This is a genomic window from Microbacterium marinilacus (assembly GCF_019753765.1).
Taxonomy (GTDB): Bacteria; Actinomycetota; Actinomycetes; order Actinomycetales; family Microbacteriaceae; genus Microbacterium; species Microbacterium marinilacus.
Genome location: NZ_JAIJZW010000004.1, coordinates 1 through 57114, shown reverse-complemented (window position 1 = coordinate 57114; position 57114 = coordinate 1). Strand labels below are relative to the sequence as shown.

51 protein-coding genes and 1 pseudogene (1 of these 52 only partly in view) are annotated in these 57114 nt (G+C 70.8%); 34 read left to right on the top strand and 18 right to left on the bottom strand.

All coding sequences use genetic code 11. The annotated features are described in order from the left end of the window. Positions 1 to 572: the 3' portion of an undecaprenyl-diphosphate phosphatase gene (locus K5S26_RS08000; protein WP_221857464.1), read on the top strand. It extends 262 nt beyond the left edge of the window; the window shows 572 of its 834 coding nt (coding positions 263-834); its start codon lies beyond the left edge, outside the window; the stop codon is at positions 570 to 572. A 40-nt stretch (positions 573 to 612) separates the two neighbouring features. On the opposite strand, the gene K5S26_RS07995 is transcribed toward K5S26_RS08000, so the two are convergent. Then, positions 613 to 1512, bottom strand: coding sequence for a PAC2 family protein (locus K5S26_RS07995; RefSeq protein WP_308122838.1), 900 nt, complete (start codon positions 1510 to 1512; stop codon positions 613 to 615). A gap of 217 nt (positions 1513 to 1729) precedes the next feature. On the opposite strand from K5S26_RS07995, the gene K5S26_RS07990 reads away from it, so the two are divergent. From K5S26_RS07990 to K5S26_RS19155, 13 genes are all read left to right on the top strand, one after another. Continuing rightward, positions 1730 to 2428, top strand: a complete 699-nt coding sequence (locus K5S26_RS07990; RefSeq protein ID WP_281427216.1) for an HAD family hydrolase — start codon at positions 1730 to 1732, stop codon at positions 2426 to 2428. Continuing rightward, on the top strand, positions 2425 to 3456 hold the full coding sequence (locus K5S26_RS07985) for a tRNA (adenine-N1)-methyltransferase (RefSeq protein WP_221857463.1): 1032 nt from the start codon (positions 2425 to 2427) through the stop codon (positions 3454 to 3456). The genes K5S26_RS07990 and K5S26_RS07985 overlap by 4 nt, the downstream gene beginning before the upstream one ends. A 10-nt stretch (positions 3457 to 3466) precedes the next feature. Further along, positions 3467 to 4456 carry an FKBP-type peptidyl-prolyl cis-trans isomerase gene (locus tag K5S26_RS07980; RefSeq protein WP_221857462.1) on the top strand — a complete coding sequence of 330 codons (990 nt, stop codon included), beginning with the start codon at positions 3467 to 3469 and terminating at the stop codon, positions 4454 to 4456. A 57-nt stretch (positions 4457 to 4513) separates the two neighbouring features. Then, positions 4514 to 5506: a helix-turn-helix transcriptional regulator gene (locus K5S26_RS07975; protein ID WP_308122837.1), complete on the top strand. Its 993-nt coding sequence runs from the start codon at positions 4514 to 4516 to the stop codon at positions 5504 to 5506. Further along, positions 5503 to 6462 carry a helix-turn-helix transcriptional regulator gene (locus tag K5S26_RS07970; RefSeq protein ID WP_221857461.1) on the top strand — a complete coding sequence of 320 codons (960 nt, stop codon included), beginning with the start codon at positions 5503 to 5505 and terminating at the stop codon, positions 6460 to 6462. Before K5S26_RS07975 ends, K5S26_RS07970 begins: the two co-directional genes overlap by 4 nt. Before the next feature lie 85 nt (positions 6463 to 6547). Continuing rightward, a complete protein-coding gene (locus K5S26_RS07965) occupies positions 6548 to 6820 on the top strand; it encodes a twin-arginine translocase TatA/TatE family subunit (protein ID WP_221857460.1) in 273 nt (90 codons plus the stop codon). A 21-nt stretch (positions 6821 to 6841) separates the two neighbouring features. Beyond that, complete coding sequence (gene tatC, locus K5S26_RS18685; RefSeq protein WP_246603780.1) at positions 6842 to 7654, top strand: twin-arginine translocase subunit TatC; 813 nt, start codon at positions 6842 to 6844, stop codon at positions 7652 to 7654. A gap of 5 nt (positions 7655 to 7659) precedes the next feature. Next, the gene (locus tag K5S26_RS07960) at positions 7660 to 10107 is read left to right on the top strand and encodes a DEAD/DEAH box helicase (protein ID WP_372454396.1); all 2448 of its coding nucleotides are present in this window, start codon (positions 7660 to 7662) and stop codon (positions 10105 to 10107) included. Continuing rightward, positions 10104 to 11750, top strand: coding sequence for an apolipoprotein N-acyltransferase (gene lnt, locus K5S26_RS07955; RefSeq protein ID WP_221857458.1), 1647 nt, complete (start codon positions 10104 to 10106; stop codon positions 11748 to 11750). The genes K5S26_RS07960 and lnt overlap by 4 nt, the downstream gene beginning before the upstream one ends. A gap of 59 nt (positions 11751 to 11809) precedes the next feature. Then, complete coding sequence (locus tag K5S26_RS07950; RefSeq protein WP_221857457.1) at positions 11810 to 12031, top strand: SPOR domain-containing protein; 222 nt, start codon at positions 11810 to 11812, stop codon at positions 12029 to 12031. 132 nt (positions 12032 to 12163) lie between these two features. Continuing rightward, positions 12164 to 13501 carry a type I glutamate--ammonia ligase gene (gene glnA / locus K5S26_RS07945; protein WP_221857456.1) on the top strand — a complete coding sequence of 446 codons (1338 nt, stop codon included), beginning with the start codon at positions 12164 to 12166 and terminating at the stop codon, positions 13499 to 13501. 9 nt (positions 13502 to 13510) lie between these two features. Beyond that, positions 13511 to 16510: a bifunctional [glutamine synthetase] adenylyltransferase/[glutamine synthetase]-adenylyl-L-tyrosine phosphorylase gene (locus K5S26_RS07940; protein ID WP_221857455.1), complete on the top strand. Its 3000-nt coding sequence runs from the start codon at positions 13511 to 13513 to the stop codon at positions 16508 to 16510. A gap of 90 nt (positions 16511 to 16600) precedes the next feature. Continuing rightward, positions 16601 to 18601 carry an acyltransferase family protein gene (locus tag K5S26_RS19155; RefSeq protein ID WP_221857454.1) on the top strand — a complete coding sequence of 667 codons (2001 nt, stop codon included), beginning with the start codon at positions 16601 to 16603 and terminating at the stop codon, positions 18599 to 18601. 106 nt (positions 18602 to 18707) lie between these two features. Here K5S26_RS19155 and K5S26_RS07930 read toward each other — a convergent pair whose 3' ends face one another. From K5S26_RS07930 to K5S26_RS07905, 6 genes are all read right to left on the bottom strand, one after another. Next, a complete protein-coding gene (locus tag K5S26_RS07930) occupies positions 18708 to 19595 on the bottom strand; it encodes a MerR family DNA-binding transcriptional regulator (RefSeq protein ID WP_221857453.1) in 888 nt (295 codons plus the stop codon). Positions 19596 to 19609: 14 nt separating this feature from the next. Next, positions 19610 to 20377, bottom strand: coding sequence for an ABC transporter permease (locus K5S26_RS07925; protein WP_221857452.1), 768 nt, complete (start codon positions 20375 to 20377; stop codon positions 19610 to 19612). A gap of 8 nt (positions 20378 to 20385) precedes the next feature. Next, a complete protein-coding gene (locus K5S26_RS07920) occupies positions 20386 to 21207 on the bottom strand; it encodes an ABC transporter ATP-binding protein (protein WP_221857451.1) in 822 nt (273 codons plus the stop codon). Positions 21208 to 21392: 185 nt separating this feature from the next. After that, positions 21393 to 22187: a hypothetical protein gene (locus K5S26_RS07915; protein ID WP_221857450.1), complete on the bottom strand. Its 795-nt coding sequence runs from the start codon at positions 22185 to 22187 to the stop codon at positions 21393 to 21395. Next, positions 22165 to 22509, bottom strand: a complete 345-nt coding sequence (locus K5S26_RS07910) for a hypothetical protein (protein ID WP_221857449.1) — start codon at positions 22507 to 22509, stop codon at positions 22165 to 22167. The genes K5S26_RS07915 and K5S26_RS07910 overlap by 23 nt, the downstream gene beginning before the upstream one ends. Before the next feature lie 38 nt (positions 22510 to 22547). Next, positions 22548 to 23192 (bottom strand): TetR/AcrR family transcriptional regulator, encoded by a 645-nt coding sequence (locus tag K5S26_RS07905; RefSeq protein WP_221857448.1) that lies wholly within the window; start codon positions 23190 to 23192, stop codon positions 22548 to 22550. 136 nt (positions 23193 to 23328) lie between these two features. Between K5S26_RS07905 and K5S26_RS07900 the strand changes: the two genes are divergently transcribed. Together K5S26_RS07900 and K5S26_RS07895 are read left to right on the top strand one after the other, a co-directional pair. Then, positions 23329 to 24108, top strand: coding sequence for an SDR family NAD(P)-dependent oxidoreductase (locus tag K5S26_RS07900; protein WP_221857447.1), 780 nt, complete (start codon positions 23329 to 23331; stop codon positions 24106 to 24108). After that, on the top strand, positions 24105 to 24581 hold the full coding sequence (locus tag K5S26_RS07895) for a nitroreductase/quinone reductase family protein (protein WP_308122835.1): 477 nt from the start codon (positions 24105 to 24107) through the stop codon (positions 24579 to 24581). The genes K5S26_RS07900 and K5S26_RS07895 overlap by 4 nt, the downstream gene beginning before the upstream one ends. Before the next feature lie 137 nt (positions 24582 to 24718). On the opposite strand, the gene glnA (K5S26_RS07890) is transcribed toward K5S26_RS07895, so the two are convergent. Further along, the gene (gene glnA, locus K5S26_RS07890) at positions 24719 to 26143 is read right to left on the bottom strand and encodes a type I glutamate--ammonia ligase (RefSeq protein WP_221857446.1); all 1425 of its coding nucleotides are present in this window, start codon (positions 26141 to 26143) and stop codon (positions 24719 to 24721) included. A 161-nt stretch (positions 26144 to 26304) separates the two neighbouring features. Here glnA (K5S26_RS07890) and K5S26_RS07885 point away from each other — a divergent pair, with 161 nt between their 5' ends. Continuing rightward, entirely contained in the window at positions 26305 to 26706 is a 402-nt protein-coding gene (locus K5S26_RS07885) for an RDD family protein (RefSeq protein WP_221857445.1), read from the top strand. 80 nt (positions 26707 to 26786) lie between these two features. Here K5S26_RS07885 and K5S26_RS07880 read toward each other — a convergent pair whose 3' ends face one another. Continuing rightward, complete coding sequence (locus K5S26_RS07880; RefSeq protein WP_221857444.1) at positions 26787 to 27494, bottom strand: DUF4191 family protein; 708 nt, start codon at positions 27492 to 27494, stop codon at positions 26787 to 26789. Positions 27495 to 27648: 154 nt separating this feature from the next. Between K5S26_RS07880 and K5S26_RS07875 the strand changes: the two genes are divergently transcribed. Then, positions 27649 to 29022, top strand: coding sequence for a hypothetical protein (locus tag K5S26_RS07875; RefSeq protein WP_221857443.1), 1374 nt, complete (start codon positions 27649 to 27651; stop codon positions 29020 to 29022). 47 nt (positions 29023 to 29069) lie between these two features. Here K5S26_RS07875 and sucB read toward each other — a convergent pair whose 3' ends face one another. The 3 genes from sucB to K5S26_RS07860 form a co-directional block, all read right to left on the bottom strand. Further along, positions 29070 to 30857 (bottom strand): 2-oxoglutarate dehydrogenase, E2 component, dihydrolipoamide succinyltransferase, encoded by a 1788-nt coding sequence (gene sucB / locus K5S26_RS07870; protein WP_221857442.1) that lies wholly within the window; start codon positions 30855 to 30857, stop codon positions 29070 to 29072. 81 nt (positions 30858 to 30938) lie between these two features. Continuing rightward, positions 30939 to 32312 carry a dihydrolipoyl dehydrogenase gene (gene lpdA / locus K5S26_RS07865; protein WP_221857441.1) on the bottom strand — a complete coding sequence of 458 codons (1374 nt, stop codon included), beginning with the start codon at positions 32310 to 32312 and terminating at the stop codon, positions 30939 to 30941. Continuing rightward, positions 32309 to 33814, bottom strand: a complete 1506-nt coding sequence (locus K5S26_RS07860; protein ID WP_221857440.1) for a leucyl aminopeptidase — start codon at positions 33812 to 33814, stop codon at positions 32309 to 32311. Before K5S26_RS07860 ends, lpdA begins: the two co-directional genes overlap by 4 nt. Before the next feature lie 66 nt (positions 33815 to 33880). Here K5S26_RS07860 and K5S26_RS07855 point away from each other — a divergent pair, with 66 nt between their 5' ends. From K5S26_RS07855 to K5S26_RS07845, 3 genes are all read left to right on the top strand, one after another. Then, positions 33881 to 34816, top strand: a complete 936-nt coding sequence (locus K5S26_RS07855; RefSeq protein WP_221857439.1) for a PAC2 family protein — start codon at positions 33881 to 33883, stop codon at positions 34814 to 34816. Positions 34817 to 35071: 255 nt separating this feature from the next. Then, positions 35072 to 36412, top strand: a complete 1341-nt coding sequence (locus tag K5S26_RS07850; RefSeq protein ID WP_221857438.1) for an RNA polymerase sigma factor — start codon at positions 35072 to 35074, stop codon at positions 36410 to 36412. After that, a complete protein-coding gene (locus tag K5S26_RS07845; protein WP_221857437.1) occupies positions 36409 to 37107 on the top strand; it encodes a coenzyme F420-0:L-glutamate ligase in 699 nt (232 codons plus the stop codon). The genes K5S26_RS07850 and K5S26_RS07845 overlap by 4 nt, the downstream gene beginning before the upstream one ends. 94 nt (positions 37108 to 37201) lie before the next feature. On the opposite strand, the gene K5S26_RS07840 is transcribed toward K5S26_RS07845, so the two are convergent. Further along, on the bottom strand, positions 37202 to 38227 hold the full coding sequence (locus K5S26_RS07840; protein ID WP_221857436.1) for a sugar-transfer associated ATP-grasp domain-containing protein: 1026 nt from the start codon (positions 38225 to 38227) through the stop codon (positions 37202 to 37204). A 53-nt stretch (positions 38228 to 38280) separates the two neighbouring features. Between K5S26_RS07840 and K5S26_RS07835 the strand changes: the two genes are divergently transcribed. Both K5S26_RS07835 and K5S26_RS07830 read left to right on the top strand, forming a co-directional pair. Beyond that, positions 38281 to 38967, top strand: a complete 687-nt coding sequence (locus K5S26_RS07835; RefSeq protein WP_308122834.1) for an alanine racemase C-terminal domain-containing protein — start codon at positions 38281 to 38283, stop codon at positions 38965 to 38967. After that, entirely contained in the window at positions 38964 to 40052 is a 1089-nt protein-coding gene (locus K5S26_RS07830; RefSeq protein ID WP_221857435.1) for an alanine racemase, read from the top strand. Before K5S26_RS07835 ends, K5S26_RS07830 begins: the two co-directional genes overlap by 4 nt. A gap of 69 nt (positions 40053 to 40121) precedes the next feature. Here the strand turns inward: K5S26_RS07830 and K5S26_RS07825 are convergent, their stop codons facing one another. Beyond that, positions 40122 to 40337, bottom strand: coding sequence for a DUF7455 domain-containing protein (locus K5S26_RS07825; RefSeq protein ID WP_221857434.1), 216 nt, complete (start codon positions 40335 to 40337; stop codon positions 40122 to 40124). A 196-nt stretch (positions 40338 to 40533) separates the two neighbouring features. Between K5S26_RS07825 and K5S26_RS07820 the strand changes: the two genes are divergently transcribed. The 3 genes from K5S26_RS07820 to K5S26_RS07810 all read left to right on the top strand — a co-directional run bounded on the left by K5S26_RS07820 (position 40534) and on the right by K5S26_RS07810 (position 43858). Next, on the top strand, positions 40534 to 42630 hold the full coding sequence (locus K5S26_RS07820; protein WP_221857433.1) for a DNA gyrase/topoisomerase IV subunit B: 2097 nt from the start codon (positions 40534 to 40536) through the stop codon (positions 42628 to 42630). A gap of 55 nt (positions 42631 to 42685) precedes the next feature. Continuing rightward, positions 42686 to 42982 carry a hypothetical protein gene (locus tag K5S26_RS07815; RefSeq protein WP_221857432.1) on the top strand — a complete coding sequence of 99 codons (297 nt, stop codon included), beginning with the start codon at positions 42686 to 42688 and terminating at the stop codon, positions 42980 to 42982. Positions 42983 to 43132: 150 nt separating this feature from the next. Next, a complete protein-coding gene (locus tag K5S26_RS07810; protein ID WP_221857431.1) occupies positions 43133 to 43858 on the top strand; it encodes a YidC/Oxa1 family membrane protein insertase in 726 nt (241 codons plus the stop codon). A gap of 40 nt (positions 43859 to 43898) precedes the next feature. Here K5S26_RS07810 and K5S26_RS07805 read toward each other — a convergent pair whose 3' ends face one another. Then, positions 43899 to 46355, bottom strand: a complete 2457-nt coding sequence (locus tag K5S26_RS07805) for a DNA gyrase/topoisomerase IV subunit A (protein ID WP_221857430.1) — start codon at positions 46353 to 46355, stop codon at positions 43899 to 43901. Positions 46356 to 46444: 89 nt separating this feature from the next. Between K5S26_RS07805 and K5S26_RS07800 the strand changes: the two genes are divergently transcribed. Further along, positions 46445 to 47569, top strand: a complete 1125-nt coding sequence (locus K5S26_RS07800; RefSeq protein WP_221857429.1) for an alkaline phosphatase family protein — start codon at positions 46445 to 46447, stop codon at positions 47567 to 47569. 63 nt (positions 47570 to 47632) lie between these two features. Here K5S26_RS07800 and sepH read toward each other — a convergent pair whose 3' ends face one another. Further along, positions 47633 to 48685 (bottom strand): septation protein SepH, encoded by a 1053-nt coding sequence (gene sepH / locus K5S26_RS07795; protein WP_221857428.1) that lies wholly within the window; start codon positions 48683 to 48685, stop codon positions 47633 to 47635. 219 nt (positions 48686 to 48904) lie between these two features. On the opposite strand from sepH, the gene K5S26_RS07790 reads away from it, so the two are divergent. After that, on the top strand, positions 48905 to 49201 hold the full coding sequence (locus K5S26_RS07790) for a DUF4193 domain-containing protein (protein WP_221857427.1): 297 nt from the start codon (positions 48905 to 48907) through the stop codon (positions 49199 to 49201). A gap of 50 nt (positions 49202 to 49251) precedes the next feature. Here the strand turns inward: K5S26_RS07790 and K5S26_RS07785 are convergent, their stop codons facing one another. Further along, positions 49252 to 49749: a DUF3093 domain-containing protein gene (locus K5S26_RS07785; protein ID WP_221857426.1), complete on the bottom strand. Its 498-nt coding sequence runs from the start codon at positions 49747 to 49749 to the stop codon at positions 49252 to 49254. A gap of 12 nt (positions 49750 to 49761) precedes the next feature. On the opposite strand from K5S26_RS07785, the gene dut reads away from it, so the two are divergent. The 6 genes from dut (at position 49762) to K5S26_RS07755 (ending at position 55596) form a co-directional block, all read left to right on the top strand. Continuing rightward, positions 49762 to 50238: a dUTP diphosphatase gene (dut, locus tag K5S26_RS07780; RefSeq protein ID WP_221857425.1), complete on the top strand. Its 477-nt coding sequence runs from the start codon at positions 49762 to 49764 to the stop codon at positions 50236 to 50238. Between the two features lie 30 nt (positions 50239 to 50268). After that, complete coding sequence (locus tag K5S26_RS07775; protein ID WP_221857424.1) at positions 50269 to 50877, top strand: DUF3710 domain-containing protein; 609 nt, start codon at positions 50269 to 50271, stop codon at positions 50875 to 50877. 5 nt (positions 50878 to 50882) lie between these two features. Beyond that, the gene (locus K5S26_RS07770; protein ID WP_221857423.1) at positions 50883 to 51614 is read left to right on the top strand and encodes a DUF3159 domain-containing protein; all 732 of its coding nucleotides are present in this window, start codon (positions 50883 to 50885) and stop codon (positions 51612 to 51614) included. 148 nt (positions 51615 to 51762) lie between these two features. After that, on the top strand, positions 51763 to 54633 hold the full coding sequence (locus K5S26_RS07765; protein WP_221857422.1) for an aconitate hydratase: 2871 nt from the start codon (positions 51763 to 51765) through the stop codon (positions 54631 to 54633). Positions 54634 to 54821: 188 nt separating this feature from the next. Then, positions 54822 to 55097, top strand: a complete 276-nt coding sequence (locus tag K5S26_RS07760; protein WP_221857421.1) for a type II toxin-antitoxin system TacA family antitoxin — start codon at positions 54822 to 54824, stop codon at positions 55095 to 55097. A gap of 58 nt (positions 55098 to 55155) precedes the next feature. Continuing rightward, positions 55156 to 55596 carry a GNAT family N-acetyltransferase gene (locus K5S26_RS07755; RefSeq protein ID WP_308122833.1) on the top strand — a complete coding sequence of 147 codons (441 nt, stop codon included), beginning with the start codon at positions 55156 to 55158 and terminating at the stop codon, positions 55594 to 55596. 61 nt (positions 55597 to 55657) lie between these two features. Here K5S26_RS07755 and K5S26_RS07750 read toward each other — a convergent pair. Next, positions 55658 to 56834 (bottom strand): annotated as a pseudogene (locus K5S26_RS07750) (IS3 family transposase). Between the last annotated feature and the right edge of the window lie 280 nt (positions 56835 to 57114).

The window sequence follows — 57114 nt, the reverse complement described above, 5'->3', positions numbered from 1 at the left end:
TGGGATGGCTCGTCATCATCGGCACGCTGCCGATCGGCGTGCTCGGCTTCCTCTTCCAGGACGTCATCCGCGACGTGTTCCGCAACCTGTGGCTCGTGGCGATCGTGCTGATCGTGTTCGGCGTGATCCTGGGCGTCGCCGACCGCTACGGTCGGCGCGAGCGCGATCTCGACGACATCACCTACCCGAGCGGCATCGCGCTGGGCTTCGCGCAGGCGCTGGCGCTCGTCCCCGGCGTCTCCCGCTCGGGCGCGACCACCACCGCTGCGCGCCTGCTCGGCTACAACCGCACGGCGGCCGCCGAGTACGCGTTCCTGCTCGCCGTGCCCGCTGTCTTCGGCAGCGGCCTCTATGAGCTGCTGCACGCCTTCACCGAGCCGGCGACCGGGCCGTACGGCCTGGGCGAGACCGCGGTCGCGACGATCGTGGCGTTCCTCGTCGGCTGGGTCGTCATCGCCTACCTGATGCGCTACCTCAAGACCGGCAGCTTCCTGCCCTTCGTGATCTACCGCGTCGCGCTCGGCGGCGTGCTGCTGGTCCTGCTGGCGACGGGCGTCCTGAGCGCGTTCTGATCCCCGTACGGCGCGGCGGCTCGGCGCGCGGGGCGGCGGATCAGCGGCCGCGGTCGTCCCGGCCGCGGCCGTCGCTGCGGCGCAGGTAGCTCTCGAAGGCCTGGGCGATCGCGTCGCCGGACGCCTCCGGCGACTCGACGGTGTCGCGCGCCTGCTCGAGCTGCTGGATGTACTCGCGCATCTCGTCGTCGTCGGCGGCGGCCGCGTCGATCGTCGCCTCCCAGGTGGCGGCCTCGGCCGACAGCGTGCCGCGCGGCAGGTCGGCGGCGGCGAGCTCCTCCAACCGGTCGAGGAGCGCGAGCGTGGCCTTCGGGGACGGGGTGTGCCCCGCGACGTAGTGGGGGACGCTCGCCCACAGGCTGGCGGACGGGATGCCGGCACGCTCGGCGGCGTCGCCCAGCACGCTCAGCACGCCGACGGGGCCCTCGTAGCTGCTGCGCTCCAGCGCGAGCGCATCGCGCAGCGCGTCGTTGTCGCTCCCCGCGAAGATCGAGATCGGCCGGGTATGCGGCACGTCCGCCATCATCGAGCCGAGCGTCACGAAGCCGCTGACGTCCTCCCGCAGGGCGACGTCGATGAACTCGGCGGCGAACGCCTGCCAGGCGCGCGCCGGCTCGACCCCGGTCAGCACCCAGAACTCCGTGCCGCCGGGCGCGGCGCCCCGCGTCGGGCGATGGAGGGTCGCCTCGGGCCAGCGCAGGCCGCGGCGGCCGGACGCGTCCGCCTCGACGGTGGGACGCGTGTACTGGTAGTCGAAGTAGAGCTCGGGGTCGACGCTCACGACGCGCTCGTAATCGCCTTCGCCGAGCAGCAGGTTCACGGCGCTCGTCGCCGCCTCTCCCGCATCGTTCCACCCGTCGAAGGCGGCGATGATGATCCGGCGGCCCAGGGTCGCGGGCTCGGGCGTCTTCGCGTCGATCGTGCCGTCCTCGTTCTCCACACGGCTCCTCTCCGTCCGCCGCGCCTCCGCCCGGCGGAACTTCGTCCCAGGATAGGCGCGTGGGAGCCGGCTGTCGCCGGACGCGCGCAGAACCGCACGCCTTGCTCACCGGTTCCGCCGGGGTGGCGGCGGATAGAGTGACCCGGTGACTTCCCCCCACCCTCAGCCCGCCTCCGCGAGCGGCCCGCTGCCCAGTGCCGACCTGCCCAGTGCCGACCTGCCCAGTGCCGTCCTGCCCAGTGCCGTCCTGTGGGACATGGACGGCACGATCGTGGACACCGAGCCGTACTGGATCGCCGCCGAGGCGCCGCTCGTCGAGGAGCACGGCGGGTCCTGGACCCATCAGGATGCTCTCCAGCTCGTCGGGCTCAGCCTCGACGCGTCCGCGCGCATCCTCCAGGACGCGGGAGTGCGGCTGACGGTCGACGAGATCATCGCGACGCTGTCCGCTCGCGTCGTGGCGATGTGCGCGGAGCGAGGAGTGCCGTTCCGCCCCGGCGCCCTGGAGATGCTGCACGATCTGCGTGCCGCAGGCGTGAAGACCGGCCTCGTCACGATGTCCTACCGGCACATGGCGCTCTCGATCGTCGAGCTGATCGGGTTCCAGGCCTTCGACGTCGTGATCGCCGGCGACGACGCGCGTCGGCCCAAGCCGCATCCGGATCCCTATCTCCAGGCCGCGGAGGCGCTCGGGGTGGACATCGCGCACACGGTCGCCATCGAGGACTCGCCCAACGGCCTGCGCTCGGCGATCGCCTCGGGCGCGGTCGCGCTGGGCGTGCCGAACATCCTGCCGCTCGACGGCATCGGCGCGCACGCTCTGTGGCCGACGCTGGAAGGCCGGACCGCCGCGGATCTGGGAGCGCTGCACGTGGCGCATCACACGACCGCGGCGGTGCACGGGGACGCCCGATGACGGCGGCGCTGCGGCCGAGGGGTCCGTTCCGCTACGGCGACCGGGTCCAGCTCACCGGGCCCAAGGCGCGCATGCACACGATCACGCTGCGCGAGGGCGGCGAGCTGCACACGCATCACGGCGTGCTGCGGCACGAGCAGCTCATCGGGCATCCGGACGGCTCCGTGTTCGAGAACAGCTCGGGACACGAGTACCTCGCGTTGCGGCCGCTGCTGCGCGACTTCGTGATGTCCATGCCGCGCGGGGCGGCGATCGTCTACCCGAAGGACGCGGCGGCGATCGTCGCCCAGGCGGACATCTTCCCGGGCGCGGTCGTGGTGGAGGCCGGCGTGGGGTCCGGCGCGCTCTCGCTGTCACTGCTGCGGGCGGTCGGCCGTGAGGGACGGCTGATCTCGTTCGAGCGCCGCCTCGAGTTCGCCGACGTCGCCCGCGCCAACGTCGAGACGTTCTTCGGCGAGACGCCGTCGAGCTGGGAGGTGCGGGAGGGCGACCTCGCGGAGGCGCTGCCGATCGCCGTCGAGCCGGGATCCGTCGATCGGGTGGTGCTCGACATGCTCGCCCCCTGGGAGGTCATGGACGCGGTGGCCGACGCGCTCACTCCGGGCGGCGTCGTGATCTGCTACGTCGCCACTGCGACGCAGCTCTCGCGCGTGGCGGAGTACATCCGCGGCACGGGAGGGTTCACCGACCCGGAGGCGAACGAGACGATGGTCCGGGGCTGGCACGTCGAGGGGCTGGCCGTGCGCCCCGACCATCGCATGGTCGCCCACACGGGCTTCCTGATCTCCGCCCGCCGCCTCGCGCCGGGCGTCGTGGCCCCGGAGGTGAAGCGCCGCGCCTCCAAGAAGAGCTTCTCCGACGAGGACGTCGAGCTCTGGACGCCCGGGGCCGTCGGGGATCGGGAGATCACCGACAAGAACCTGCGCAAGCGCGTCCGTGAGGCGCAGCGGGCGGCGGACGGCGCGCGCATCGCCTCGGACCGCGCCGTCGAGCCGACGGCGTCGGGGACAGCGGACGAGGACGCATAGACTGAACGGCATGCGGAGAACTGCGGCCGTCCTGTCTCTCGTCGCCCTCGTGGGCGCTGCGCTGGTGGGCTGCGCGCCCGCGGGCAGCGCGGACGCCACGTGCGATCGGGTGGCTGACAGCGACCCCGAGACGATGGATCTGATCGAGGTCTCGGGTGCGCTGGACGATGCGCCGGACGTGCACGTGTTCACCCCCTTCGCGGCGGCTGAGGACGCGTACGCCGATGTCGTGACCGGCGACGGCCCGGCGATCACCGACGTGCGTCAGCCCGGGGTGCTCGACATCACGCTGTTCGACGGCGAGACCGGCGCGGCTCTGCTGGGCACCGCTTACAGCGGCGACGTGTCGGCCGTCAGCCCGTTCTCCGGCATGGTGGAGCAGTTCCCCGCGTTCGAGGACGCCCTGATGTGCGCCACCGAGGGTTCGCGCATCGCCGTCGCGCTCTCGCAGGACGGTGTCGCGCCCGAGGCGCGCGAGTACTACGCGCAGGCGGGTTTCCCCGACGAGGGATCGCTCGTCGCCGTGATCGACGTCCGCAAGGTGCTGCCGCGCGCGGCCTCCGGACAGGTGGAGTTCAACGACGGCCTCGGCCTGCCGACCGTGGTGCGCACGCCGGACGGCGTGCCCGGCGTCATCGTCCCCGACGCGACGGCTCCGGACGAGCTGGTGGTGCAGACCCTGATCAAGGGGGACGGGCCCGTCGTCGGCGACGACGAGGCCGTCGTGGTGCAGTACACCGGCGTGACGTGGGACGAGCGCGAGGTGTTCGACTCCACCTGGGAGAGCGGGTCGCCCGCGACGTTCGTGCCCGCGAACGTCGTGCCGGGCTTCGCCGCCGCGCTCGAGGACCAGACCGTCGGCTCCCAGATCATGGTCGTGATCCCGCCGGACCAGGGCTACGGCGATCAGGCCCAGGGGTCGATCCCGGCCGGATCGACGCTCGTGTTCGTGATCGACGTGCTCGGCACCGCTCCCGCGGACACGCTGCAGACCCAGTAGCTCCTGCAGCCGGGAGACGACGGGGCGGACGGGCCCCCACGACCGTAGGATGGTCTGGTGGCCTTGCGGATCCCGGCGGAAGAGCGCCAGCTGAACCTGATCGTGGCCCTCATGGCCACGGAGATCGGCCTGACCAAGCAGCAGATCCTGGAGACCGTCTCCGGCTATCGCGAGCGGCAGGGCGGCAGCTCGGACGCGCTCGAGAAGATGTTCGAGCGCGACAAGGACGACCTGCGCGACCTGGGCGTCCCGATCGAGACGCTCGGCGACCATGCCGACCCGAACGACCTGCGCGAGGCGCGCTATCGCATCCCGAAGACGGAATACGACCTGCCCGCCGACATCGAGTTCACGCCCGCCGAGCTCGCGATCCTCGCCCTGGCCGGCTCGGTGTGGAGCGAGGGGTCGCTGTCGAAGGACGCCCGCACGGGGCTGCGCAAGATCCGAGCGCTCGGCATCGAGGTCGACGAGCCCATCATCGGGTTCGCCCCGCGGCTGATCGTCCGCGAGCCCTCCTTCACTCCACTGCGCGACGCGATCGAGGCGTGCCGCGTCGTGGCGTTCGACTATCTGAAGCCCGGCGAGGAGCGGCCCCGGCGTCGCACCGTCAGGCCGCTGGCGCTCGTGGACTACGAGGGGCGCTGGCACGTCTCGGCCCACGACATCGATGCCGACGGCGAGCGCATGTTCCTGCTGACACGCATCGTCGGATCCGTCCGCCCCACGGGAGCGCGGTTCGACCCGGCGCTGCGCGACGGCGCGGGTCAGCGCGCCATGCAGGGGCTGCGGGACGTCGCCGCCCGCAACCGCGCGCTGCTCGAGGTCACGCCCGGCAGCGAGGCCGCCTTGCGTCTGACGCGTCGCGGGGAGGCGGCCGCGCAGGGCATCCGCGTGCCGTACGTCGACGCGCACATCTTCGCCGACGAGCTCGCGTCGTACGGGCCCGAGGTGCGGGTCGTCGAGCCGCAGACGCTGAGGGAGGCGGTGGTCGGTCGTCTGCGCGCCGCCCGCGACGCGCACGCGACGCCCACCGGGGGAGGATCCGCATGACCCGCCTGCTGGCGGCCGACCGCGTCGGCATCCTGCTGACCCTCGTCCCCTACCTGATCGAGCGCGGCGAGGTGCCCGTCGCCGAGGCCGCGCGCGACTTCGACGTGTCACCCGACCAGATGCGTCAGATCGTCGAGAAGCTCACGGTGATAGGTCGACCGGGACACGGCGACTACGTGCAGATGCCGGACGACCTGTTCGACATCAACTGGGACCTGCTCGAGCAGCAGGACGTCATCGAGATCACGCAGGCGGTGGGTCTCGAGCGCGCGCCCCGGCTGACCGCGCGGGAGGCGGCGGCCCTGCTCGCCGGGCTTCGCCTGGCGAGCTCCCTCCCGGGAGTCGCGGGCAGCGAGGTCCTGACGGGCCTGCTCGCCAAGCTGTCACACGGGGCGTCGGCGACCCCTGCCGAGGTCGTCGTCACCCCTGAGCCGGTCGACGAGGTCCGCACGCTGGTGTCGCGCGCCCTCCGCGAGCAGGTGGCGCTGTCGTTCACCTATCGGCGCCCCGACGCCGGCGCGACGACGCGAACGGTCGACCCGGTCAAGCTGATCGTCACGGAGGGACAGTGGTACCTGCAAGGCTGGTGTCACCTCCGGCGAGCGATGCGCAACTTCCTGCTGGAGCGCGTGAGCGAGCCGCAGCTGACCGACATCCCCATCGCCCACGGCCATGAGCCCGTGCCCGACCTGTTCGAGCCCGGTGAGAACGACGAGGTGGCGGTCGTGCGCTTCGCGACCGAGCTCGGGCCGCTGGTGGGCGACTATCTCGCCGGCGCGGAGACCGTCGACGAGGACGGGACGACCACCGCGCGACTCCGGGTGTCCGACGCCCGTTCGCTCAAGCGGCTCGCCGCCCGGCGCGCGGGACGGGTCGAGATCCTGGAGCCGGCATCGGCTCGACGCGCGGCCGCGGAGTGGGCTTCGGAGGCCCTCGCGCTGTACGAGACGGACTGACGGGCGCGCCCGGCGGGGCACAGGCCGGCCCAGGGTTCGGCGGTTAGACTGACCGTGCTTTCCACCCCGAACGACGGAGAACCTCATGCACATGCCCAATGGCTGGCAGCTGCTCATCATCCTCGCCGTCATCCTGCTGCTGTTCGGCGCGGCCCGCCTCCCCGCGCTCGCGAAGAGCCTGGGTCAGTCGGCGCGCGTCTTCCGGGGCGAGATGAAGCAGCTCAAGGCGGAGGACGAGCCCGCGAGCCCCGGCAGCACGGCGACGACCGAGCAGCCGGCCCCGGGACAGGCGGCGAGCGGCGAACCGGTGGATCGTCTCCCCGGCACCGACGAGCCGCACAAGCCCTCCCAGCCGTAGACCTCCGTGACATCGGACTCGATGTCGTCCGAGCTCCCCGTCTCGAAGGACGATCAGCCGTACCGTGACAGGCGGATGTCCCTCGCCGGACATCTCGTGGAGCTCCGGCGACGGCTGATGATCGCGGCGGCGGCGCTCGTGGTCGGCATGATCGTCGCGTTCATCGTGACCGATCCGATCATCGAGCTCGTCACCGAGCCCATCCGGATCGTGGACAAGCTCCGCGGAGGAGACGGCAGCGCCCTGCTGAACTTCGACTCCATCACCGCGGGCTTCGACCTCCGGATGAGGATCTCGTTCGCGATCGGCCTGCTGATCTCCGCGCCAGTCTGGCTCTGGCAGATCTGGGCCTATGTGATGCCCGGCCTCACGCGCCGCGAGGTGCGATACACGGTCGGCTTCATGCTGGCCGCCGTGCCGCTGTTCTTCGGCGGCTGCGTGGTCGGCTGGCTGATCATGCCGCACGTCATCGAGGTGATGGCCGCCTTCGTGCCTGAGCAGGGTGCGCTGTTCTACAAGTACGACTACTACTACGACTTCGTCTTCAAGCTGCTGCTCGTGCTGGGCATCGCCTTCGTGCTGCCGGTCTTCCTCGTCGCGCTCAACCTCGCGGGCGTGCTCTCCGGGCGCGACATCCTGAAGGGATGGCGCATCGCGATCCTCGTCGCGACCCTCTTCGCCGCCGTCACGACACCGGCCGCCGACATCACCTCGATGCTGCTGCTCGCGGGCATCCTCATCGTCCTGTACTTCGCGGCCGTCGGCGTGGCCCTGCTGTTCGACTGGCGGAAGCGCCGGCGCGAGAAGGCCATGATGGCGGAGGAGGCCGCGTGAGCGAGGTGTCGGCAGCCGACCGGTATGAGGCGGCGCGCGAGAACCGGGCCCACCCCCGCACGCACGACTTCGCCGAGTCGCAGAGGTTCCGCCTCGACCCCTTCCAGGTGGAGGCGTGCCGTGCGCTCGAGCGCGGGCGCAGCGTGCTGGTGGCGGCGCCCACCGGCGCGGGCAAGACCATCGTCGGCGAGTTCGCGGTGCACCTGGCGATGCAGACGCCGGGTCAGAAGGCGTTCTACACGACGCCCATGAAAGCGCTGTCGAACCAGAAGTTCCGCGAGCTGCAGGAGGTCTACGGCGAGGACGAGGTGGGCCTGCTCACCGGCGACACGAACATCAACGGCGATGCGCGCGTGCTGGTCATGACGACCGAGGTGCTGCGCAACATGCTGTACGGCGACTCCCCGGCGCTCCGCGGCCTGCGATACGTCGTCATGGACGAGGTCCACTACCTGGCCGACCGCTTCCGCGGCGCGGTGTGGGAAGAGGTCATCATCCACCTCCCCGCCGATGTCAGGCTGGTGTCGCTCAGCGCCACGGTGTCGAACGCGGAGGAGTTCGGCGACTGGCTCGACACCGTGCGCGGCGGCACCGACGTGATCGTCTCCGAGACGCGTCCCGTGCCCCTCGAGCAGCACGTGCTGGTGCGGGGCGACCTGCTGCCCCTGTTCGACGGCGCCCCGCCGCGCGGCGGCGATGCCGCAGGCGCGCAGGTCAACCGCGAGCTGCTGAGGATGCGCGGCGGCCAGGCGTTCGCCGCGGGAAGCTCGTTCTCCGACACGCGTCGCGGCGGCAAGCGCCGCGGCGGACACCACCGGCCGGCGCCGCCACGCCGATCCGAGCGGGTCGACCGTCCCGAGGTGGTGCACCTGCTCGACCGCGCCAACCTCCTCCCCGCGATCTTCTTCATCTTCAGCCGTGTCGGCTGCGACGCGGCCGTGCAGCAGGTGCGTCGCTCGGGCCTGCAGCTCACGACGGCTGATGAGCGGGACGAGATCCGCGCGGTGGTGGCCTCCCGCACCCGCGCGCTGCCGGACGAGGACCTCGCCGCCCTCGGCTACTGGGAGTGGACCGAGAACCTCGAGCGCGGCATCGCCTCGCACCACGCGGGCCTGCTGCCGGCGTTCAAGGAGGTCGTCGAGGAGCTCTTCCGCCGCAAGCTCGTGAAGGTCGTGTTCGCGACCGAGACGCTGGCGCTCGGGATCAACATGCCGGCGCGCACCGTGGTGCTCGAGAAGCTCGAGAAGTTCAACGGAGAGGCGCGCGTCGGGATCACCTCGGGGGAGTACACCCAGCTGACCGGTCGCGCCGGGCGCCGCGGCATCGACGTCGAGGGCCACGCCGTCGTGCAGTGGACCGAGAGCATGGACCCGCAGGCGGTCGCCGCGCTCGCCTCCCGCCGCACGTATCCACTGAACTCGAGCTTCCGGCCCACGTACAACATGGCCGTGAACCTCATCGACCAGTTCGGCCGGCCGCGGGCGCGAGAGGTGCTCGAGTCGTCGTTCGCCCAGTTCCAGGCCGACCGTGCCGTCGTGGGTCTCGCGCGACAGGTGAAGGAGGCCGAGGCGTCTCTGGCGGGATACGCCACGTCCATGACGTGCGAGCACGGCGATTTCGCCGAGTACTCGGCGATCCGCCGCGACCTGAGCGATCTCGAGAAGCTCAACCGACGCGACCAGAGCGCTTCCCGCGGCACGCGCGACAAGCGTCAGCGAGAGATCGGCGGCCTGCGCCGGCGGATGCAGCGACACCCGTGTCATCGCTGTCCCGACCGCGAGCAGCACGCCCGCTGGGCGGAGCGGTACTGGAAGCTGCGTCGGCAGACCGACAAGACGCGGCGGCAGATCGAGAACCGCACCGGCACCGTCGCCCGAGTCTTCGACCGCATCCTCGACGTGCTCACCGCCCTCGACTACGTCCGTCTGGACGGCGACGAGGCATCGCTCACGGAGGCGGGGCGCCGGATGCGTCGCATCTACGGCGATCGCGACCTGCTCGTGGCCGAGGCGCTGCGGACGGGCATCTGGAAGAACCTCGACGCCGCGTCCCTCGCCTCTCTCGCCTGCTGCCTCGTCTACGAGCCGCGCGGGCGCGACGACCGGGGGACCGATCCCCGGGACCTCCCGCGCGGAGCGTTCCGGATCGCGTTGAGCGAGACCGAGGACCTCTGGGCGCGGCTGGACGACCTCGAGCAGGACAACCGCCTGCCCGGGACGGAGCCGGTGGCGACGGGGCTGGCGGCGGCGATGCACCTCTGGGCCCGCGGCGGTCTCCTCGATCGCGTGCTGACGGAGGCGGACATGGCGGCCGGGGACTTCGTGCGCTGGGCGAAGCAGACGATCGACCTGCTCGATCAGCTCTCGATCGTCGCGGACGGCGAGCTCGCCCGCACGGCGCGCCGCGCCCTGGACGCCGTGCGTCGCGGCATCGTCGCGTACAGCTCCGTATGAGCGGGCCGTCGCGCCGTCGGCCCCGCCGTCGTCGAGTGCCGGGCGTCCGTCCCCTCCTGCCGTTGTGGGCGGCCGTGCTCGCCGCCGCGGCCGGAGGGCTGGCGCTGGACGCCTCGTTCCCGTCGCTGGGCATCTGGGCGCTCGCACCCGTCGCCGTCACCCTGTCGCTCGTGTCGCTCATCGGGCGGACGGTCTGGTCTTCGCTGCTGGTGGGGCTCGCGTTCGGGGCGGCCTTCTGGTTCCCGCACGTCGACTGGGCCGCCGAGTTCCTCGGCGACATGCCGTTCTCGTGGGTGCCCTGGATCGCGCTCGCGAGCGTCGAGGCGTTCTTCACCGGAGCCGGGGCGATCCTGCTGACCCTCGCCTACCGCTGGTTCCCCGCCGGACGGTGGGGGCGACTGCTTCTTCTTCCCGCACTGGTGGCGGCCGTGTGGACGGCCCGAGAGCTCGTGATGGGCAATTGGCCCTACGGCGGCTTCCCCTGGGGGCGGATCGGGATGAGCCAGTCGGAGAGCCCGCTCGCGTCTATCGTGTCGTGGGTCGGCGTGAGCGGCCTGACGTTTCTCATCGTGGCGTTCTGCGCGGCCGCGATCGAGGTGTTCCGGGTGGGCCGTCCTCGGCTGACGTCGCTGCTGCCGGCCGCGGCGCTCGCGGTGCTGCTGGTGGCGGTGCCGCAGTGGCAGACCGCCTCGGCGGGCACCATCCGCGTCGGCGCGGTGCAGGGCGACGGCCCGACCGCGTACTTCGACGAGCGGGAGCCCGGATCCGTCATCCAGGCGCAGCTCGACGCATCGGAGCCGTTGCGCGACGAGCAGGTGGACGTGGTGCTCTGGCCCGAGGGCGGGGTGGAGTACGACCCGCTGCAGGACGCGGGGACGGCCGCGCGCCTCGAGCTGGCGGCGCGTGCCTACGGCGCGCCGATCCTGATGAACGCCGCGTCCGCCGCGGGCGACCTGGTCTACAACACCTCGATGCTCTGGACGGCCGACGGCGTGGCGGCCGCGGGCGGGCTGCAGACGCACGCGAAGCGGCACCCCGTGCCCTTCGGGGAGTACGTGCCCGACCGCGCCTTCTTCGAACGGATCGTGCCCGACCTCATCGGCCTGATCGGGCGCGAGTACACGCCGGGCACGGACGCGCCGCTGGTCGATGTCGGCGGCACCCTCGTGGGGCTCGCGATCTGCTTCGACGTGATCTACGACGACGTGATCCGGGAGGGGGCGCGGGACGGCGCGCAGGTCTACATGTTCCAGACCAACAACGCGGACTTCCGCGGCACGGACGAGAACCTGCAGCAGCTCGCGTTCGCACGCATGCGTGCGATCGAGACCGGACGCAGCGTGGTCAACCTGTCGACGGTGGGCACGAGCCAGGTCATCGCGCCCGACGGCACCACGGTGTCGTCGCTCGGCATCGATCAGGCGGGCGTGCTCGTCGGAGACGTGGAGCTGCGCGACGGGCTCACACCGGGGCTGGTCGTCGGCTCGGCGATCCAGCTGGTGCTGCTGTGGGGCGCCGCGGCGGGTCTCGCCGCGGTCGGGCTGTTGCACCTCGCCGGCAGGCGTCGCCCGCCGGCGGGCGGGCGGGGTGGCCGCCGGCGCTCAGGAGGCGACGCCGCGCGCGTGGAGGCCATGTTCCGCTGACGGGCCCGCGTCGTCCGCAAGCCCTCGGCAGCGCCGCCGCCGGTGCCTAGGATTGGGCCATGAGCAACTCCGAGACGCCGGACGAGATCGAGAAGAGCTACTGGTACAACGCGCGCACCGGCGAGGTCGAGCATGGGCCGGAGTCGCCCGCCATCGACCGCGTCGGACCGTTCGAGACCGCCGAGGAGGCGGCTCGCGCGCCCGAGGTCCTGAAGGCTCGGTCGAAGGCCTGGGCCGAGGACGAGGAGCGCGAGAAGGGCTGGGGCGCCGGCACTCCCTGAGCCGAGCGCCGGGGCGCCGCCGACCCGGTCCGGGGCGCCCGGTGCCGTAGGCTGATCGAGCGGGATCGCCCGCGAACTTCGCCTGCGGAACAGCGTCGCCCCTCCGAGGGACGGGCCTGCAAAGGAGCCTTGATGGACAAGCAGAGGGACTTCGTGCTGCGCACGATCGAGGAGCGCGGCGTCAAGTTCGTGCGGCTCTGGTTCACGGACGTCGTCGGCACCCTCAAATCGGTCGCGATCGCGCCGGCGGAGGTCGAGGGCGCGTTCAGCGAGGGCATCGGCTTCGACGGCTCGGCGATCGAGGGCCTCACGCGCACCTACGAGTCCGACCTGCTGGCCCATCCGGACCCCACCACGTTCCAGATCCTGCCGTGGCGCGGCGAGGTCGACCCGACGGCGCGGATGTTCTGCGACCTGACGACCCCGGACGGGCAGCCGGCGGTGGCCGACCCGCGCAACGTGCTGAAGCGCACACTGGCGAAGGCGGCCGACGCGGGCTTCACGTTCTACACGCACCCCGAGGTCGAGTTCTACCTGCTGAAGTCCGCCACGCCCGGACCGGACGGCTACGAGCCCGTCGACCGTGCCGGCTACTTCGACAACGTCCCGGGCGGCACCGCTCACGACTTCCGCCGCCGGTCTGTCCGGATGCTGGAGGACCTCGGCATCTCCGTGGAGTTCAGCCACCACGAGGGCGGACCCGGGCAGAACGAGATCGACCTGCGCTACGCGGACGGCCTCACGATGGCGGACAACATCATGACCTTCCGCTCCGTGGTCAAGGAGGTCGCCATCGAGCAGGGCGTGCATGCGACGTTCATGCCGAAGCCGCTCTACGGCGAGCCCGGAAGCGGCATGCACACCCACATGTCGCTGTTCGAGGGTGACACGAACGCGTTCTACGAGGAGGGTGCCGAGTACCAGCTCTCGCGGACGGGTCGGCGGTTCATCGCAGGCCTGCTGCGGCACGCGAACGAGATCGCGGCCGTGACGAACCAGTTCGTCAACTCGTACAAGCGGCTGTGGGGCGGCGACGAGGCGCCCAGCTACATCACCTGGGGGCACAACAACCGATCGGCGCTGGTGCGGGTGCCGATGTACAAGCCGGGCAAGAGCCAGTCGGCGCGCATCGAGCATCGCGGCATCGACTCCGCCGCCAACCCCTACCTCGCGTACGCGCTGATGCTCGCCGCGGGCCTGAAGGGCATCGAGGAGGAATACGAGCTGCCCGCCGAGGCGGAGGACAACGTCTGGGCGCTCAGCGCATCCGAGCGCCGTGCCCTGGGGTACAAGCCGCTCCCGTCGAGCCTCGACGACGCGATCGAGCACATGGAGGAGAGCGAGCTCGTCGCGGAGACCCTCGGCGAGCAGGTGTTCCGCTATGTGCTCAGCAACAAGCGGCGCGAGTTCGAGCAGTACCGATCCCAGGTCACCCAGTTCGAGCTCAAGCACAGCCTCGACATCATCTGATCGGCTCGGATGAGCACCCGTGACCGCTCGTCGTCGCTGACGGACCTGGCGCGTCTCGGCTTCGCGCACTTCGACGAGGCCGAGGACCACCTCCGGGAGCTCGGCGCGCTCGTCGGTATCGACCGCGACGTGCTGCTGGCCGACGCCGGCCGCGCCGCGGACCCCGACGAGGCGCTGGCGGGGCTCGTCCGGATCGCCCGGCGGCGAGCGGAACCGGTGCGCGACGCCCTCGCCGACGCGCGCGGACGCCAGGTCTCCTGGCGGCTGCTGGGCGCCTCGCACGGCTTCGCGGACTTCTACCTGCGCCGGCCGGACACGCTCGCCCAGCTGCCGGGGGTCGGCCGTCGGCTGCCGACCGCGGAGGAGCTCGGTGCGGCGTTGGCGACGGCGGTGGGGGCGGACGACGGGGGCTTCGCCGCATCGGGCGACGACGAGACCTGGGTCGCGCTGCGCGTGGCCTATCGCGAGCAGCTCGCCAGGATCGCCGCGTACGACCTGATGCACCCCGAGCCCGTCGGGGTGGTGCACGACGTGGCCGCGGCGCTGGCCGACCTCGCGGGCGCCGCGCTCGATGCCTCTCTCGCCGTCGCACGCACGAAGGTGAGCGGAGGCGCAGGGGGAGCCGGCGGCTTCCCGCGCCACGAGGTCGAGCAGGCGCGCCTGGCGATCATCGGCATGGGCAAGGCCGGCGCGCGCGAGCTCAACTACGTCAGCGACGTCGACGTGATCTTCGTCGGCGAGCCGGCGGAGGGCGCCGACCTGCCGGAGGCTCGCGCGGTCGAGATCACGACGCGCCTCGCGGTTCAGACCATGCGCGGCATCGACGGCATCGAGGCCGAGCCGCCGCTCTGGGAGGTGGATCCGAACCTGCGCCCCGAAGGCAAGCAGGGTGCGCTCGTCCGCACGCTCGAGTCGCACGTCGCCTACTACGACCGGTGGGCGAAGAGCTGGGAGTTCCAGGCCCTCCTCAAGGCGCGGCCCCTGGCGGGGGATCGGCAGCTGGGTGCCGCCTACGTCGAGGCGATGCAGCCCAAGGTGTGGGCGAGCGCAGCGCGCGAGGACTTCGTCGACAGCGTTCAGCGCATGCGCGAGCGGGTGATGGAGCACATCCCGGCCGACGACGTGCCGTACCAGGTCAAGCTCGGCCCCGGCGGCATCCGCGACATCGAGTTCGCGGTGCAGCTGCTGCAGCTCGTGCACGGCCGCACGGATGACGCGGTGCGCCAGCGCGGGACGATCCCCGCCATCGGGGCGCTCGTCGAGTCCGGCTACATCGGCCGTGCGGAGGCGGCGGTGTTCGATCGTGACTACCGCACGCTGCGCCTCCTCGAGCACCGGCTGCAGCTGGCCGGCCTGCAGCGCACACATCTGATGCCGCGCACGGAGGCCGGGCTTCGTGCTCTCGCCCGCGCGTCGGGCCTGGCGGACTCCGCGGGCGGCGTGCAGCAGGTCTGGGAGGGCATCAGGCGCGAGGTCCGCGAGATCCATGTGCGCCTGTTCTACCGCCCGCTGCTGGCCGCCGTGGCGAGCCTGCCGCAGGACGAGGGATCGCTCACCCAGGAGCAGGCCCGCGACCGGCTCGCGGCGATCGGATTCCGCGACCCGGCGGGTGCCCTCCGCCATATCGCGGCGGTGACGAGCGGGCTGAGCCGCAAGGCGACGATCCAGCGCCATCTGATGCCGGTGATGCTGCGGATGTTCGCCGACGGGGCCGATCCGGACTACGGCCTCGTGGCCTTCCGCCGCATCAGCGAGCGGCTGGGCGAGACGCCGTGGTTCCTGCGGATGCTGCGCGACTCGTCCGGCGCCGCGGAACGGCTCACGCGCCTGCTGTCGGCGTCCCGGTACGTCGGGGAGCTCATGGAGTGGATCCCCGAGTCGGTCGCCTGGCTGGACGCCGACAAGCAGCTGCGCCCCCGCACCGGGGCTGCGCTGGACGACGAGGCGCGCGCGATCCAGACCCGGCACGAGACCGTCGAGGACGCCATGCGCTCGGTTCGCGCGCTCCGCCGCCGCGAGACGTTGCGCGCGGCGATGGGCGCGGTGCTCGGTGTGACCACGATCGACCAGCTCAGCGCGGCGCTCACGACGATCACGGAGGTCACGCTGCAAGCGACCCTGCGCGCCGTGCGTCGAGCGCTGGTGGCCGATGAGGACGCGTCGCTCGACTTCGCGATCATCGGCATGGGGCGTCTGGGCGGCGGAGAGCTCGGCTTCGGGTCGGATGCGGACGTCCTCTACGTCTACCGCGCCGAGCAGGTCCCGCCGGAGCGAGCGGAGTCTCTCGCACTGCGGATCGTCGCGGAGGTGCGCCGCGTGTCCGAGGACTTCCGCCTGCCGCTCGACCTCGACGCCGATCTGCGGCCGGAGGGCAGGAAGGGGCCGATCGTGCGGTCGCTGGACGCCTACGCCGAGTACTACAGGAGGTGGTCGGTCTCCTGGGAGGCGCAGGCGCTGCTGCGCGCCCGCGGCGTCGCCGGGTCGACGAAGCTCATCGAGGCGTTCACGACGCTCGCGGACGACGTGCGCTATCCGGCCCGGCCCGAGGAGCAGGCGCTGCGGGAGATCAAGCGGATCAAGGCACGGGTCGAGACCGAGAGGCTGCCGCAGCGGGTGGATCCGCCCCGGCACCTCAAGCTGGGTCCCGGCGGGCTGAGCGATGTCGAGTGGCTCGTGCAGCTGCTGCAGCTGCAGCATGCCCACGCGGTGCCGGAGCTGCGCACGACGTCGACCCTCGACGCGCTGCACGCCGCCGTCGCAGCGGGGCTGATCGGCGCGGAGGACGCGGCGCGGCTGCGGGAGGCCTGGCTGCTCGCCGCCCGCCTGCGTTCGGCCAACACGCTGCTGTCCGGCCAGACCAGCGACGTGCTGCCGACCGACCGTCGGCTGCTCGACGGCATCGCGCGCATCCTCGAGTATCCGCCGCACAGCGCCTCGCGGCTCGAGGACGACTGGCTCGGCACCGCCCGTCGTGCCCGCCGCGTGTTCGACCGCCTGTTCTACGGCTGAACACGGCACTGCGCCAGCGAGTGGGCCAGGTAGGCCCGCTCGCTGGCGCAGTCCGTCGGGCTCGCGTTCGCGCCTTGCTAGCATCACGCGGTGAACAAGCGCTCAGACATCCAGGGACTCAGGGCGCTCGCGGTTCTCCTTGTCGTCGCGTACCACATCTGGCCGACGGCGATCCCCGGCGGATACATCGGCGTGGACGTGTTCTTCGTCATCTCCGGTTTCCTGATCACCGCGCATCTCCTGCGCGAGGCGGAGCGCACGGGCACGGTCTCTGTGCTGCACTTCTGGGCGCGTCGCATCCGCCGGCTCCTGCCGGCCGCGTTCGCCGTGCTCGCGGCGACCGTCGTGATGGTCATCCTGTGGGTGCCGAGGTCGGTGTGGGAGCAGACGTTCACCGAGATCATCGCCAGCGCGTTCTACGTCCAGAACTGGGTGCTGGCGACGAACAGCGTCGACTATCTCGCAGCGGACGCGAACGTGCCGTCCATCGTCCAGCACTTCTGGTCGCTGTCCGTCGAGGAGCAGTTCTACATCGTCTGGCCGCTGATCATCGTCGGGGTGCTGTTCTTCACGAAGGCACGCAAGTGGATCGGCGTCGCGCTGGCGTCGGTCTTCGTGCTGTCGCTCGTGTACTCGATCGTCGCGACCGCGGTGAGCCCGGCGATGGCGTACTTCGTCACGCCCACCCGCGCGTGGGAGTTCGCCGCGGGCGGCCTGCTCGCCTTCCTCCCGATGGTCCTCTCGGCGCGGGCGCGGATGCTCGTCGCCTGGGCGGGCGTCGCGGCCATCGCCGGCGCCGCCTTCGCCTACACCGACGCGACCCCCTTCCCGGGCTACACCGCGCTGCTGCCCGTGCTGGGCACCGCGGCCGTCATCTGGGCCGACGCGCCCCGCGGTCTCGGGTCGCCGACCTCGCTGGCGCGTCTCGCCCCCATCCAGTGGGTGGGCGATGTGTCGTACAGCCTCTACCTGTGGCACTGGCCGATCGTCGTCGTGTACCCGCTGCTTCGCGGCGCGGAGGCCGGCATCAAGGGCGGCGCGTTGATCCTCGCGGTCAGCGTGGCGCTCGCCTGGCTGACCAAGGTCGCCGTCGAAGACCCGTTCCGCCGCGGCTCGTTCTTCGCGGCCCGGTGGCGCCGCACGTTCGCCTTCGCCGCCACCGGCATGGTCGGGGTGCTGGCGCTCTCCGGGATGAACCTGGTCGTGCTCCGCCAGCAGCAGGAGGCGGTCTACGCCGCAGCCGCGCGGGACGCCGCGTGCCAGGGCGCGGCGGCGATGGACCCGGCGAACGACTGCGACGACCCCTTCGCCGTGCCGGACGGGTACGACACCGCCGTCGGCAAGGGCGACCGGGGGCTCCTCGGCGCCGACTGCCTCGGCGTCAGCCCGCAGACCGAGGTGATCGACTGTCGGCGCGGTGCCGAGAGCGGTGACATCCGGGTGGCGGTCGTCGGGAACTCGCATGCCGTCGCGCTGGCGACGGGCCTTCACCGTTATGGCGAGGAGCAGGGCTGGGAGGTGCAGGGCTACTTCCGGCAGAAGTGCACGGGCCAGGCGACCGAGCGCGTGAACGGCGTGCCGAGCAGCTCGTGCGTCGAGTGGACGAAGAACGCCTACGACAGCATGCTGTCCGACCCGGATCTCGACGCGGTCATCTTCCAGAGCTACGTGTTCGGAGCGGGTGAGGACAGCGACGAGATCTCCGTCGAGCAGTCGCGCGAGAGCTGGCAGACGTTCCTCGACGCGGGGATCGCGGTGATCGTCGTGAACGACGTGCCCGGGACCCGGCCGACCCAGACGCCGACGTGCATCGAGGAGCACCGAGACGAGTACGACCCCTGCGCGATCCCCCGAGACCGCCTGACGCTGTCGAACGCCATGTGGGAGGCGGCCAAGGTGTACCCCGGCGTCACCGCGGTCGACCTGACGGACTACTTCTGCGATGCCGAGAAGTGCCATTCGATGATCGGCGGGGTGATGGTGTACTTCGACGACCACCACCTCACCGGGCTGTTCTCCGCATCCCTCGCCCCCTACGTGGCCGGTCCGGTCCTGGTGGCGGTGCTGGACCAGGAGTCGGAGAAGCTGTAGCGCATCCGGCGGTGCTGCCGGCCGCGGTGCGGCTCGGTGCGTCCGCGTGCGGTCATCTCTTTCGTCATCCGTGGGCGTGTCGCCGGCCGTCGCCTCGTTCCACCTGTCATCGCCCGGCGGCCAGATCGCCGGTGGCCTCTCGTCCGTGACCACGAGCTGGCGCTCCCCGTGCTCGTGCAGACTCCGCTGACACCGACCGTGCGGCAGGAGCCGGAGAAGCCGCTCCGCGGCGCGTTGAACGAATGCGCTCGGTGCGCGTGAGGCCCCTCCAGCCCCGCTGCTCGAGCAGCAGGAACAGCCGCGCGGCAGCGGGCGAGGCGTTGGCCGCTGCGGCGTCGAGCAGCGCAGCCAGCTGGTCGTCGAGCCCGCCGCGACCGAGATCGCCCTCGCTCGCGGCCCGCGTCGCGATGCGGTCGAGGACGTCGGCGACCTCCGCCACTCGGGGGTCGTCGTCGGCCCAGTCGAGCGCTCCGTTGACGAGGCGGTAGAGCAGCGCCACATCGGGGTCGCGCAGGTCCTCGTGCTTGCGCGCGATGACCGCGTCGATCTGCTCGGGAATCTGGGCGGCCACGACGATCCATGCGTCTCGCTCCCGCGAGAGGTAGGGCTCATCCACCCCCAGCTCGCGCAGGCGGTCGAGGTATCCCACGACGCTCGCCGGGAGTGCCAGCTGCTCGCCCGAGGCGAGCTCTGCCAGGCGCCTGCGGGTGTCCTGCAATCGCCGGACCTCGGCGCGCAGCCGGGCATCGATGGTCCGGACCTGCTCCGAGAAGGAAGCCGCGTCGGCATCCAGCAGGCCCTCCACGCGGTGCAGCGGCACGCCGGCGCTCGCCAGCACGTGGATGCGGATCAGCCGGACGACGGCGGCCGCGTCATAGGAGCGATACCCCGAGCGGTCGCGCTCCGGCTCGGGCAACAGGCCGACCCGGTGGTAGTGCCGCACAGTCGCGATCGTCACCCCCGCATAGGCAGCGAGCCGGCCGATGGTGAGCATGACCCCACCCTGCCTCAGGCGACCTTGCGCCGGTAGACGATCATCGCGGTGGCGTAGGCGACCGCCAGGATGCCCACGCACCACGCGAGGGCGATCCAGATGTCGTCGTCGACGGGGCGCCCGGCGAACAGGTCGCGGACGGCGTTCACGATCGAGGTCGCCGGCTGGTGCTCCGCGAACCACCGTACCGGCCCGACGGGCATCGACCCGGTGGGCACGAAGGCCGAGCTGAGGAACGGCAGGAAGATCAGCGGGTAGGAGAAGACCGTCGCTCCCTCCATTGAGCTGGCGGAGAGGCCGGCGATCACCGCGACCCAGGTCAGCGCGAGGACGAAGAGGGTCAGGATGCCCGCGACGGCGAGCCAGCCGAGGGGCCCGGCGCTCGTCCGGAAGCCCATCAGCAGCGCGACGAGCACCACGACGATCACCGAGACGATGTTGGCTACCAGCGACGTCAGGACGTGAGCCCACAGCACCGCCGTCCGCGCGATCGGCATGGAGTGGAACCTGTCGAAGATGCCGCCCCGGAGATCGGCGAAGAGCCGGTATGAGGTGTAGGAGATGCCCATCGCGACGGTGACGAGCAGCACCCCCGGCAGCATGTAATCGATGTAGCTTCCGGACGCCTCGGTGTCGATGGCGCCGCCGAGGACATAGACGAACAGCAACATGATCGCGATCGGCATCACGGCTGTCGTGATGATCGTGTCCGGGCTGCGGGTGATGTGCGTGAGCGACCGCCTTGTCAGCGTGGCGGTGTCGGCGAGAAGATGTGCGGCCATGGTGCTCGTCACGCCTTTCCGGGTTCGGTGACGTCGGTCGTGGTGGCGGTGGTGTCCTGCGGCTCGGCATCGCCGGTGAGCACGAGGAAGACGTCCTCGAGGGACGGCTGGCGCCTCACGTACTCCACCCGCGTCGGCGGCAGCAGCCGCTTCAGCTCGTCGAGGGTGCCGTCGACGATGATCCGTCCGCGGTGGAGGATCGCGATCCGGTCGGCCAGCTCTTCGGCCTCATCGAGGTACTGCGTGGTCAGCAGCACGGTCGTCCCGCCGTCCGCGAGCTCCTTGACGGCACGCCATACCTCGATGCGCCGCTCCGGGTCCAGGCCGGTCGTCGGCTCGTCGAGGAAGATCACCGGCGGGTCCCCGATCAGGCTCATGGCGATGTCGAGTCGCCGGCGCATGCCGCCTGAGTACTCGACGACGCGCCGCGCGCCTGCGTCGCCGAGGGCGAACCGTTCGAGGAGCTCGTCGGCGATCGCGCCGGGCGACTTCAGATGGCGGAGCTCGGCGACGAGCACGAGGTTCTCCCGCCCGGTGAGGATCTCGTCCACCGCTGCGAACTGGCCGGTGAGGCTGATCGACTCGCGCACCCGACCGGCTTGCGTCGCCACGTCGAGCCCGTTCACGCTCGCCGACCCCGCGTCGGCCTTCAGCAGGGTCGACAGGATCCGCACGACCGTGGTCTTGCCTGCGCCGTTCGAGCCCAGCAGCGCGAAGATGGCTCCCCGGGCGACCTCGAAGTCGACGCCCCGCAGCACCGCGAGCTTGCCGTAGGCCTTCTCGAGCCCCCGCACGCGGATTGCCGGAGGCGCGTCTACCCGCGTCGTCACGAGCGCGGCTCCGTGACTTGGGGGGTGTCGTCGACGGCTCTCTGACTGTTACCGGGCACCGTTTACCTCCTGGTTCGGGAGCCGATCCCGCCCTCTGCGAGGAGCTCCGTGACCAGGGTGCGGGGTTGATGCGGGATCAAGGTCAAGCCCGGATCCGACATCGCGTCGGGGCGCGCAGCGGTCGGCTACCGATCACTGAGGACGACGATCTCGTCGCCGTCCAGGACGAACCTCAGGGCCGTGCCGACGGGGAAGCGCTGGAGGAGCGAGTCGGGCATGTCCTCGGTCACCACGCGCTGCAGACTGGCGGGAAACCGTCCCGCCTCGCACCCACGGGTATCTTCGCCCCCCACGAAGATCATCCCCCGTTCGTTGACCGATCTCTCGGCGCCCAGGAAATCGCTCGCTACCACGACGAGACAGGCGGTCTCCGGCTCGCCGTTCCACGCCGCGCGCGACGACAGCGGCTGCAGTCCGTGGAACTCCTCGAAGCCTCGCACCTGGCCGGGCATGGCGACCGAGTCGGGAAGCGTGAAGTCCGGGATCTCGGCGAGAACCGCCTCGACCCGACCGCCGTCGTCTCGCGCCAGCAGGCCTACGGCCCACGCTGTGACCGCGACGGTCAGCGCGAGCGACATGACCCAGGCGGCGGCAAGGCGTCGATGTCCCCAGTCTCGTCGCGCGCGTGGCGGGGAGGCCCGTGCTGTCGGGGACACGGGCGTGGTTGGCGCGGGGATGGCCACCGGCCCACCGAGGTCGCCTGCGGCCGCTGCCGTTTCGCTGTCCGCGCCCAGCGCGCGACCCGCGACCCGGTCCTCCAGCTGACGCAACCGGGCGACGGCGATGGGATCATCGTGGATGTCTGCGGTCGGTCCGTATGCCCGGGCGCGCAACGCGCGCAGCTCGGCATCAAGAAGCGGGTCCACGTTCCTATCGTGGCCGGCTCGCTCGGTGTCGTCAGAGGCGGGATGCGTGCTCACGCCGGATCCTTCGGACGAGGCGGACGTAGAGCACGAGATAGAGAGCGGTCGCCGCTATCCCGCTGAGGACGAGTGCGACCGAAGCCCAGAGGAAGGGATGGACGACGGCGCCGAGCGCGGCCCCGGCGCCGGTGACGGCGAGCACGACGATGATCGCGGTGCAGCCGACGGTCGTGCTCCCGGGTCTCGCGTAGAGATAGCGCTCCTCGAGGAGTTCCGGCCGCGCCAGCTTCCACCAGACGAGGAACGGGAAGCCCAGCGCCAGCACGCCGCTCAGGACGACGGCGCCCCAGATCTCCGCGCCCCACTCGCTTCCGCTCATGCAGTGACGCTACGGCATCCGTCGTCCGGCGACGTCGATCAGTCGGCCGAGCTGGCGGCGGACTGCGTCGTGGCGTATCGCGCGGCGATGGTGCGGACGGCCTCGTCCACCACCTGCGCGACGCGCTCCGCGGTGACCTCCCAGCCGGGGACGAGGAGGGCCGGCCAGAAGACGTAGTTCGAGATCATCCCGAGGAACTGGGTGGCTGCGAGGTCGATGTCCTCGATCCGCACCGTTCCCGCGGCGTCCTCGGCCGCCAGGTAGTTGCGCACCGAGTCGAAGTACGGCATCTTCCCCTGTGCGAACTGCGCGTCGGCCAGCTCGGGGAAGCGGGGCAGCTCGGCGATGACGATCCGGAAGAGATCGGTCATCTGCGGGCGACGCAGCAGTTCTGCGTAACGCCGCCCGATCCCGGCGAGACCGTGGACGACGTCGCCGGTGGGAGGCGACTCCGAGTCGTCGGCAGTCGCCCAGGACTCGGTGACGATGGCGTCGAACAGCGCGGCCTTGCTGGGGAACTGCTTGAACAGCGTGGCCCGGGACACGCCCGAGCGCTCGGCGATGCGTGCCAGCGACGTCCGGTCATAACCGAGCTCCAGGAACAGCGCCGTCGCGGCCCCCACGATCAGCGCGCGCTTCTCTCGGGCGACGCGCTGGTGGTACGGCGACACGACGTTGCTCATGGGAGGAGCATACGAGGTGAGTGACTTGACTCACCACCTTGGTCGATCTACCGTCTAGGTGGTGAGTCGATTGGCTCACCACCGGCGCTCCATCCCGGGGGGCTCCGGCATTCGCGATTCCAGGGAGGGGCCACAGATGAATCGCTTCGTCGATCGCACCGTGCTCGTGACCGGCGGCACCCGCGGCCAGGGCGCGAGCCACGTCCGTGCGTTCCATGCGGAGGGCGCGAACGTCGTGATCGGGGGCACCGACGCCGCACGCGGCGCGGTCCTCGTCGACCAGCTCGGCGATCGTGTCCGGTTCGCGCGGCTCGACGTCCGGGACGAGAGCTCCTGGTCCACGGCGGTGCGCTCCGCGGAGGAGGAGTTCGGAACCCTCGACGTGCTCGTCAACAACGCGGGCGTGCAGAACCCGCCGGCGCTGATCGAGAACACCGACCATGCCACGTGGTCGCGCATCCTCGACGTCAACGTCAGCGGCACCTTCCTCGGCATCAAGACCGTCGCCCCGGCGCTGCGCAGGGCGGGCGGGGGAGCGATCGTCAACATCGCCTCGACCATGGCGCTCGGCGGCACGGCGCTCTACGCGCCGTACGTCGCCAGCAAGTGGGCGGTGCGGGGCCTGACCCAGACCGCGGCGCTCGAGCTGGGCCGCGACGGGGTCCGGGTGAACACCATCCACCCCGGCGTGATCGACACCGACTTCGTTCGCGACCCCGCGGAGGGCGCCACCGCGGCGATCGCCGAGTTCTACTCGCCCGCGCCGTTCGCCGTTCCCCGGCTCGGGCGGCCCGACGAGGTCACCCGGCTGGTCCTGTTCCTCGCGTCGTCGGATGCGTCCTTCGGCACGGGCTCGGAGTATGTGATCGACGGCGGGCTCAGCCTCGGTCCGGCTCTCGACGAGGACGCGGCGTGAGCGTCCTGCAGGGGGATCGTGCGAACGGACCCGAGCGCGGGACCGTTCTGTCGCACCTGCCTGATCGCGTGCGCCGAGCGATAGAGATCACGCCCGCCGCGGGCACTGCAGAGCGGATCGTCGACATCACCACACGAGGACGACGCACCGGGCGGGCGCGGCGCATCGAGATCTTCTTCTACCGCGCCGGCGGCGAGACCTACCTGTGCAGCGGCGCCGGCGGATCGGGCACAGGCTGGCACGCGAACCTCCTCGCCGACCCGCGGTTCACGTTCCACCTCAAGAACGGGATCCGCGCGGACCTCCCGGCGCGGGCCACGTCGGTCACCGACCCCGCTGAACGTCAGGCGGTCCTGGCGACGATCGTCGCGGACCTCAACCAGCCCCATGACCCAGGCAGGATCCGCCCCACCCGTCTCGAGGACTGGGTCGACAGCCGGCTGATGCGCATCACCTTCCCGCCACAGCCGTGACCCGTGCCGTGGGGCTCGACGTCGCCGGACGCCGCAGAGCCCCCACCGGGTGCTCCGAAGCGGAGCGTTCCCTGGTGAGGGCTCTGTAGGCGATGCGGGCTCGAAGGGACGGTGGCCGGCCTTCGAACCGCTAGACGTCAGACGCCGAAGTACAGCTCGAACTCGAACGGGTGCGGGCGCTGGGCCAGCGGACGGATCTCGTTCTCGAGCTTGTAGTCGATCCACGTGTCGATCAGCTCGTCGGTGAAGACGCCGCCGGCCGTAAGGAAGTCGCGGTCCTTGTCGAGCGCGTCGAGCGAGTCCTGCAGCGAGTTCGGCACCTGCGGGATGTTCTTCGCCTCCTCGGCGGGAAGCTCGTACAGGTCCTTGTCGACCGGCTCGTGCGGCTCGATGCGGTTCTTGATGCCGTCGAGACCCGCCATGAGCTGCGCCGCGAAGGCGAGGTAGGGGTTGCCCGAGGCGTCGGGGGCGCGGAACTCGATGCGCTTGGCCTTCGGGTTCGACCCCGTGATCGGGATGCGGATGGCGGCCGAGCGGTTGCCCGCCGAGTAGACCAGGTTGACCGGGGCCTCGAAGCCCTTCACCAGGCGGTGATAGCTGTTCAGCGTGGGGTTCGTGAACGCGAGGACCGCGGGGGCGTGCTTCAGGATGCCGCCGATGTACCAGCGCGCGATGTCCGAGAGCTGGCCGTAGCCCTTCTCGTCGTAGAACAGCGGCTTGCCGTCGCTCCACAGCGACTGGTGGGTGTGCATGCCCGAGCCGTTGTCGCCGAAGAGCGGCTTCGGCATGAACGTCGCGACCTTGCCCCACTCCTCGGCGGTGTTCTTGACGATGTACTTGAACTTCAGGATGTCGTCGGCCGCGTGCACCATCGTGTCGAAGCGGTAGTTGATCTCCTGCTGGCCGCCGGTGCCGACCTCGTGGTGGGCGCGCTCGAGCTCGAGGCCCGACTCGATGAGGCGCAGGCTGATGTCGTCGCGCAGATCGGCGGTCTTGTCGACGGGAGCCACCGGGAAGTAGCCGCCCTTGTACGGGGTCTTGTTGGCGAGGTTGCCGCCCTCCTCGCTGCGCCCGGTGTTCCAGGCGCCCTCCTCGGAGTCGACCGAGTAGAAGCTGCCGTTCTGCTTCACCTCGTACCGCACGTCGTCGAAGATGTAGAACTCGGCCTCGGGGGCGAAGAAGGCGGTGTCGGCGATGCCGGTCGACGCGAGGTACTTCTCGGCCTTCTTCGCGACCTGGCGCGGGTCCTTCGCGTAGATCTCGCCGTTGCGGGGGTTGTAGATGTCGAACACCATGACGAGCGTCTTCGCCTCGCGGAACGGGTCGAGGTAGGCGGTCGTCACGTCGGGGATCAGCTGCATGTCCGACTCGTGGATGTTCGCGAAACCACGGATCGAGGAGCCGTCGAACAGCTGGCCCACCGTGAAGAACTCCTCGTCGACCGTGGAGGCCGGGATGTTGAAGTGCTGCTGCACGCCGGGGAGGTCGGTGAAGCGGATGTCGAGGAACTTGACATCCTCGTCCTTGATGAACTTCAGCACCTCGGATGAGTCGTTGAACATTGCGGCTCCAGATTGGTGGGACTTCGGGTGGGATCGCCTGGAACACAGGTGACGCCTCGAACCTATCGACGGGGCGTTGCTCGAGGGTGTCCCTTGTGTTTCCGGCATGTTACGCGGGCGCCCTGAGAGTCGCTCTGTCCCGCGCCGCCTAGGCTGGTGTGATGACCACGACCGGCGCCGAGTATTCCTATCCCGGGCAGCGGATGGGCCTCCCAGAGGCAGGCAGCGGCAGCATTGCTCGTGTGCCGCGTCGTCTCGCGGCCCTCGCGATCGACTGGCTCGCCGCCGTCATCATCTCCGTGGCGTTCTTCGACTACGACGCCATCGCGACGATGGTCGTCTTCGCGGTCGTGCAGATCCTCTTCATCCCCACCATCGGCGGCAGCCCCGGTCATCGCATCGCCGGTCTGAGGCTGCGCCTGCAGACGGGCGGATGGACCGGTGTCTGGCGTCCGATCGTGCGGACGCTGCTGCTCGTCGTCGTGATCCCCGCGGTCATCTGGGACCCGGACCAGCGAGGTCTGCACGACCGCGCGGCAGGTCTCGTGCTGGTGCGCGCCTAGCAGCCTTCGACGCGTCGGCGTCAGACGCGGCGCACGTCGAAGGCTGCGCCGACGTCGCGAGCGGCGGACGGGGCCGGCTCTCAGCGGGGGCGTGGGGCGCGCGCCTTGGTGGGGTCGATGCCCTTCGGGATGGGCAGCGACGCCAGCGACTGCGAGACCGACTCGATGCGCTGCACGACAGCGCCCATCGTCGCGCGGTCGATCGCCTTCGGCAGCGACTTGATCGTCCGCGAGAGCTTGGAGATGTGCACATCGCCGTCGCCGTCGCCGATGTACATCTCGTGCACCGGGACGCCGGCCGCCACGCGGCTGACCTTCATGCGCTCGTCGCGCATCAGGCGGGTGAGACGGCCTCGGGCGCCCTCGCCGACGATGACCACGCCGCCGCGACCGACAGCGCGGTAGACGGCCTCCTGCGTCTTCGGGTTGACGCCCACGGGCATCTCGCTCGAGCGCCAGCTGCGCCCGAGCATGGTGGACAGCACGTGCCCCGTGGCGCCGGGCATGCCGTCGATCTTGCGGTACATGGCGTGCGTCGACACACGAGTCATCGTCATCATCGCGGCGAGCAGGCCGAGCATGAGGCCGGCGATGCTCCAGAGGATGATGCCCCAGACCGTCGGCTGCAGCAGGAGGCCCAGCAGGACGCCGATCGCGATGCCGGCGACGAGGACGCCGATCAGCACCCAGCCGAGCCACGGGTACACCTCGCGCGTGAAGGTGAACAGGGACTTGATCTGCCGGAAGAACCCCGGGCGCTTCTCGGCCTCGGGAGTGCGTGCTGCCATGCCCTCCAGCCTACCGCCGAGTCGCGTGCGCGATCGACGCGGGAGCGGGTGGGCACGGTGCCGGTGCCGTCCACAGGCCGCTCAACGCGGCGGCACGATCCACATCGGGCGTCACCCCGCCCGCTCCGCGCGCCCTGGGCGCAGGATGGGCGACATGGCCGACACGACTGCAGAACGGCGAGAGCCCGGCGAGGGGCCGAAGGCCGGGCGATCGCTCACGGACGCCTACCGGCCGATACGACTCGTCGGGCCGCCGCAGGCGCCCGTCCGGGGCGTGCTGGCAGCGGCCGGGCAGCGCAGAGTCGTGCTGGTCGACGCGGTCGGCGCCGAGCAGCACGTGTTCAGCGGCTGCCCCGAGCCACCGCAGCACCTCCTCGCTCCCACGGATCTCGTGCGCGGTCTCGACGGGCACGACCTGGAGCTGCCGTGGTGCCGCGAGCCGCTCGCCAGGCTGCTTGCGGCGCGCGCCGCGGCCGGGCGTCAGCTCGCGGGCGGCGAGCTGGTGACGCTCACCGTGAGCCTGCTACGCGGCACGGTCGAGGCATGGCGTGACCGACCGGCGGCGGCCGACGCCGGTCCGTGCGGCAGCTGGTGGGCGGACGACGACGGACGCCCGTTGTTCGCGCCGGACCCGGCGGGGGAGCCGATCGAGACGGCGGCGCGCGCAGCCCTCGAGGCCGCGGCAGCGCACACGCGGGATCGCGTGGTGCTGCGGCACCTCGAACAGGCGCGTGAGGCACTCGCTCGCCCGCGGGGCCTCGGCCGTGCCTTGGACACGTTGGAGGACGCGCTGTTCGAGGTCTGCGCGCCCCGTCCGATCGCGCGTGCCCCGGAGCGTCACGGGGAGGCGCCGTCGTCGGAGGCAGATGTCCGGCGCGGCCAGGAGGTGCGTCGCGGCGCCCTCACGGAGCTGATGGCCCGCCTGTCGGACGCGCCTCTCGTCGACACCGTTGCCGATGCGATCGACCGAGTGCGCGCCGGCGCGCGCGGCGCGCTGAGGGGCGGCCGCCGGTTGCCGCTGCTGATCGGCGGCGGGGCGGCGCTGGTCGTCCTCGTGGGCGGTCTGATGTGGCCGGCGGATGCCGGCTCCGCCGATGCGGCGCCGGGGTCTTCGGAATCGCCGCCGCCTCGCACACCTGCCGTGACCTCGTCGCCGTCCGCACCCGCAATCGGGTCGTCGGACTTACCCGTGCCTCCCACGGCGCCCGAGGAGTCGCCCGTGTCCGAGGAGGATCCGGTCCGCGCGGTCGAGCAGTTGCTGGCGGAGCTGGGGGAGTGCGCCGCGAGGGCGGCCGTCTCGTGCTCGGCCGTGCAGGAGGGGGCAGCCGCCGACCTCGGTGCGGAGGCGCTCGAGGCCGCCGAAGGGGAACGAGAGGCGAGCCTGCTGGACGACTACGGCGACGTCGCGGTCGTCCGGGTCGACGATCCGACGGGCGAGCGAGCGCCGCTGATCGTGCAGGTCGTGCGCCTCGACGGGCGATGGCTGCTGCGCGCGGCGCACGCCAGCGTCACGGACACAGACGGATGAGGGGCCGGCCGGCCAACGCCGACCGACCCCTCCTGGAGCTGTGCGACTCAGATACCGAGATCGGCGCTGAAGGCGGCCTCCTCCAGGCGCGCCTTGACGCCGCCCAGGAAGCGGGCTGCGTCGGCACCGTCGATCGTCCGGTGGTCGTACGACAGCGCGAGGTAGACGTACGACCGGATGCCGATCGCCTCGACCCCGTCGACCTTCACCACGCCGGGGCGCTTGAAGACGACGCCGGTGCCCAGGATGGCCGACTGCGGCAGGAACACGACGGGCGTGTCGAACAGCGCGCCGCGCGAGCCGGTGTTCGTCAGCGTGAACGTGCCGCCGGCCAGCTCGTCGGGCTTCAGCTTGTTGTCGCGGGTGCGCGCCGCGAGGTCGGCGATCTCGTGTGCGATCTGCGCGAGGTTCTTCGAGCCGGCGTCCCGCAGCACGGGGGTGAGGAGCCCGCGCGGCGTGTCCACGGCGATCGACAGGTTCTCGCTCGCCGGGTAGACGATGTTCTCCCCGTCGAGCGTCGAGTTGACGATCGGGAAGGCCTGAAGCGCCTCCGCCGATGCCAGGGCGAAGAACGGGAGGAACGACAGCTTGTCGCCGGTCTTGGACAGGAAGTCGCCCTTGACCTGGTCGCGGAACGTCGACAGCTTCGTGACGTCGACCTCGACCACCGTCGTGAGCTGTGCCGTCGACTGCATCGACTCGACAGCGCGCGAGGCGAGCACCTTCCGCAGGCGGGACATCGGCTGCGTGGTGCCACGAAGCTCGGAGACCTCGAGCTTCGTCGCTGCCGGAGCGGCCTCGGCGGCCGGTGCCGACGCGGCGGGCGCCGAGGCGGCCTCAGCGGCCTTCAGCACGTCCTCCTTGCGGATGCGACCGCCCACACCGGTGCCCGTCACGCTGGCCAGGTCGACCCCGTTCTGGGCAGCCAGACGGCGCACGAGCGGAGTGACGTACACCTTGTCGTCGTCCGACGAGGCCGCGGGTGCCGACTCTGCCGGCGTCGAGGGCGCGGGGGCCTCCGTCGGCGCGGAAGGCTGTGCGGCCTGCGGCTGCTGCGCGGGCTCGCTCTCCGTCGGGGCCTCGGCGGGCTTCTCCTCGGCGGGCGCCGGCTCGGCGGCGGGAGCGGGCTTCTCCTCGGCGGCGGGCGCAGCCGGCTCAGCCGCCGCGGGGGCGCCGCTGCCGACACGTGCCAGCACCGATCCGACCTCGATGGTCTCGTCCTCCTGGACGAGGATCTCCTGGATCACGCCGGCCACGGGCGACGGGATCTCGGTGTCGACCTTGTCGGTCGAGATCTCCAGCAGCGCCTCGTCGACCTCGATCTCGTCGCCGACCTTCTTGAGCCACCGGGTGACGGTGCCCTCGGTGACGCTCTCGCCGAGCTCGGGGAGGACGATGTCGGTCGCGTCCCCCGAGGCCTGCGCATCGGCGGTCGGGGTCGCGGCGGGGGCATCCTGCTCGGTCGAGGGGGCCTCGGCCGGCTCGGCGGCGGGGGCCTCGGCCTGCTCCTCGGGTGCAGACGCCTGCTGCTCGGCGGGGGCAGCCTCTGCGGCCGGCGCCTCGGAAGCGGGCGCGTCGTCCTGCGATCCGGCGCCCGATCCGTCGCCGATCTTCGCGAGCACGGCGCCCACCTCGACGGTGTCGTCCTCCTGGACGAGGATCTCCTCGATCACCCCGGCGACCGGGGACGGGATCTCGGTGTCGACCTTGTCGGTCGAGATCTCCAGCAGGGCCTCGTCGACGGCGATCGTGTCGCCGACCTTCTTCAGCCACCGGGTGACGGTGCCCTCGGTGACGCTCTCGCCGAGCTCGGGGAGGACCACGGAAGTACTCATGTCGGAGTCTCCTTCAGGATTGATGTCGTCTTACAGCTTAGTGACTCGAACGCCCGCTTCCGGTCGCGGGCGCCGCGCGGCTCAGATCGCGTGCAGAGGCTTGCCGGCCAGTGCCAGGAAGGCCTCGCCGAGAGCCTCGCTCTGTGTGGGGTGAGCATGGATGAGGGGAGCGATGTCTTCGGGGTGCGCCTCCCAGGCGACCGCGAGCTGCCCCTCGGTGATGAGCTCGCCGACGCGGTCGCCGAGCAGATGGATCCCGAGGACGGGGCCGTCGGTGCGACGGACCACCTTCACGGTCCCCGTCGTCCCGATGATCTCGCTCTTGCCGTTTCCGGCGAGGCTGTACTCGTAGGTCGAGACGGCGCTCGCGCCATGCGCGTCCACGGCCTGCGCCTCGGTCAGCCCCACGGAGGCGACCTCGGGGTGCGAGTAGGTGACCCGGGGGATCTGCGTCTCCGGCACAGGCACGGGACCGATGCCCGCGATCGCCTCTGCGACGAAGATGCCCTGCTGGAAGCTGCGATGGGCGAGCTGCAGGCCCGGCACGATGTCGCCGACCGCCCAGACGCCCTCGGCGCTCGTGCGCAGCTGGTCGTCGACGACCACGAAGCCGCGTTCGAGGGCGACGCCCGCCTCCTCGAGCCCGAGGTCGGCGGTGGCCGGCCCGCGGCCGACGGCGATCAGCAGATAGTCGGCCTCGACGGCCTCGCCGTCCTCGAGCGTGACCACCACGCCGTCCGCATGCTGCGAGGCCGACGCGAACCGCGTCGCGAGACGGGTCTGGATGCCGCGCTTCCGGTAGGCGCGCTCGAGCCCCTTGCTGAGCGCGATGTCCTCGTTCGGCACCAGGTGGTCGAGTGCCTCGACGATCGTGACCTCGGAGCCGAGCGAACGCCATGCGCTCGCGAACTCCACGCCGATGACGCCTCCGCCGAGGATGACCACCCGACCCGGCACCTCGTCGAGCGTGAGCGCGGTCTCGCTCGTCAGGATCCGGCCGCCGCGCTCCAGGCCCGGGAGGGTCCTGCTGTACGACCCCGTCGCGAGCACCACGTCGGCGCCGGTGTAGGCGTCGTTGCCCACCCGGACGGTCCGTGCCGCCTCGAGGCGGCCCTCGCCCGGGACCACCGTGATGCCCCGACGGGCGATCAGCCCCTCGAGTCCCTTGAACTTCTTCGCGACGACGCCTTCGCGGTAGGCGCGCATGGCGGCCGGGTCGATGCCCGTCAGCGACGCACCGACGCCGTACGAGGCGGCGTCGCGCACGGTGTCCGCGACCTCCGCGGCGTGCAGGAGCGCCTTCGTCGGGATGCACCCGCGATGCAGGCAGGTGCCGCCGAGGCGATCCTTCTCGATGAGCGCGACGCTCTTGCCGAGCTCCGCCGCGCGCAGGGCGGCGGCGTACCCGCCGCTGCCGCCGCCGAGAACGACGACGTCGAACGAGTGGGAGGTCACAGCACCTCTCCGCCCGCGGCGACGAAGTCGATCAGCGCGCGGACCGTGGCCCCGGTCGGGCCCTTGTCGGTGTAGCCGTACGCGCTGCTCGTGCTCATGGCCGAGCCCGCGATGTCGAGGTGCACCCACGGGATGCGCGGCGCGTCGTCGCCGCCAGCCGTCCCGTCGACCGAGCGGCGACCGACGAAGCGCTGGAGGAACAAGCCGGCGAACATCGATCCGCCGTTCCGGTTGCCCATGTTGGCGTTCTGCATGTCGGCGATCCGCGAGTCGAGGCCCTCGGCGATGTACTCCGGCAGCGGGAGCGCCCAGGCGAGCTCGCCGGTTCGGTCGGCGGCCCGCAGGAACGCGTCGACCGCGTCACCGTGTCCCATGACGCCCGTGTGACGGGTGCCGAGCGCCACGAGGATCGCTCCCGTGAGGGTGGCGACGTCGACGATGACGTCCGGGTTCTCGCGGCTGGCGGCGACGAGTCCGTCGGCGAGCACCAGTCGGCCCTCCGCGTCGGTGTTCGTCACCTCGACGGTGGTGCCGTCGAGCATGCGCAGCACGTCGCCGGGGCGGGTGGCGCGCCCGGACGGCATGTTGTCGGCGATGCACATCCAGGCGGTGACCCGCACCGGCAGCTCGAGCTGCGCGGCCGCACGGATGACGGCGAGCACCTCTGCGGCGCCGGTCATGTCCTCGTTCATCCCCACCATGGACGCGGCGGGCTTGAGCGACAGGCCACCGGTGTCGAACGTGATGCCCTTGCCGACGAGGGCCACGTGACGCGCGGCACCCTCGGGGTTCCACTCGAGGCGCACGAGGCGCGGCGGGCGGTCCGAGCCCTTGCCCACGCCGAGGATGCCTCCGAAGCCGCCGTCCTCGAGCGCCTTCTCGTCGTAGACCGTCACGTCGATGCCGAGTCCCTCGGTCGCGGTCACGGCCGACTCCGCCAGCTGTGCGGGGCTCTGCCATTCGGCAGGCGTCGACACCAGGTCCTTGACGAGGGCCACGGCCTCGGCTGCCGCGCGGACGGGGACGAGCGCGGCGTCATCGAGTGCGGCAGGGGCGTGGACGATGACGCTGGCGGCCCGCCGCTTCTTCGCGGCCTTTCCGGCGTCCTCGTTCTTGTAGGACGCGAAGGAGTATCCGCCCAGCGCCGCGCCCTCCGCCGCCGCGCGCCAGGCGTCCTCCACATCGGCGACGACGTGGACGGCGACGACGTCGAAGCCGGTCAGCTGCCGCGCCGCCGTGCCCACCGCCTCGCGCACCGTCGCGGCGTTGGGCTCGGACCCGAGGCCGACCACGGCCAAGGGGAGGTCGGTGACGTCGGGGGCGTACACGCGGGCGAACGAGTTCTTCGCGCCGGTGAACCCGATCGCGTCGAGGGCGGGGCGCAGGGCGGGGAAGCCGGCGACGTCGCCGCCGTCGCCGAGCGACGGGATCGCGAGCACTGCTGCTTCCGCGCTCTCGGCGGGGAACGGGTCGGTGGTCAGCGCGAGCGCGGGAATCGGCATGCGTCCATCCTATGGACCGGCCGCGTGCTCGGCGCCCAGGGTCCCGTCGGCTCGTAGCATGGATGCATGCCCTTTACCGGTGACATCTACGAGCGGGTCGCGAATGCGCCCACGGTGCCCGACGGCCTGCCGCTCGTGATCCTGATGACCGGCTTCACCGACGCCGGGGGAGCCGTGGCGGGCCTGATCGACTTCGCGCGCGAAGAGCTCGATCCGAGCCCGGTCGTGGTGTTCTCGAACGACACGCTGCTCGACTACCGGGCGCGCCGCCCCATCGTGACCTTCGAGCAGGATCACCTGAGCGACTACCGCCCGCCGCGCCTCGAGCTCTCCCTCGCCCACGACGCTCTGGGGCAGCCCTTCCTGCTGCTGTCCGGCTACGAGCCGGACTTCGCCTGGGACGCGTTCGCGGCCGCCGCGATCGATTTCGCCGGGCGTTTCGCGGTGTCGTCGGTGACGTGGGTGCACGCGATCGCGATGCCGGTGCCGCACACGCGGACGCTGGGCGTGACCGTCAGCGGCAATCGCGCCGACCTGATCGACACGCATTCGATCTGGCATCCGCGCACCCAGGTGCCCGCCACGATCGGGCACCTGCTGGAGTACCGGTTCGTCGAGGCCGGCTTCGACACGGCCGGCTTCGTGCTGCTCGTGCCGCACTACCTCGCGGAGACCGATTACCCGGCGACGACGATCACCGCGCTCGACAAGCTCATGGCGTCGACCGGCCTGGTGTTCACCCTGGACGAGCTGTACGCCGAGAACCGCGAGTATCTGGGCAAGGTCGAGGACCAGATCGCGGGGAACGACGAGCTGGGGCGCATGGTGCAGGGCCTGGAGGAGCGGTACGACGCGTACGCGGCCGGGTTGCAGGGCGGGGTCCCCGGTGGGGTGTCCGGCATCCGCGAGGGCGAGCTGCCAAGCGCCGACGAGCTCGCAGCGGAGCTCGAGCGCTATCTCGCATCTCGCCCGACGGGGGACGAGGACAAGCGCGGCGGCTGAGCCCCGCACCCGACGTGCGCACGCGTGCGAGGGGGAATGCATCGGCCTCCGGGGGCGTTGTCTCGGGTGGCGCGCAGAGCGCCGTCAAGCGTCAGGATCGCGGGTGGGCGTCGGCGCGCCCGACCTGTGAGAGAATGGGTGTCCGACCCGTTGTCGAGACGGCGCATGTGACGGCGCCGGACTTGACAAGGGTCTTACTAGTGCCCGAACACACCCGGGGGCGCGGCGCGCAGCGCCGCCGGTGAAAGGCGAAACGTGACTACTGCCACGAAGACTCCGCGGAGCACCGCGAAGAAGAACGACACGGCCGAGGCGGAAGAGGCCGTCGAGACCGCTGCCGAGACGAAGCCCGCCGCCAAGGCGGCGCGCAAGCCTGCCGCGAAGAAGGCCGCGGAGGCCGACGCCGAGAAGGCGACGACCGCGCGCAAGACGACGGCGAAGAAGGCGGCGCCGAAGAAGGCGGCCGCCAAGAAGAAGTCCGACGACCCCGATGACGAGGCCGGCGAGGTCGAGGAGGACGCCGAGGGCGCCGACGAGGCCACCAAGGACGATTCCCCCGAGGCGAGCGAGGACGACGACACGGCGAAGAAGGTCGTGACGGAGCCGCTGCCGACGGGTGCGATCGTCATCAGCTCGGCGGACGAGGATGAGGTCCCCGTCTATTCGACGCAGATCACGGGCGCCACGGCCGACCCGGTCAAGGACTACCTCAAGCAGATCGGCAAGGTCCCGCTGCTGAACGCCGCGGAGGAGGTCGACCTCGCCATGCGCATCGAGGCCGGCCTGTTCGCCGAGGAGAAGCTGTCGAAGATGTCGGCGGCCGAGAAGTCCGGCCAGCTGGGCCTCGACCTGCAGTGGGTCGCCCGTGACGGCCAGCGCGCGAAGTCGCACCTGCTGGGCGCGAACCTGCGTCTGGTGGTGTCGCTCGCCAAGCGCTACACCGGTCGCGGCATGCAGTTCCTGGACCTGATCCAGGAGGGCAACCTCGGCCTGATCCGTGCGGTGGAGAAGTTCGACTACACCAAGGGCTTCAAGTTCTCGACGTATGCGACGTGGTGGATCCGCCAGGCGATCACCCGCGCGATGGCCGACCAGGCCCGCACCATCCGCATCCCCGTCCACATGGTCGAGGTCATCAACAAGCTCGCACGGGTCCAGCGGCAGATGCTGCAGGACCTGGGTCGCGAGCCCACGCCGGAGGAGCTGAGCCGCGAGCTCGACATGACCCCTGAGAAGGTCATCGAGGTGCAGAAGTACGGCCGCGAGCCCATCTCGCTGCACACCCCGCTCGGCGAGGACGGCGACAGCGAGTTCGGCGACCTGATCGAGGACACCGAGGCGGTCGTTCCCGCCGACGCCGTCGGCTTCACGATGCTGCAGCGGCAGCTCGAGTCCCTGCTGGACTCGCTCAGCGAGCGCGAGGCGGGCGTGATCCGGATGCGCTTCGGCCTCGGCGACGGGCAGCCCAAGACGCTCGACCAGATCGGCGACACGTTCGGCGTCACGCGTGAGCGGATCCGCCAGATCGAGTCGAAGACGATGGCGAAGCTGCGCCACCCGAGCCGCTCGCAGTCGCTGCGGGACTACCTCGAGTGAGCGTCGCCAACGAGGGCAAGGCCCTCGAGGTCGACGTGGATGGCGAGAAGGTCCAGCGCATCCCCCTGCGCACGCGGGTGGTCATGCCGGACGACGACCTCGACGCCATCATCGACGAGTACGCGAAGGGCTCCGTGCAGCCGGGCGACCTGCTGTTCGTGACCGAGAAGATCGTCGCGATCACGCAGGGGCGGTCGTACCTGCTCACCGAGATCCAGCCGCGGTCTCTGGCGCGCCTGCTGTCGAAGTACGTGGTGAAGACGCCGCACGGCATCGGCCTCGGCATGCCCGAGACGATGGAGATGGCGCTGCGCGAGTGCGGCACGCCGCGCATCCTCTTCGCCGCGGGCGTCGCCGCGGTGACGAAGCTGTTCGGACGGAAGGGCGACTTCTACCGGATCGCGGGTGACAAGGCCCGCGCGATCGATGGACCGACCGGCGGCACGATCCCGCCGTACAACCAGGCCGTCGTGCTCGGCCCGGAGCGTCCTCGCGAGGTGGCGGCGCACGTGAAGGCCCGCCTGGGCGACATCGCTGAGGTCGCGGTCGTCGACATCAACGACATCGGCGGCAACATCCTCGGCTCCACGCTCGACAAGGCAGGGGAGAGGCGCCTGGTGCGCATCCTCGGCGACAACCCGCTGGGGCAGGGCCACCAGTCGACGCCGCTCGGCATCGTCCGCGCCGTCCGCTGACCGGTCGCACGAGAAGAGACCCCCGAGCCGCGATGGCTCGGGGGTCTCTTCTCATCGGAGCGGTGCGCGGCGGCGGCGTCTCCCGCGGGTCGCCTCAGAACCCGATGGCGGCCTTGTAGCGGGGCTTGTGACCGGTGCGGATGCCGGTGACGCTCGGCTTGTTCTCGTAGACACCCGCGCCCCAGTTGCCCTCGACCAGCACCGGGCCCTCCGGCGTCACGACGATGTCCCAGCCGACGTACTGGACCTCGGGCACCACGCGGGCGACCTCCTTGACGAAGGCCTTCACGTCGTCGAAGAACGGGAGGCGGAACGCCGCGATGGGGAAGTCCGTGTCGGGATGCTTCTCGTGCACATGCCCATGCGAGTCGTAGCCGGGCCCGAAGGCTCGGCCGTCTTCGGGGTGCAGCATCGTGTAGAAGCCGCCGTACGACATCTGGTCGCTCACCGCGCCGCGGCCGAACTTCTGCGCGACGGCCAGGATGTGGACGTCCTGGCCGTCGAAGAACGCGGTCACGCGGGTGGTGTTGACCGTGCCGGGGCAGACGGCCGCGAGGTCGGCGTGCTGCTCGATGACCTCTTCGAGCAGCAGTTCGTCGCGTTCGAGCAGGCCACGGTGGAACGCGGCCCAGTCGGTGACGTCGGCCGCGTGGTATCTGCGCACGCCGAGCCCCATGTGGCTCACGGGCACCTTCGCGATGATCGTGCCGTGGCGCTCGGCGAAGGCCTGCACGGCGTCGGCGTTACCCGCCTCGACCACGAGCCAGTCGCGCTTGAGGAAACGGTCGAACACGCGGTTGAACTCGATCTTGTTCTCGAACAGGACGCGCTTGTCCTTCTTCGCGAAGCGGGCGGCGAGCTGCATCGAGACGGGGTGCGTCATGTACGTCGCGCGCTCGTCCTTCGTGAGGATCGCGAAGTCGTAGTCGACGTAGTCCTGGAAGGCCACGTCGTGGCGCGCGGCCGACCAGAGCATGTCCGCGAACGCGCGCGGCGCCCAGGTCCCGTGCTGCTCGTGCACCTCTTTGGCCCTCTCCGCAACCGACTTGATGTCGATGCGGCGCGCGCGCTCCGCGAGGTACCGGAACTTGCCGGCGAGGCCGAGACGGTTGTCAGACATGCACACTCCGAGGGGTCAGCGGGACGGTTCCGTCCCCGGGTTAGTCTAGGTCGGTGACCTGGCCGAATCCCCGGCGGGCGGCCCCCGTCGCGCGCATCTCGCAGACGGCCCTCCTCGAGAACGCCCGGCTGCTACGCGCGGCGCGGCCCGACGCGATCGCCGATCTGAGGCGGGACGCGTGGGGTCACGGCGTCGAGGCGGTGGCGCGCGCCGTCGCGGATGCGGGGATCCGCTCGGTGGGCGTGGACGCCGCGGACTCCGCGCGTGTCGCCGCCCTCGGGCTCTCGTCGACGACGGCGGCGCCCGATGACTCTGCGGTGCTCTACGGCCTGCCCGGCACCGGTGGCGCTGCGGCGCTGGCGCTGGTGAGCCCCGTCCTGTCCACCAAGCGGCTGCTCGCGGGCGAAGGCGTGTCCTACGGCTACACCCATCGTGCCGCGGCGGACACCCGCGTCGCGCTGGTCGCCGGGGGGTACGCCGAGGGGGTCGTACGGGCGCTCGGCAACCGGGTGACGCTGGACGTGGCGGGGCGGCTGAGCCCCGTCGTCGGGCGCGTCGCTATGGACGTCTGCGTCGTGGACGTGGGCGACGTGCCCGCGGAGGCCGGAGACGAGGCCGTCTTCTTCGGCGCCGGAGCGGCCGGCGACAACCTGTCCGACTGGGTGCGCGCGACGGGCCTGACGGCCGCCGAGCTCGTGTGCGCCGTCGGCCTGCACGTGCACCGGGAGGTCGCCGCATGACCGGCGCCGACGACGTCACAGGGACGGCCGCGGACGCCGCTGCGTCCGCGGGACGGCCCGTGGAGCTCCGCATCTCGCGATCGCGCCTCGCGGCCAACCTGGCGGCGGCACGCGCCCGGCTCGTCCCTGCCGAGCTGATGGTGGTCGTGAAGGACGACGCCTACGCGCACGGCGTCGAGGCGGTGACGGCCATCGCGGTGGAGGAAGGCGTCCGCTGGCTCGGCGCCATCGATCCCCGCAGTGCCGGCCGCGCGAAGGCCGTGGCGGGCGACCGGGCTCGGGTGTTCTGCTGGCTCACCCTGAGCGCCGACGAGACCCGAAGCGCGCTGGCCGAGGGCCTCGAGCTGGGGGTGGGGGACGCCGGGTATCTCGAGCGGGTCGGCGCTGCAGCGGAGAGCCCGGCGGTCGTGCACCTGAAGATCGACACCGGCCTGCACCGCAACGGCGTCCGCCCCGAGGACTGGCCGGGGTTCGTCGCGCGCGCCGCGCAGCTCGAGCGGCAGGGACGCATCCGCGTCGCGGGCATCTGGAGCCACATCGCGGAGGCCAGCGACGCCGAGGACGACGCGTCGCGGGCCGTGTTCGACGCGGCGGTCCAGGTAGCGCGGGACGCCGGCCTCACGCCCGAGGTGCGTCATCTCGCCGCGAGCGCCGCGGGCTGGGCGCGGCCCGAGTTCCGGTATGACATCGTGCGCCTCGGCGCCTTCAGCTACGGCATCCGTTCCGCGGACGGGCCGGAGATCGACGGCATCGCGCCCGTCGCGACCCTGATCGCCCGGGTGACAGCCCTCGGGCACGAAGCCGTCGAGATCGGAATCGGCTCGCTCGACGGTCTCCCCTCGACGCTCGGCGGGAGGGTCCACGTCGGCACCCCTGCCGGTCCTCGTCGCCTCGACGGCGTCGGTCTCGTCACGAGCCGTGTGGAGACGTGGCCCGGCGCCGCGATCGGCGACGAGGTCGCCGTGTTCGGCCCCGGGACGATGGGCGAGGCCTCGGCGACGACTCTCGGTGAGGCGATCGGCACCGTCGGCGAGGAGCCGGTGCTGCGCGTGTCCCCGCTGGTGCCGCGCGTCGTGACCGACTGAGCCCCCGAGACGCCGCGACGCCCGCCGCCCCGAAGGGCGACGGGCGTCGTCGGAGGCGGGGTCGCCCGCTCAGACCGCTTCGCTGAGTCGCGACGTCTCGTCGTGCCAGGACGTGGCGACGGCGCGGAGCTTCTCCTCGTACTTGCGGCCGTGGTGCGCGCAGAACAGCAGCTCGCTGCCGTTCACCTCGGCGGCGATGTATGCCTGCGCACCGCACGAGTCGCAGCGATCCATCGCCGAGAGGCGGTGGGAGACAGTGGGGGCCTCGGTTGCGGTCGTCGTCATGTCTGCCTCCTTGTTCGTCGATGCATCCAAGCCTTGCCGGATGCGTCACATATAACCACGCCGGGCTGGCAATCCTGCCCGCGCGCCGGCATGTTTCGCTCACCGCGTACGTCGGCCCCACGCGGGCCTTGCGACGCTAGCCGTCAAGGGAGTGTCAGCCCGGAGATGTCGGCGGTCGCGGATAGCATCGAAGATTGTGACCGCCGAGTACTCCGCCCATCATCTGCAGGTGCTGGAAGGCCTCGAGGCCGTCCGCAAGCGTCCGGGCATGTACATCGGCTCGAACGGCTCGCCGGGCCTCATGCACTGCCTGTGGGAGATCATCGACAACGCCGTGGACGAGGCGGTGGCGGGCAACGGATCGCGCATCGACGTGATCCTGCACGCCGACGGCAGCGTCGAGGTGCGAGACCGCGGTCGCGGCGTGCCGGTCGACGTCGAGCCCCGCACGGGCCTGTCGGGCGTCGAGGTCGTCTACACGAAGCTCCACGCGGGCGGCAAGTTCGGCGGCGGGTCCTACGCCGCGTCGGGCGGTCTGCACGGCGTCGGCGCCTCGGTCGTCAACGCCCTCTCCGAGCGCCTGGACGTCGAGGTCGATCGCGGCGGCAAGACCTGGGCGATGTCCTTCCATCGCGGCGAGCCCGGCGTCTTCGAGGACGGCAAGGGAGAGCCGCGCCCCGACGCGTCGTTCCGTCCGTTCGAGGACCGCAGCGAGCTGCGCGTCGTCGGCAAGGTCGCCAAGGCGGTCACGGGAACCCGCGTGCGGTACTGGGCCGACCGCCAGATCTTCACCAAGGACGCGGCGTTCCAGCTGGACGAGCTCGTGACCCGTGCCCGGCAGACGGCGTTCCTCGTGCCGGGCCTCGAGATCGTGATCCGGGACGAGCGGCCCGCACCGGACGGCAGCACCGAGCCGACGGACACCGCTTACAAGTTCGACGGCGGCATCTCCGAGTTCGTGGACTTCCTCGCGACGGACGCGCCGGTGACCGACACGTGGCGACTGACCGGCTCGGGGACCTTCACCGAGACGGTGCCGATGCTGCAGGCGGACGGGCACATGGTCTCGACCGAGGTGCTGCGCGAGTGCACCGTCGACATCGCGCTGCGCTGGGGCACCGGGTACGACACCGCCATCCGGTCGTTCGTGAACATCATCTCCACGCCTAAGGGCGGAACGCATCAGCAGGGGTTCGAGCAGGAGCTGCTCAAGCAGCTCCGCGACCAGGTGGCCGCGAACGCGAGGCGGCTGAAGGTCGGCAACGACAAGGTCGAGAAGGACGACGTGCTCGCCGGGCTCAGCGCGGTGCTGACCGTCACGGTGCCCGAGCCGCAGTTCGAGGGCCAGACGAAGGAGGTGCTCGGCACGCCCGCCGTGCGCTCGATCGTCGCGAAGGTCGTGCGCGAGGAGCTGAAGGCGCGCTTCGCGTCCACCAAGCGCGACGACAAGAACCAGACGTCGATGCTGCTCGACAAGGTGGTCGCCGAGATGAAGGCGCGCGTCTCGGCGCGGGCGCACAAGGAGACCCAGCGCAGAAAGAACGCGCTCGAGAGCTCGTCGCTGCCCACCAAGCTGGTCGACTGCCGCACGCAGGACGTCGCGCAGTCCGAGCTGTTCATCGTGGAGGGCGACTCGGCTCTCGGCACGGCGAAGCTCGCCCGCAACAGCGAGTACCAGGCGCTGCTGCCGATCCGCGGCAAGATCCTGAACGTGCAGAAGGCCTCGATCAGCGACATGCTGTCGAACGCCGAGTGCGCGTCGATCATCCAGGTCGTGGGAGCCGGCTCGGGACGGACGTTCGACCTCGATGCCGCCCGCTACGGCAAGGTGATCATGATGAGTGACGCCGACGTGGACGGCGCGCACATCCGCACCCTGCTGCTGACGCTCTTCTACCGCTACATGCGGCCGCTCGTCGAGGCCGGGCGGGTGTTCTCGGCCGTACCTCCGCTGCACCGGATCATCGTGGTGAACCCGGGGTCGAAGCCGAACGAGACGATCTACACCTACAGCGAGGCCGAGCTGCATCGCCTGCTGGACAAGCTCCGCAAGGGCGGCAAGCGCTGGCAGGAGCCGATCCAGCGCTACAAGGGCCTTGGCGAGATGGACGCGGACCAGCTGGCCGAGACCACGATGATGCGTGACGGGCGGCTGCTCCGCCGGGTGCGCCTCGAGGACGCAGAGGCCGCGGGACGGGTCTTCGAGATGCTGATGGGCAACGAGGTCGCCCCGCGCCGCGAGTTCATCATCGAGTCGGCCGATCGCCTGTCGCGCGAGGCGATCGACGCCTGATCGAGCGAGGCGCGACCGGCGATAGACTCGCGTCGGAGCGGAGGGAGAGGGACGCATGAGCACGCTGTCGGTGGTGATGCCGCTGATCGTCGTGCTCTCGACGTACCTCGTCGCAGGACCGCCCGACGGAGCCTCCCTGCCGTTCCTCCTGCTGGCCGCGTGGGCCGCGACGATCGTGGTGGCTGCCCCGGCCATCGTGCGAGCCCTCGCGCGGGTCGTGCTGCCTCCTGCCTCCGACCGGCCTGCGCCGCGTCCCGTCCGCCCCGCTTCGTTCCGTCTTCCCACCGCCGCAGGCACCCCGGGTACGCCGCGCACGCGAGCGCCCGCTGCCGGTCCCGGCGTCTCGGCCTGACGACCGCCTGATCGCCCGCCTCGCGGGCGATCCATCGGTGTCGGCCACGGCGCCCTCCGACGAATCCGCGTCCGGGCACCGCCGCGGGGTGCGCTCATGCCGCCCTGCCTGCCCGTCTCGACGCATCCGCTCGAAGAGGGAAGACCAATCGTGAACATCTATGAACTCCCGCCCGTGCAGGCGCTCCTCTCCGCCGCCTCGTGGGCGGTCACGCAGCTCAGTGTGCTCGTGGCGCCGTTCGCCGGGCAGGCGGCCGCGGCGGTGGCGATCGTGCTGCTGACCGTCCTCGTCCGCGCGGCGCTGATCCCGGTGGGCGTGTCGCAGGCGCGCGCGGCGGCGACGCGCCAGCGCCTCGCGCCGAAGATCGCCGAGCTGCAGCGGCGATATCGCAAACGGCCTGAAGAGCTGCAGCGCCGGATGATGGAGCTGTACGCGAGCGAGAAGGCGTCGCCCCTTCAGGGTTGCCTCCCGGTCCTCGCGCAGAGCCCGGTGCTGCTCGCCATCTACGGCATCTTCGTGCAGGCGCGGATCGGGGGATCGCCGAACGAGCTGCTGAGCCACGACCTCGCAGGCGTCGGCCTGGGCGAGAGCCTGGTGAGCGCCATCGGGGCGTCTGCGTCCGTCGCGCAGCTCCTCGTCTTCGCGGCCGTGATCGCGGTGATCGCCGTCGTGGCGCTGGCGTCGCGCAAGGTGCTCGCCGTGCCGGTAGCCCCGGAGGGACAGGCAGCCGGGCTGATGCGCGCCCTGAGCTTCCTGCCCCTGATGACCGCGGTGATCGGGGTCTTCGTCCCGCTCGCCGCGGGGCTCTACCTGGCCACGACGACCGCGTGGACGCTGGGCGAACGGCTCGTGCTCAAGCGGCTGATCGCACCGTAGCCGGAGCGGCGCCCGGCGATGGGAAGGCCATCGGCCGCCCTCAGACGAGGGTGCGCCCGATGGACCCGACCACCGCGTCGAGCGGCTGACCCGACGCATCGCGGCGCGCCAGCGTCTCGGGCAGCTTGCGAACCGCGCCCGTCGGATCCACGGCGCGAGCGGGATCGGGACCGACCCACGCGAGCGTGAGACGGTCCTCGCCCTTCAGGAACGAGTGTGCGCGCACGCCACCGGTGGCGCGCCCCTTGGCCGGGAACTCGGAGAAGTCCGAGATCTTGGCGCGTCCGGCGTCGGCACCCGGCAGGGTGGACTCGGACCCGGAGACGGTGACCACCACGGTCTCGTCGCCCGTAGCGGCGCCGAAGAACACCACGTCCGCCTTCGCACCGAGCTTCATGCCCGCCATGCCCCCGGCGGCCGCGCCCTGGGGACGCACCGCCGATGCCGTGAACCGCAGCAGCTGAGCGTCGCTCGACACGAAGACGAGCTCGGCGTCGTCGGGTGCCGGCGCCGCACCGACCAGGGCGTCCCCGGGCTTCAGCGCGATGATCTCGATCTCGGGCTTCGGCGGCAGGGCCGGGGGCACGACGCGCTTGACGACGCCCTGGGCGGTGCCGAGGGCGAGCGGGGTGTCATCGTCGAACGCGACCAGCGTCAGGATCCGCTCGCCCCGGTCCGTGAGTCCGATGTAGTCGTGCAGCCTGACGCCGACGCCGAGCTGCACGGAGTTGGACGGCACGGACGGCAGGTCGACGGGGGAGAAGCGCACCACGCGCCCCTTCGTCGTGATCGCGCCGACCTCACCGCGCACGGTCGTCGCGACCGTCGCCCGGATCGCGTCGTGCTTGCTCCGTCGTGCGGGCGCGACGAGCGGCTGCCCGTCGGGCACCTCGACGCGCACCGCGCGCCCGGTGGTCGACAGGGCGACGAGCGTCGGCGCGTCGGCGATCTGCAGGTCGGGCGCGGCACCCTTCTTCGCGCGCGGCGCGGCCGGCTTGCCGTTCATCAGAAGCGTGCGGCGCGGCGTGGCGTGCTTGTCCGCGGTCGCCTCGAGCTCCAGCGCGACCGTCTTGCGCAGCAGCACCTCGGACCCGAGGAGCTCCTCGAGCTGGGCGATCTCCGCGAGCAGGGAGTCCCGCTCCTGCTCCAGCTCGATGCGGGAGAACTTCGTGAGGCGCCGGAGCCGCAGCTCGAGGATGTACTCGGCCTGCACCTCGTCGAGGTCGAACACCGTGCAGAGGCGTCCGCGCGCCTGCTCCGACGTGTCGGACGACCGGATCACCTGGATGACCTCGTCGATGTCGAGGATGGCGACGAGGAGGCCCTGCACCAGGTGCAGCCGCTCGCGTCGGCGGTCGAGGCGATACCGGCTCCGCCGGGTGACGACCTCTAGGCGGTGATCGATGTAGACCCGCAGCAGCTCCTTGAGGCCGAGCGTGCGCGGCTGGCCGTCGACCAGCGCCACGTTGTTGATGCTGAACGAGTCCTCGAGCGGGGTGAGGCGATACAGGAGCTCCAGCACCGCGTGCGGGTCGAACCCGGTCTTGATGCCGATGACCAGGCGGAGCCCGTTGTTGCGGTCGGTGAGGTCGGCGACATCGCTGATGCCCTGCAGCTTCTTCGACTGCACCGCGTCCTTGAGCTTGTCGATCACGCGCTCGGGACCCACCATGTAGGGCAGCTCGGTGATCACGATGCCGGTGCGGCGGGGGGCGACCTGCTCGACCGACACTTTGCCGCGCAGCTTGAACGCGCCGCGGCCGGTCTCGTACGCGTCGCGCACGCCGTCGAGGCCCACCAGGATGCCGCCGGACGGGAAGTCGGGGCCGGGCACGAACTCCATCAGCTCGGCGGTCGTGGCCTCCGGGTGCTCGAGCAGATGGGTGGCGGCCGCCACGACCTCGCTGAGGTTGTGCGGAGCCATGTTCGTGGCCATGCCGACGGCGATGCCGCTCGCGCCGTTCACCAGCAGGTTCGGGTAGGCCGCCGGCAGCACCGAGGGCTGCTGGAACTGGCCGTCGTAGTTCGGAATGAAGTCGACGACGTCCTCTTCGAGGTTCTCCGTCAGGGACAGGGCCGGCGACGCGAGGCGCGCCTCGGTGTACCGCGCGGCCGCGGGGCCGTCGTCGAGCGAGCCGAAGTTGCCGTGCCCGTCGACGAGCGGCACGCGCAGCGCGAAGTCCTGTGCCAGCCGCACGAGCGCGTCGTAGATCGCCGAGTCGCCGTGCGGGTGGAGCTTTCCCATCACCTCGCCGACGACGCGCGCGCTCTTGACGTGCCCGCGATCGGGCCGCAGACCCATCTCCGCCATCTGGTAGAGGATGCGGCGTTGCACGGGCTTGAGCCCGTCGCGTGCGTCGGGCAGCGCCCGCGAGTAGATGACCGAGTAGGCGTACTCGAGGTACGAGCCCTGCATCTCCGTCTCGAGGTCGATGTCCTCGATGCGCTCGGGAGCCGGGTCGGCGGAGCTCGGGGAAGCGGGGGTCTTTCGGGCCATACTGCTCTCTCGACTGCTCTCTCGATGGAGGTGGGGTCCGGACGAGGATCGCCGGGGAGGGCGAAGCGCGTTGTGCGAGACTTGCCCGGATGCCCCCCATCGTACCGACGGGCCCCCTCTCAGCCCGGAGCCTCACCGGAGTTGCGCCGGACATCCTCGCGTCCCTGTCGGGGTCCGCCGAGATGCTCGCGCCGGTCCGATCGGCCGTGCTCATCGTCATCGACGGGCTGGGGGCGATGCAGTTGCGCGCCCACGCCGGTCACGCCAGGCGCCTGGCGGCTCTCGGCGGCAAGAAGGACGTCGCGCGGTCGGTGTTCCCCTCGACGACCGCTGCGGCGCTCACGTCGATCCTCACCGGCTCCGAGCCGGGACAGCACGGGCTCGTCGGCTACCGCGTGATGGACCCCGCGCGCGGACGTCCGGTCAACCAGCTCAACGGCTACGAGCGCGACGGGCTCGACCCGGCGTCGTGGCAGCGACGTCCCACCGTGTTCGAGCGCGCCGCGGCCGAGGGGCGGCGCACGTTCGCCGTGGGGCTCGGCCAGTACTCGAAGAGCGGGCTGACCGCGGCGATCCTCCGGGGTGCCGAATACGTCCCGGCGGACGACGTCCGCGCGCGGGTGCGGCTGGCCTACGAGCTGGCCGCGGCAGAGCCCGGGTCGCTGGTGTACTGCTACCTGCCCGAGGTCGACCAGGCGGGGCATCGCCACGGCGTCGCATCCGACGAGTGGGTGGCCGCTCTCGAGGACGTCGACGGGGCGTTCGCGGCGCCGGTGCCGCACGGCGTCGGCGCGGTCGCGACCGCGGACCACGGCATGGTCGACGTGCCGCGCCACCGGCACGTGCTGCTGCAGAGCGAGGACCCTCGCCTCGACGGCGTCGCCCACCTCGGCGGCGAGCCGCGTCTGCTCCACCTCTATCTCGAGGATGACGTGCACGCCGCCGACGTGGCGCGGACGTGGGAGCGCGAGTCGGGGCGATCGGCCGATGTCGTCACCCGGGACGACGCGATCGCCGGCGGTGTGTTCGGACCGGTGGCCGACGACGTCGTCCCGCGGATCGGCGACGTCCTCGTGGCGGCGCGCGGCTCCTGGGCGTTCTACGACGACCGGCTCGCCGACAAGCGTCCGCAGGACATGATCGGACAGCACGGTTCGACGACGCCGGAGGAGGTCGTCGTCCCGCTTCTTCGCCTGGGCGCCTACGCCGGCTGAGCCGGAGCTGCCGACCGCTCCCTCGGAAGCGGCGCATCGGGCCCGGCAGCCCGGGTCATCGCGTCATTCGTCGCTGCGTGCGCCGAAGACGATCTCGTCCCACGAGGGCATTGACGGTCGTCCCCGTCTCCGGGGCGTGTCGTTCCCGCCCTCCGGGGAGTCGCGCTCGTCGTTCTCCGGCGCGGGCGGCAGGCTGTCGAAGAGCGCGACCGGGGTGCGCTCGGTGCGGGGTCGCTCCGCGGCGGGGTGCTCGGAGCGGGAGCGGTCCGAGGGCCGATCGGCCTCGAAATCGGGGGCGGGCTCGCGCTGTCCGCGCCGTCGACGCAGCGCCTCGAGCAGGTCCGCGGTGTCCGGGTTCGGCGACTGCGCACCCGGCGCACGCTTCGTGGCGAGCTCTCGCACTCCCGGCGACGGGGCGCTCTCCGGCTCGGGGTCGGGAAGACGGCGAGGACCGGGCGCTCCGGTGTCGAAACGTGCGTCGCCACCGTCATCGGCGAGATCGGAGGGCGCCACGGCGTCGAGGGCGCGCAGCCGCGGGATCAGCCCCTCGGGCATCGGACCCTGACGCGAGAGCGCGGTGGCGTCGCCGTTCAGCGGCGAGAGGGCGCCGCGTCGTCGCTCGAAGCTCCACCGTGCGTCGTGGTCGACCTCCTCGGCGGTGAACTCGAGCTTCACGATCCAGCCCGCCTGCTCCTTCCAGCTCGTCCAGCGCTCGCCCGTGGCCCCGAGATCCTCCAGCTTCGCGCGGATGGCGACGCCGAACGTCGGGTTCTCGTCATGCTCGAGCTCGATGCCCATCAGCACAGGCACCGCAAGCGCCTGTCCGACCACGTGCTCCCTCTCGGCGACGACGGGCCCCTCGAAGCGACGGATGTCCTCGACACGCGCGTCGAGGAGCTCGGCCACCTCTTCGGCGGACATGCCCGCGCGGATGTGAGCCTGGATCTCGCGCGGGCTCGGCAGCGGGGTGCGCGCCTCTGCTGGCGTCGCCTCGCGCCCGGCCTTGCGGATCTCGGAGCGCAGCACGTCGTCGATCGCGAGGGTGAAGCGCTGACCGGCCTCGGTGGCCAGGACGAGACGACCGTCCTCGGTTCCGATGATGGTGAGCTGTTCCATGCCCATGCTCCTCTGGCTCGCCGCTCGTCGCTGGCATCAACGACGTGGACATGGTTTCACGGGCCTGCCCCAACCGAGGGGAATAGCGCGGGCGTGCCGCGAGTTTGGATGACGGCGCGCCCCGCATTTGCCAAACCGGCGACGGACGTGCAGACTATCGCCGCCCCGCCGCACGGCGGGGCCGCACCACAGCCGATGAAAGAAGCGTGACCCACTCACATGGCAACCGATTACGACGCCCCCCGCAAGACCGAGGACGACAGCAACGAGTCGATCGAGGCCCTGAAGGCGCGCGTGCCCGACAACCTGTCGGGCTCGGTGGACGTGGAGGACGCCGACAACCCCTCGAGCTTCGACCTGCCCGGCGCCGACCTGTCGAACGTCGAGCTCGACGTCGTGGTCCTGCCGGCCCAGGACGACGAGTTCACCTGCATGAGCTGCTTCCTCGTGAAGCACCGCTCGCAGATCGACCACGAGGACGCGAGCGGCCCGATCTGCCGCGACTGCGCCGCCTGAGCGTTCGCGCGAACGGTCTCTGACGAGACGCGAGCGCGAGGCGGGACGCCCTAGCGTCCTGCCTGAAGGCCCTGAGCGTGACGCACGGCCGCCGCGAGGCGATCGGGCGTGCGCGAGGAGAGCGTCCACGACGACACGGGATCGTCGGGGTCCTCGTCCGGAAGGACGACGATCTCGTCGATCCCTCCGCGTATCAGGTGCCAGCCGCGCGGATCGAGGCCTGCTCCGCGCGCAGCCCGGGCCTCCTCGCCGCCGAGCACGACGGGCTCGCCGAGAAGCGCGACGTCGATGTGCGCGCGTCCCGCACGCAGCACCCCGCCGCGGACCTCGATCACCGGCGAGGCGGCGATGAGGCCGGCGATCACGAGGAAGCCCACCACCAGACCGATCGCGAGCGACAGGGTGGCGTCGTACTGGACGAAGACGAGTGCCGCCATCGGTGCGATCACCGCGGCGGAGCCGAGCAGCCACAGGGAAGGCGACAGGCGCTCCCGGTAGAGCGGGCGCGCGGCCGTCGTGGACCGGACGGGCTGTGGTGTGTTCTGCATTACCCTCGTGGAGTGACCGAAACCGTGGACGTTCCCATCATCGCATCGGTGCCGCCGGTCTATGCGCATCCGGGCGACGCGGGGGCCGATCTGGTGGCTTCCGAGGCCGTGCGCCTCGAGCCGGGGGAGCGCGCTCTCGTCGGGACCGGCGTGCGGATCGCGCTGCCCGAGGGGTACGCGGCCTTCGTGGTGCCGCGCAGCGGCCTGGCGGCGAAGCACGGGATCACGATCGTCAACGCGCCGGGGACGGTCGACGCGGGGTACCGCGGGGAGATCAAGGTGGCGCTGCTCAACACCGACGCCCGTGACGCGTACGAGGTCCAGCCCGGTGACCGCATCGCGCAGCTGATCCTGATGCCCGTGCCGCGGGCGCGTTTCCTGCCGGTGGACGAGCTGCCCGACAGCGCTCGCGGCGCCGGCGGCTTCGGGTCCACGGGCTACCAGGCACCGCAGGAGCCGCCGTCGGCGGCCACCGGGCCGCGCGACTGAGCGAAGCGAACGAGTCGAAATGAGAACGAAGTGACCGATCCGAATCCCGAGACGTCGGACGAGCTCGAGGTGGGCCGCAAGTCGGCTCCCGTCGACCGCGAGGCCGTGGGCCCGCTGGACGAGACCGAGGCGAACCCGGTGCGCCCGTACATCGATCTCGGCGGCATCAAGGTGCTGCCGCGCGAGGGGCTCAACCTGCGCCTCGAGGTCGAGGAGCAGACGAAGCGGATCGTGGCCGTCGGGCTGGACTACGCCGGCTCCACGCTGCAGGTGCAGCCGTTCGCGGCGCCGCGCACCACCGGGCTCTGGGAGGAGACCCGCGCCCAGATCCGCGATCAGGTGCGTCAGCAGGGCGGACGTGTGGAGGAGCGCGAGGGGCCGCTCGGGCCCGAGCTCCTCGCGGAGGTGCCGGTCGCAGCGGGCCAGGACGCGCAGATGCGGCTGGCGCGCTTCGTCGGCGTGGACGGACCGCGCTGGTTCCTGCGCGGCGTCATCGGGGGGGCGGGTGCCGCCGATCCCGCGGCAGCGGAGCAGGTCGAAGACCTCTTCCGGTCGATCGTCGTGGTGCGCGGCGGGGCTCCCATGCCGCCCCGCGACCTCATCCCGTTGAAGATGCCCTCGACGCCCGCATCGGCCTGACGCACATGACGAGCCCGACAGACGCGCCGGGGGAGTCGCGCGACGATCGCGAGGCCCCTTCCGCCTCCGAGCTCGTCGGCGCGGCGATCGGCGGCGCGGCCCGCCGCGCCGGGATCGACCCTGCCGAGGAGGCGACCACGGGCGACGTCGTCTGGAAGGCGATGGGCGGCGTGCGAGGCATGCTTGAGTCGATCCTGCCCAGCCTGGTGTTCGTCATCGTCTACACGCTGTGGCCGGAGCCGCTGGTGCTGTCCCTGGGTCTCTCGGTGGGCATGGCGGCGGTGTTCACGCTCGTGCGCCTCGTCCAGAAGTCCCCGCCCGCGGCCGCGCTCGGCGGCCTCATCGCCGCGGGGGCCGCGGCCGCACTCGCGCTGTTCACGGGCCAGGGCCGCGACAATTTCGTGATCGGCCTGGTCGCGAACGGCGTCTACGGCACGGCGTTCCTGGTCTCCGCGCTCGTGGGCTGGTCGCTGATCGGGCTCGCCGCCGGGTTCCTGCTCGGCGACGGCACGGCCTGGCGCGAGGACCGCCGCAAGCGCCGCGTGTTCCTGTGGCTCGCGATCGCGTGGGCGGCGCTGTTCTATGCGCGCCTCGCCGTGCAGCTGCCGTTGTACCTCGCGAACGAGACGACGCTCCTCGGCACGCTCAAGCTGCTGATGGGCCTGCCGCTGTTCGCCCCGCTCGTGGCGGTCACGTGGCTCGCGGTCCGGGCGCTCTATCCGGCATCCCGCACGTGATAGATTTATCTTGACATCAAGATAAATAGCGGACGACCGACAGCACTTCGAGACCCGCCTGGGGTTAGGCCCGCCTTGCTGGCCCGGCGACCCCGGTCGGGGGCAGTATGAAGAGCGCAAGCGCGGTCGACCCAGGAGGAGACAGCCCGTGTCAACGGTCAACAGCTTCGGTGCCAAGAGCACCCTGACGGTCGGCAGCACCGACTACGAGATCTTCCGCATCGACGCGGTCGAGGGCTTCGAGAAGCTGCCCTTCAGCCTGAAGGTCCTGCTCGAGAACCTGCTGCGCACCGAGGACGGCGCGAACATCACCAGCGAGCAGATCAGCGCCCTCGGCTCCTGGGACCCGACGGCCGATCCGAACACCGAGATCCAGTTCACGCCCGCCCGAGTGGTGATGCAGGACTTCACCGGCGTTCCCTGCATCGTCGACCTCGCGACGATGCGCGAGGCGGTCACGGCGCTCGGCGGCGACGCCAACAAGATCAACCCCCTCTCGCCGGCGGAGATGGTCATCGACCACTCGGTCATCGCCGATCTGTTCGGGTCCGAGAACGCGCTCGAGCGCAACGTCGAGATCGAGTACGAGCGCAACGGGGAGCGCTACCAGTTCCTGCGCTGGGGCCAGACCGCGTTCCAGGACTTCAAGGTCGTGCCTCCGGGCACCGGCATCGTGCACCAGGTGAACATCGAGCACCTCGCCAAGGTCATCTACGACCGCGAGGTCGACGGCGTGCTGCGGGCCTATCCGGACACGTGCGTCGGCACCGACTCGCACACCACCATGGTCAACGGCCTGGGCGTGCTCGGCTGGGGCGTGGGCGGCATCGAGGCCGAGGCCGCGATGCTCGGTCAGCCCGTGTCGATGCTGATCCCGCGCGTGGTGGGCTTCAAGCTGACGGGCGAGATCCCCTCCGGCGTCACCGCCACCGACGTCGTGCTCACGATCACCGACATGCTTCGCAAGCACGGCGTGGTGGGCAAGTTCGTCGAGTTCTACGGCGAGGGCGTCGCGTCCGTGCCGCTGGCGAACCGCGCCACCATCGGAAACATGAGCCCCGAGTTCGGCTCGACCGCCGCGATGTTCCCGATCGACGACGTGACGCTCGACTATCTGCGCCTCACGGGCCGCGACGAGCAGACCGTCTCGCTCGTCGAGGCGTACGCCAAGGAGCAGCACCTCTGGCACGACGCGTCCCGCGAGCTCGTCTTCAGCGAGTACATGGAGCTCGACCTGTCGACGGTCGTCCCCTCGATCGCCGGCCCGAAGCGTCCGCAGGACCGCATCCTGCTGTCCGAGGCGAAGTCGCAGTTCGAGAAGGACATCCTCAACTACACCGAGCGGGCCGAGGAGCCCGTCGAGGTCGAGGGCACCTTCCCCGCGTCCGACCCGGGGAACGCCCCGGGCGTCGAGCACGAGACCGTCTCCGCCAACGGCGTGTCCCACCAGCACGAGGACGAGCACGCCCACGCGCACGCCGGCCTGCTGGCGAGCGGCGCGCGTCACGCGGCCTCCAACCCCGTCCGGGTGTCCACGCCCGAGGGTCAGGAGTACCTGCTCGACAACGGCGCCGTGACCCTCGCGGCGATCACGTCCTGCACCAACACGTCGAACCCGTCGGTCATGATCGCCGCCGGTCTGCTGGCCCGCAAGGCCACGCAGAAGGGCCTCACGCGCAAGCCGTGGGTCAAGACCACGCTGGGGCCCGGTTCGAAGGTCGTCACCGACTACTACGAGAAGTCGGGCCTGGACAAGGACCTCGAGAGCCTCGGGTTCTACACGGTCGGGTACGGCTGCACGATCTGCATCGGCAACTCGGGTCCCCTCATCGAGGAGGTCTCGGCCGCGATCAACGACAACGACCTGGCGGTCACCGCGGTGCTCTCGGGCAACCGCAACTTCGAGGGCCGCATCAGCCCCGACGTGAAGATGAACTACCTCGCGTCGCCGCCGCTGGTGGTCGCGTACTCGCTCGCCGGGTCGATGAACTTCGACTTCGAGACCGATGCGCTGGGCAAGGACGCGAACGGCGACGACGTGTTCCTCAAGGACATCTGGCCCGAGCCGGCCGAGGTGCAGGAGATCATCGACTCGTCGATCTCGCGCGAGCAGTTCATCAAGCAGTACGCGACGGTGTTCGACGGCGACGAGCGCTGGAAGAACCTGCCGACGCCCGAGGGCCCCGTGTTCGAGTGGGACGAGCAGTCGACCTACGTGCGCAAGGCGCCCTACTTCGACGGCATGAGCATGGAGCTCACCCCGGTCGAGGACATCTCCGGCGCGCGCGTGCTCGCGACGCTCGGCGACTCGGTCACGACCGACCACATCAGCCCCGCGGGCAACATCAAGGCCGGCACGCCGGCCGCGCAGTACCTGACGGAGCACGGGGTCGCCCAGCGCGACTTCAACTCGTACGGCTCGCGCCGCGGCAACCACGAGGTGATGATCCGCGGCACGTTCGCGAACATCCGCCTGAAGAACGCGCTGGTCAAGGCCGTCAACGACGGTCAGCAGATCGAGGGTGGCTTCACGCGGGACTTCACGAAGCCCGAGGCGCCGCAGTCGTACATCTACGACGCCTCGCAGAACTACCAGGAGCAGGGCACTCCGCTCGTCATCTTCGGCGGCAAGGAGTACGGCTCGGGCTCGTCGCGCGACTGGGCGGCCAAGGGCACCAGCCTGCTGGGCGTGAAGGCCGTCATCACCGAGAGCTTCGAGCGCATCCACCGCTCGAACCTCATCGGCATGGGCGTCGTCCCGCTGCAGTTCCCGGCCGGCGAGAGCTGGGAGTCGCTGGGCCTCGACGGCACCGAGATCGTCTCGATCGAGGGCCTCGAAGCCCTCAACGAAGGCACCACCCCGAAGACGGTCAAGGTCACGGCGGCCCCGAGCGAGCACTCGCCCGAGGGCAAGCAGCCGGTCGAGTTCGACGCGGTGGTGCGCATCGACACCCCCGGTGAGGCCGACTACTACCGCAACGGCGGCATCCTGCAGTACGTGCTGCGCAGCCTCGTCTGACGCACCGATGTGAGAGCGCCCCATCCGGCTCCGGCTGGGTGGGGCGTTGTCGTCGGCGGGGGATCATCCGCTCCGATCCTTGCCGCTTTAGCAAGTGACGGCACCACCAGACGCGGGCGTCGGGAGCGATGCTCGAGGCCGTGGTGGTCGGATTGGCCTCGTACGGAAATTTGCCGTACGCTGAACACATGACTAGCGGGCTGAAGGACAAGAGGATCGAGCTTCGCCTAACCAGCGAGCAAAAGACTGCCATTGAAACCGCAGCTGCGATCCAGGGCCGATCCCTGACTGACTTCTCTACTGACACGCTGACGAACCGTGCGGAGGAGGTCATTCGTCGGGATCGCGAGCTGCAAGTGGATGCCGCGCGATTTGACGAGTTCATGAAGATTCTTGATCGCCCGGCCAGTAGCGTCGACGGTCTCCGTGAGCTGCTGAGCCGCAAGTCGGTCTTTGTTGACTGAGTTCCACACCCCTCGCCCACTGAAAGCCGGAGATAGGCTCTCCGACTTTCAGTGTGGCGTGAAGTCACTGGATCAGTGGCTAAGAGGGCGTGCTCGGAACAACGAGTTGACCGGTGCGTCTCGAACAATGGTGAGCGTTACAGATGCAGGACGCGTCGCCGGTTACTACTGCCTCTCCGCTTCGGCGCTGCAACGAGAGGAGGCTCCCGCTGAGCTCGGCAAGGGCCAGCCGGACCCGATACCTGTGATCCTGATCGGCCGCCTTGCCGTCGACCTTGAGTGCAAGGGACGCGGGCTAGGGGTGTCGCTCCTGCAGCATGCGACGGTCAAGGCTATCCAAGCAGCCGAGATCATCGGGACAAGAGCTATCCTCGTGCACGCCTTGACTCCGGAGGTCGTCCCCTTCTACGAGCGATTCGGGTTCACGAAGTTCCCTGGTACGAGCCACACGCTCTACCTTCTCTTGGACGACGCGCGCGCCACCATCGCAAGCACGTAGCCCGACCGCAGTCCGGGGCTTCTACCTCGGGTCTGCTGCACGGATAGGTGACAGGGGTTAGTCAGGCCGCGAGGGCCAGGGTCTTGGTCATCGTGGTCTCGAACTCGACCGGGGTCAAACGGCCCAGGCGGTCTTGTCGGCGTCGGCGGTGGTAGGTGCGCTCGATCCAGGTGTCGATCGCGATGCGTAGCTAGTCGCGGGTGGCGCAGGAACGGCGGTTGAGGACGTTCTTCTGCAGCAGGCTGAAGAAGCTCTCCATGGCGGCGTTGTCACCTGCGGCGCCGACTCGACCCATCGATCCGACCATGCGGTGGCGGCGATCTCTCGGATCGCCTTCCGGGAGCGAAACTGGCTGCCCCTGTCGGAATGCAGGACGCAACCGGAGACATCTCCGCGGAGAGCGGTGGCGTTGCGGATGGCGTTCACGAAGAGCCGTGACTTCATGCGGGAGTCGATGGAGTAGCCCACGATCTTGCCGGAGAAGACGTCTTTGACGGCGCAGAGGTAGAGCTTGCCCTCCGCAGTGCGGTGCTCGGTGATGTCGGTCAGCCAGAGCCGGTTCGGGGCATCCGCCGTGAACTCGCGCTTGACGAGGTCGTCATGGACCGGCGGGCCGGCCTTGCGGCCCTTCCCGCGCGCCTTGCGCTTGCCGAACGCCGACCACCAGCCATTCACGGACGCGATCTTCCACGCGGTGCGGTCCGACATCGCCTGCCCCGCGTCGCGGGCTTCGTCCGCGAGCAGCCGATGCCCGAACTCCGCGTCGTCACGCTGCGCGTCGAACAGGGCGTTGGCACGATACGCCTCCGCCAGCTCGGTCTCGGTGATCGGGTTCTTGAGCCAGCGGTAGTAGGGCTGGTGGGCGAGCTTCAATACCCGGCACGTCACCGTGACGGGGATCCCGTCAGCGGCGAGCTCTCTCACGAGCGGGTAGAGCCTTTTCCCGGCAGATGCGCCTGCGACAGATACGCCGTCGCCCGTCGCAGCACCTCCACCTCCTGCTCCAACAGCCGGTTGCGCGCCCGCAACTCCCGCAGCTCGGCGGCTTGGTCGGCAGGCATCGGCGCGCCGGACTCGGTCGACTTCTCCGCGGCACGAGACCGCGCGAGCCACTTCGTGAGCGTCATCGGGTGAACCCCCAAGTCCTTGGCGATCTGCTCGACCGTCACACCGGGCTCGCGGTTCTCCGCGACACGGACGACGTCCTCGCGGAACTCCTTCGGATAGGGCTTAGGCACGATGGCATCCTTCCAGGCCCACCCCCTCGGGCAAGCCAGATCAGATGTCACCTATCCGTTCAGCAGACCCGAAGGGTCGACGCTTCAATGTCAGGTCCTCGTATCGAACGTTCGAGTTCGCTTGAGACGGCGCCCGGGAGTCCGGCGATGTCCGAATCGGCCTGGCTTTCGTTCCGTCCTCTAATCCAGGATGGGATGACGATGCCGAAGAAGTTCGAACCGGAGATGCGTGAGCGGGCGTTGCGGATGCTCGCTGAGGCGCTGCCGGAGCACAAGAGTA

Excerpts from the sequence above, each read along its gene's own strand:
- lnt (WP_221857458.1), top strand. The coding sequence starts at position 10,104 with ATGAGCGGGCCGTCGCGCCGTCGGCCCCGCCGTCGTCGAGTGCCGGGC.
- K5S26_RS07885 (WP_221857445.1), top strand. The coding sequence starts at position 26,305 with ATGACCACGACCGGCGCCGAGTATTCCTATCCCGGGCAGCGGATGGGC.
- K5S26_RS07880 (WP_221857444.1), bottom strand. The coding sequence starts at position 27,494 with ATGGCAGCACGCACTCCCGAGGCCGAGAAGCGCCCGGGGTTCTTCCGG.
- sepH (WP_221857428.1), bottom strand. The coding sequence starts at position 48,685 with ATGGAACAGCTCACCATCATCGGAACCGAGGACGGTCGTCTCGTCCTG.
- K5S26_RS07785 (WP_221857426.1), bottom strand. The coding sequence starts at position 49,749 with ATGCAGAACACACCACAGCCCGTCCGGTCCACGACGGCCGCGCGCCCG.
- sucB (WP_221857442.1), bottom strand. The coding sequence starts at position 30,857 with ATGAGTACTTCCGTGGTCCTCCCCGAGCTCGGCGAGAGCGTCACCGAG.
- K5S26_RS07825 (WP_221857434.1), bottom strand. The coding sequence starts at position 40,337 with ATGACGACGACCGCAACCGAGGCCCCCACTGTCTCCCACCGCCTCTCG.
- K5S26_RS07760 (WP_221857421.1), top strand. The coding sequence starts at position 54,822 with ATGACTAGCGGGCTGAAGGACAAGAGGATCGAGCTTCGCCTAACCAGC.
- K5S26_RS07800 (WP_221857429.1), top strand. The coding sequence starts at position 46,445 with ATGCCCCCCATCGTACCGACGGGCCCCCTCTCAGCCCGGAGCCTCACC.
- K5S26_RS07815 (WP_221857432.1), top strand. The coding sequence starts at position 42,686 with ATGAGCACGCTGTCGGTGGTGATGCCGCTGATCGTCGTGCTCTCGACG.
- K5S26_RS07790 (WP_221857427.1), top strand. The coding sequence starts at position 48,905 with ATGGCAACCGATTACGACGCCCCCCGCAAGACCGAGGACGACAGCAAC.
- K5S26_RS07930 (WP_221857453.1), bottom strand. The coding sequence starts at position 19,595 with ATGCTCACCATCGGCCGGCTCGCTGCCTATGCGGGGGTGACGATCGCG.
- K5S26_RS07970 (WP_221857461.1), top strand. The coding sequence starts at position 5,503 with ATGACCCGCCTGCTGGCGGCCGACCGCGTCGGCATCCTGCTGACCCTC.
- K5S26_RS07840 (WP_221857436.1), bottom strand. The coding sequence starts at position 38,227 with ATGTCTGACAACCGTCTCGGCCTCGCCGGCAAGTTCCGGTACCTCGCG.
- glnA (WP_221857456.1), top strand. The coding sequence starts at position 12,164 with ATGGACAAGCAGAGGGACTTCGTGCTGCGCACGATCGAGGAGCGCGGC.
- K5S26_RS07830 (WP_221857435.1), top strand. The coding sequence starts at position 38,964 with ATGACCGGCGCCGACGACGTCACAGGGACGGCCGCGGACGCCGCTGCG.
- K5S26_RS07925 (WP_221857452.1), bottom strand. The coding sequence starts at position 20,377 with ATGGCCGCACATCTTCTCGCCGACACCGCCACGCTGACAAGGCGGTCG.
- K5S26_RS07950 (WP_221857457.1), top strand. The coding sequence starts at position 11,810 with ATGAGCAACTCCGAGACGCCGGACGAGATCGAGAAGAGCTACTGGTAC.
- K5S26_RS07980 (WP_221857462.1), top strand. The coding sequence starts at position 3,467 with ATGCGGAGAACTGCGGCCGTCCTGTCTCTCGTCGCCCTCGTGGGCGCT.
- tatC (WP_246603780.1), top strand. The coding sequence starts at position 6,842 with ATGTCGTCCGAGCTCCCCGTCTCGAAGGACGATCAGCCGTACCGTGAC.
- K5S26_RS07770 (WP_221857423.1), top strand. The coding sequence starts at position 50,883 with ATGACGAGCCCGACAGACGCGCCGGGGGAGTCGCGCGACGATCGCGAG.
- K5S26_RS07965 (WP_221857460.1), top strand. The coding sequence starts at position 6,548 with ATGCACATGCCCAATGGCTGGCAGCTGCTCATCATCCTCGCCGTCATC.
- glnA (WP_221857446.1), bottom strand. The coding sequence starts at position 26,143 with ATGTTCAACGACTCATCCGAGGTGCTGAAGTTCATCAAGGACGAGGAT.
- K5S26_RS07875 (WP_221857443.1), top strand. The coding sequence starts at position 27,649 with ATGGCCGACACGACTGCAGAACGGCGAGAGCCCGGCGAGGGGCCGAAG.
- K5S26_RS07860 (WP_221857440.1), bottom strand. The coding sequence starts at position 33,814 with ATGCCGATTCCCGCGCTCGCGCTGACCACCGACCCGTTCCCCGCCGAG.
- K5S26_RS07985 (WP_221857463.1), top strand. The coding sequence starts at position 2,425 with ATGACGGCGGCGCTGCGGCCGAGGGGTCCGTTCCGCTACGGCGACCGG.
- K5S26_RS07940 (WP_221857455.1), top strand. The coding sequence starts at position 13,511 with ATGAGCACCCGTGACCGCTCGTCGTCGCTGACGGACCTGGCGCGTCTC.
- K5S26_RS07900 (WP_221857447.1), top strand. The coding sequence starts at position 23,329 with ATGAATCGCTTCGTCGATCGCACCGTGCTCGTGACCGGCGGCACCCGC.
- K5S26_RS07910 (WP_221857449.1), bottom strand. The coding sequence starts at position 22,509 with ATGAGCGGAAGCGAGTGGGGCGCGGAGATCTGGGGCGCCGTCGTCCTG.
- K5S26_RS07905 (WP_221857448.1), bottom strand. The coding sequence starts at position 23,192 with ATGAGCAACGTCGTGTCGCCGTACCACCAGCGCGTCGCCCGAGAGAAG.
- K5S26_RS07855 (WP_221857439.1), top strand. The coding sequence starts at position 33,881 with ATGCCCTTTACCGGTGACATCTACGAGCGGGTCGCGAATGCGCCCACG.
- K5S26_RS07805 (WP_221857430.1), bottom strand. The coding sequence starts at position 46,355 with ATGGCCCGAAAGACCCCCGCTTCCCCGAGCTCCGCCGACCCGGCTCCC.